This window comes from Thioclava sp. 'Guangxiensis' (assembly GCF_045348365.1).
In the GTDB taxonomy this organism is placed as follows: Bacteria; Pseudomonadota; Alphaproteobacteria; order Rhodobacterales; family Rhodobacteraceae; genus Thioclava; species Thioclava kandeliae.
In genome coordinates this window covers 217,501-274,217 of record NZ_CP155824.1, presented here as the reverse complement: position 1 = coordinate 274,217, position 56,717 = coordinate 217,501, and the positions used below count along the sequence as shown (strand labels likewise).

The following is a 56,717-nucleotide window of genomic DNA, read 5'->3' as shown; positions in this document are numbered from 1 at the left end:
GGTATCGTAACCGAGATCCTCGGCCATGCGTCCCCCTGCGAACGGCGGATGGTGCTGCCGCTCTGGGTTCTGCGCCCGAGCCTTCTGAAATCGGAGCGCGCGCCTGAGCAATTGCTCGAATTGCGCCATTTCTCGACGCGCGCAATCGGGTTCATGAGCGGCCTTTTCACCAGCGAGAGCGCCGCGTCAGGGCCGGTCGAGCGTCTGGGAAACCAGCGCCAGCTGGGCGAGCTTGCCAATGAGCTGGCCGTCCGGCTGGAGGTATTGGCGCGTGTATTCGAGGATCTGGAACTTGTCCCCGAACGCGGCACTTCAACCGTAACCGATGCCGTTTACCGCTCGCCGCCGCCCGAACTGACCCGCTTCCTGCAGGACCGCTCGGGTCTCTCATGGACGGATGCCACGCTCCTCATCGACGCCGCCCTGCGGGATCTGGACGCCAAGTCCCGCCCGCTTTCGGCGCTGGCACCCGAGGATATCGCGCGGGCTGCAAAGGCAGAGGGCTTCCCCGCTTTCGACCTTTCGACAGACGAGCTGCGGAGCCTGCTGGCGCCAGAACTTTTCATCGCCCACCGTAATACGATCGGTGGCCCGGGGGCGGATTCGATGGCAAGCGGCATCATCTCGGCACAGGCACGCATCCGGCTCGGCCTCAACCGGCTGGACGAACGGAGGCGCCAGGTCGATGCCGCAGGGGCCCGCCTGCGCGCCGCGATGAAGGCGATCTGAACGGGCGCCTCAGGCGACCTTCGGGCCGTAGCCCGCACGCCCGAAATCGCGCCCGCCAAGGCTATGATCGAGCGTCTTCAGCAGCGTCTGCGTATAGGCGTGGCGCGGATTGGCGAAAATCTCCTCGGTCGGCCCGATCTCCAGCAGCTCGCCATGATAGAGCACCGCGATGCGATCGCACATATAGCGCGCCACCTCCAGATCATGGGTGATGAAGACCATCGAGAGATCCTGCTCGCGCTGGATCTCGCGGAAGAGGTCCAGAACCCCCGCCCGCACCGAGACATCGAGCTTCGACACGGCCTCGTCGGCGACGATCAGCGAGGGCTGCAGGCAGACCGCACGCGCGATTGCCACACGCTGCAGCTGCCCGCCCGACAGTTCGTGCGGATAGCGCCCGGCATGCTCGGGCGTAAGCCGCACGCGCTCCAGAAGTGCGCGCACCTGTGCTGCAAGCTGCGCCTTGTCGCGCAGGCCGGTGAGCCGCAGCGCCTCGCCGAGCGACTGGCCCATCGTCTTGCGCGGATTGAACGAGCCACCCGGATCCTGGAATACCATCTGCAATTCGCGCCGGATCTTGCGCAGGCCCGTCTCGCCCATGCGGGTGATGTCGCGGCCCTTATAGGTGATCTTCCCGGTGGGATCATAAAGCCGCAGCAGACAGCGCCCGAGCGTGGTCTTGCCCGAACCGGATTCTCCCACAAGGCCGATCACCTCGCCCTTGCGGATTTCGAGCGAGATATCCTTCAACGCCTTGAAGGCCGCGCGGGGGCCCACCGGCGGGAAGGTGAGCGAAAGGTTCTCGACCTCGAAAAGCGGCTCCTTGACGATGCTCGGCGCAGCCGTTGCAGGGCGCGAGAGCGCTCGGGCCGTATCGATCAGGAGTTTCGTGTATTCATGTTGCGGCGCCTCGAAGAGCTGCGTGGCAGGGGCCACCTCGAGCACCTCGCCTGCGCGCATCACCGCGATCCGGTCGCAGAGCGAGGCCGCGACCGCCATATCATGGGTGACAAAGATCATCGCCGCATCAAGACGTTTCTGCAGCGCGCGGAAAAGCGTGAGGATCTGGTGCTCGACCACCTTGTCGAGATTGGTCGTAGGCTCGTCCGCCACAATCAGATCGGGCTCGAGCGCCAGCACCAGCGCGATCAACGCCCGCTGCAACATGCCGCCCGACAACTGGTGGGGATAGAGGTCGATACTTTCCTCGGCGCGGCGGATACCCACCTCCTGCATCAGCGCGATCGCCCGCGCGCGTGGCGCCGTCTCGCTGCGGGCCTTCATCCCGCGACGTTCGACACGGGCAAAGATCTGCTCGAAATGCCAGCCGATACGCTTGGCGGGGTTGAACGAGCCCACGGGATCCTGAAAGATCATCGCCATGCGCACACCGCGCAGCCCGCCAAACTCGGCCTCGCTCAGCGCGGGAAGCGCCGCGCCATCAAAGCGTAGCTCGTCCTGGGTCACATGCGCATTTCCGGGCAGAAGCCGCAGCAAAGCCATGCCGGTCATGGTCTTGCCAGAGCCGGACTCGCCAATTATCCCCAAGATCTCGCCACGGTAAAGATCGAGATCGACCCCGTGCAGCACCTCTTTGCGCGAGGCCCCCTTGCCGAATGCGACCTTCAGATTGCGGATCGTTACCAGAGGTTGCTTCATGGCTCAGGCCCTTTCGCGCAGTTTGGGGTCGGTCAGATCACGCAGCCCATCGCCCAGAAGATTGATCCCCAGAAGCGCGATCGAGATGGCCACGCCGCTCATCGTCAGCACCCAAGGCGCACGGGAAAAATATTCGCGCCCATCGGCCATGATGCCACCAAGGCTCGGCGTAGGCGGCTGCACGCCGAGACCAATGAAGCTCAGCCCCGCCTCGAGGATGATGGCAAAGGCCACCCCCACCGACGCCTGCACGAGGATCGGCGCGAGGATATTGGGCAGGATATCGGAGACCATGATCGCCAGCGGATGCCGCCCCATCAGGCGGGCGGCCTGCACGAAGGGTTCCTCGCGGATCAGGCCGGTATTGTTGCGGGTGATACGGGCAAAGATCGGCAGATAGACGAGCGCGATCGCGGCCACGAGATTGGCGGTGGAAAAGCCGAAAAGCACCATCAGGAGCATCGCCAGAATAAAGCTGGGGAAGGCAAAGAGCAGATCCATGAGACGCATCAGCACGCTATCGACCCACCCTCCCCAATAGCCCGACATGATCCCGATGGCCGAGCCCAGAGCCGCTGCCAGCAGGATCGAGCCCGCAGAGATTACCAGCGAGACCTGCGCCCCCTGCAGCACGCGTGACAGGACATCGCGCCCGAAACTGTCGGTGCCGAACGGATGCGCGAGGCTCGGCGGGGCCAGCATCGCCATGAAATCCATATCTTCGGGACCATAGCCGATAACATGCGGCCCGATCACCACCACAGCGACCATCACGACCACGATGAGAAGGCCCACAAGCCCCGTCGGATGGTGTAGAAGACGTTTGAACGATGACATAGGATACCCCTTATCCGGCCTTATTTGACCGTCTGGCGCGGATCGAGCGCCGCACACAGGCAATCGACCGCCAGATTGACCGCCAGCACGATGACTAGAAACACCACCGTGCAGGCCTGCAGCACGGCATAATCACGCGCGAAAGCGCCATCGACCATCAGCGAGCCGATGCCCGGAATGCCGAAGATCCGCTCGACCACGACGACCCCGCCAAGGATGTAGCGGATCTGCAGCCCGACCACCGTGAGATAGGGCACGAGCGAGTTGCGCAGCACATAGTGAAGGAAGATGAAGCTCCTGCGCAGGCCGAAGGACGTGGCCGCCGTCACATGTGCCCGCGAGATCGTCTCGATCAACACGGCCCGCAAGGTGCGGGCAAAGACCGCAGCCATCGGGGCTGCAATGGCCAGCGCCGGCAGGAAGGCGGCATGGAACGCGCCCGTGAGGCTCTCGGAGGGCGGGACATAGCCGAAGGCGGGAAACAACCCGAGCCCCAGCGACAGCCCGAAGATCAGCACATAGCTCATCCAGAAATCGGGCATCGAGATGCCGAAAACCGCGATCGAGGTGGCGATGGTGTCGGTGGCCCTGCCACGGCGCAGCGCCGCCGCTGTGCCCAGCACGAGCGAGATCACTACCGCCAGCACCAGCGCAAGCGTCCCCACGAAGATCGTGGCAGGCAGCTTCTGCGCGATAAGCCCCGCCACCGGCAGCCCCCGTGCGACCGCCAGAGACTGGCCGAAATCGCCGGTGACGAACCCGCCGAGCCAGCCGAGATACTGCATCCAGACCGGTTGATCGAGGCCGTATTCGGCACGGAAGGCCGCGATGGCATCCGGCGTCGCATTCTCGCCCAATGCGGCCAGAGCAGGATCGCCCGGCGCCGCCTGCATGGTCAGGAACACCACCAGAGTGCCCGCCAGCAGCACCACGAGCCCGCCCAGTATCCGCTTTGCCAGATAGGCGGCAAGCGGCCCCCATCTCTCGGCGAAGGACAGTCCGGGCGGCGCCTCGGCCCCGATCAGATCCGACATGGGATCAGGCCTCCTTCATCTTGTAGAACTGGTCGCCGTAATTCGAATAGGCTTTCTGGTCGAAGCCCTCGATGCCGGGACGCAGCAAGTTCGAGATATTGGAGAAGAAACACGGGATCAGCGCCACCTCGTCCATCGCGATATCCTCGGCCTGCTTGTAGAATTCGGGACGTTTGGCGGGGTCGGTCTCGGCTGCGCCCTTGGCCGCCAGTTCATCGACCTGCGCATTGGAATAGCCCTGGAAATTGCGCCAGCCGGTGCTGGTCAGCAAACCGCCCACATATTCATCGGGGTCGACCATTCCGAGCCAGCCCCAGACACCGGCCACGAAATCTCCCGATTTCTGGCGCGCATAGGCGGCATTGGCATCGGTGACCTCGACGGTCAGCTTGGTGCCCAGCACCTGATTGACCTGCGCCACGAAGATCTCGGCAAAACGCTTCCACCAGCCGCCACCCCATGTGATCACCGGCACCTCCATCTCGTCGGGCTTGTATTTGGACTTGGCAAGCTCGGCTTTGGCGGCCTCGGGATTATAGGTCATGTATTTGCGGGTGGTGCCGGATTGATACTCGGCCAGCTGCGGCGGGATGATCCCGTCCGCGGCCACGCCCTCGCCAAAGAGCACAGCCTGCACGATCGCCTCGCGCTGGAAGGCCATCGAGATGGCGCGGCGGAAATGGATATCGTCGAAGGGCGCCTTGGTGAGGTTGATCGAGATGAAGCGCGTGTTGAGCCCCGGCTGGCGCAGGAGCGTGACGCTGTCATCCTTCATCAGCTGCGCCACATCGGCGGCGGGAACGGTCGAGGTCATATCGATCTGCCCGCCCTTGAGTGCGGTCACACCCGAGGCTTCCTCGGCAATCAGCGGCACCTCGATCTTGGCAAAGGACGGCGCGCCCTCGAAATACTCGGGATGGGCCTCGAGCGTCAGCCCCTCGCCCGCATTCCATTCCTTGACCTTATAAGCACCGGTCCCAACGGGCGCGCGCGAGAAGGCATCGGCGCCCATCTCCTCGAAGGCTTTCTTGTTGATGATCTGCGTACCGGTCCGGCTATTGGACAGGAAGGTCAGCAGCGGCGCATAGGGCGCTTTGGTGTGGATACGCACAGTGAGGGGATCGGGCGTCTCGATCTTGCTGACCTCGGAGAGCTTGGAGGCATTGGGCGAGGCCAGATCGGGCGACATCACCCGCTCGAAGGAGAATTTCACATCTTCCGAGCTGAGCACCTCGCCATTGTGGAATTTGACGCCGGGGCGCAGCTTGAACTCGAACCCACCGGTCTCGATCGGGCTATAGCTCTCGGCCAGATCGGGCACGAGCTTCATATCGGCGTCGAATTTCATCAACCCGTTGAAGGTGCTCCACATCACATAATATTCGGGGATCAAGGTCGCCTGCGCCGGATCGAGCGTATTGATCACGCTATAGCCGGTGATCGCGGCGCGCAGGCTGGTGGATTGCGCCATCGCGGCACGGGTTGACAGGCCAAGCCCGCCCAGCAGGCTGGCCGCGCCCATGCTTTGCAAAACAAGACGTCTGGAAATCGAGGAGGTCATTGCAGTCTTTCCCTGTTGCTGCCCGCGTTGATGCGGATCGTTTGACGAAGACGGAATTAGAGAGAGGCGCTTACGCCTCGGCCAGCGTCCTGGCCGCGCCGAAAACGGGGCGCTTGCGGCCCAGCGTCTCGCGCAGCGTCGTGCCCGGATAGTCGGTGCGGAACAACCCGCGGCTGCGCAGCTCGGGCAGGATGAAGCGCGAGAGATCCTCCATACCCTGCGGCAGGAGCGGCGGACAGATATTGAACCCGTCACAGGCCCCCGTCTCGAACCACAGCTGCATGTCATCGACGATGCTCTCGGGCGTGCCGATCATGTAGCGCCCCGTAAAGCCCGCCGCGACAGTCTCGTAGAGCTGGCGGATGGTCAGATCCTCGTCTTTGGCCTTTTGCAAGAGGCCCTTGGCAATCGAGATATTGCTATGCGGCAAATCCTGCGGCACCGGACCATCCAACGGATAACCCGACAGATCGCCTACGAAATTATAGAGGATATTGAGCCCCGCCAGCGGGTCGATGAGCGCCTGCAGTTCGTCGAATTTTGCCTGCGCCTCGGCCTGCGTCGCCCCCACATAGAGCGTGATCCCCGGCATGATGAGCGGCGGCTCCTCGCGGCCCAGCTCTGCCGCGCGCGATTTCAGGTCGGCATAGAAGTCCCGCGCCTCCTCGACCGTCTGCGCGACGGTATAGACGATATCGGCATGGCGCGCGGCAATGTCCCGCCCCTGCGCCGAGGCCCCCGCCTGCACGATCACCGGATGCCCTTGCGGGGTGGGTGCCGAATTCAACGGCCCGCGCACCTTGAAAAAAGCGCCTTCGTGATCGAGGACATGCACCTTCTCGGGGTCGTAAAACTCGCCTGTTTCCTTGTTGCGGACAAACGCGTCCTCCTCCCAAGAGGCCCAGAGCCCCTTGGTCACATCGACGAATTCCGCAGCGCGCGCGTAGCGTTCCTCACGCGGGAGATTGGCGGTCTTGTTGAAATTCTGTGCCTCCTGATCGGACCATGAAGTCACCACATTCCAGCCCGCACGACCGCCCGAGATATGGTCGATCGAGGCGAATTTGCGCGCGATATGATAGGGTTCGTTATAGGTGGTGGAGGCGGTCGCCACGAGGCCGATATGGCGCGTCGCCCCGGCGATCGCGGCCAGCAGCGTGAGCGGTTCCAGCTCGGCATTGCGCATGTCATGCGACATCGCGCCTTCGGGCCGGTCGACCCCACGCACCGCCAGACCATCGGCGAAAAAGATCATATCCAGCTTCTCGGCCTCGGCGGCCTGCGCAATCGCACGGTAACTGGAGAAATCGAGATTACATCCCGGCCGGTACTCCGGATGGCGCCAGGCTGCCACATGATAACCGTGATACCGCATCGAAAGCCCGAGGCTCATCTGTTTCATCGCGAGACACCCATCCAGTTTTTGTATACTGAAATTAAGACTCGCCTTTAGCTACGGATCACGCACAAATCCGGACTTCCGAATGTTTTTAGCTCATGCTTTTATATATGCCGATTATTTATACTATTTTCCACCATCATGTCCTAATTGACACGCAGAGACTCCACACCTACCAAAACATTCCGGCCTAACAAGATCCTAAACCTTTCTTACTGGTATACTGAAAATATATGCTCTGGCGTTCATGCGTCAGACGAAACTGGCGCAGGAGAGGTCTCCTGCGCCAGTGGGGCAACCGGAATTGCCCATGGGGAACCGGTCGTGAGGACCTTATCGTGAGGAAACCTAGACTGGCCCCGTCAGGCGCTTGCCGCGACCTGCAACTCGGTCATCATCCCTGTCGCGAGATGGCCCATATGGTGGCAATGCAGCATCCAGCGCGCGGCCTCGCCCGCATCGAAGGCGATGGTGACCATATTCATCGGCGGCACCACGACCGTATCGCGTCTGGCGCCCGCAAAACGGCGGCCGTTGATCGCCACGACCTGGAACACATGGCCATGCAGATGCATCGGATGCGCCATCATCGACATGTTGTGGAAGGTCATCTCTACCCGCTCGCCATGGATCACCGGGATCGGCTCGTGATCGGCCCAGACCTGACCGTTGATCGTCCAGCGATAGGGGTCCATGCTGCCGCTCAGCATGACATCGTGATGACGACTGACCTCGCGCACGGGGAGGCTCTGCACTGCCCGCAGCCGGTATTCCAGATCAAGATCCTGCGTCGCGGCAGGTGCCTCGACCTGCGCATCGCCGGACAGCTTTGCGACCGTAGCCCCTGCACTGGCCAGAACGAGCCCCGTCTGTTTCATGCTGCCCTCACGCTTGGCAAGAACCGGATAAGCCCCGCTTTGCGCGGGCAGATCCACAAGAATATCCATCCTCTGCGCCGGCGAGATCGGCAAGCGGTTCCCTGTCACGGGCTGGACTTGCTCGCCATCCGCCGCGACCAGCGCCCCTTCGACCGTGCCTAGATCGAGCCAATAAGCGGTCATCGAAGAGCCGTTGATGACGCGCAGACGGACACGCCCGCCCTTTTCCACCGTCACGACCTCCGGATCGTCGAGTGTGCGGTCATTGGCGAGATAGGCGTCGAACTCGAAATCGTTCAGATCCATCGCCATACCGGACATATGGTTCATCTTCGCTCCGCTGGAGTGGTCCATTGTCATGCCGGACATATCCATGCCCGCCATATTCCCATGCGACATGGGCGCGGAGCCCATCTGGTGTCCCGCCATCTGATGGCCCGCCATGTGACCACCGGCCAGCGTGTCGAGCACCTCCTCCGGCACGAGGAAGCTGAAATCCTGCAGGAACATCACGACCTCCTGCCGGTCCTCGGCCAGCTCATCCGAACTATGGACGATAAGCGGGGCCGCCAGCAGGCCCAACTCGTGCTGGGGCACATGCGAATGCATCCAGAACGTGCCCGCGCGGGGCGTGAAATCATAGGCGAGGGTCTCGCCCACCTTCAGCATCGGGTTGGTATTGGGCGCGCCATCCTGCGCATTGGGCGGGATTTGCCCGTGCCAGTGGATGATCGTCTCGACATCGAGATCGTTGGTCAGATCGACGCGGAAGCGCTCGCCGGGCGCGAGGCTCAGCCCTTGGCTGCCCTTTGCATTCACAAGGCCCATGACGCTGGCCGCGCGTCCGTTCACCTCTAGGACGCGGGTGGTGACCTTGAGGCCCTGCGCTGTGCTTTGCGCCTTCACACGGGCAGGAAGAAACAGGCCAGCAGATGTGGCAACACTTGCGGCCAGAAAGCCGCGACGGGTCAGTGTGGTCATTGGAAATCTCCGTAAAACCGTTGGGGAAGAGGTTTTGGCGAAGATCAGGAACGTGGGGGACGAAGGGGCGGCGCCACGTTCCGGGAGGCCAGATCAAGCCGGAATCCCGACATGTTCATCTCGCGGGCAAGCGGGCGGAACGCGAGCGGTGCGCTCTCGTCCTGTGTGGCCTGCGACAGAAGGCAATCCATCATACAGGACGCGCTATGGGTGTGGCTGTCGTGGTGGTGGCCATGCGGCGCCGTTACGGTGCAGCAGCGATCGGCAGGCTGAATCATGGATGCAAAGCTAGCCCCCGGCCCGAAGACGGACCAGAGCACGAGCGTCATCACCAGAACGGGGCGCAGAAACCGGAGCATCGTTCCCATGCCCGCAACATATCCTCTGCCCCATCCGGCGTCAGGTCACATTCCCGAGATTAGAGTTTCTGCCCCCGCAACCGCAGCGCATTGCCGATCACCGAGACCGAGGACAGGCTCATGGCCAGTGCCGCGATGACCGGCGACAGAAGCACCCCGAAGACCGGATAAAGGATCCCCGCCGCAATCGGCACGCCAGCCGTGTTATAGGCGAAAGCAAAGAAGAGGTTCTGGCGGATGTTGCGCATCACCGCCTGCGCCAGCCTGCGCGCCTTGACGATGCCGCGTAGATCGCCCTTCACCAGCGTCAGCCCCGCGCTTTCCACGGCCACATCGGCCCCCGTGCCCATCGCGATGCCGACATCGGCAGCCGCCAGCGCGGGTGCGTCATTGACCCCGTCGCCCGCCATGGCAACGGACGCGCCCCCTTTTCGCAGCTCCTCCACCAGCTTGGCCTTGCCCTCGGGCGAGACACCGGCGCGGATCTCGTCAATCCCCAGCTTGCGGGCCACCGCCGCCGCGGTGCGCGCGCTATCGCCGGTCGCCATCACGATGCGCAGCCCCGCCTCATGTAGCGCGCGGATCGCCTCGGGGGTTGTGTCCTTGATGCGGTCGGCCACCGCAATCACGCCGATGATCCGGTCTGCTTGGGCCAGCATCATTGCCGTCTTGCCTTCGTCCTGGAGCGCCTCGATCCGGTCTGTCACCTTCTCGGGATCGGCGCCACAATCGCGCATGAGGGCAGCATTGCCAAAGGCTACCTGATGGCCGTCAATCCGCGCTTTCACGCCCTTACCGGTGATCGCCTCGAACCCTTCTGCCTCGAGCCTCGGCGCGTCTTTTGCCCCTGCCAGAATGGCTTCTGCCAACGGATGTTCCGATCCCCGCTCGAGAGCCGCCACCAGCGACAGGATGTGCTCCTCCTCGCCTTCCAGCACGACCGCATCAGTCAGGGTCGGGCGGCCTTCGGTCAGGGTGCCGGTCTTGTCGACCACCAGCACATCTACCTTGGCAAAGCGTTCGAGCGCCTCTGCATCGCGCACCAGCACCCCTTCGGACGCCCCGCGCCCCGTGCCCACCATCACCGACATCGGTGTGGCCAGCCCCAGCGCACAGGGACAGGCGATGATCAGCACAGAAACGGCGGCCACCACCGCATAGCCAAGCGTCGGAGACGGGCCGAAGACCATCCACGCAATGAAGGCCAGCAGCGCACAGGCCACCACCGCCGGCACGAAAATGAGCGCCACACGGTCGGCCAGCCCCTGAATGGGCGCGCGCGACCGCTGTGCCTGCCCCACCATCGACACGATGCGCGAAAGTGTCGTTTCGGCCCCCACCGATCGCGCCTCCATCACAAAGCTGCCGGTTTTATTGAGTGTGCCGCCGGTCACCGCATCGCCTTGCGCCTTCTCCACCGGAACGGGCTCGCCCGTCAGCATGCTCTCGTCGATGGTCGAACCGCCTTCGATGATGGCCCCATCCACTGGCACCGTCTCGCCCGGGCGCACCCGTAGCCGGTCCCCGGCCTGCACCTGATCAAGCGGCACGTCCTCCTCGCCCGCGTCATTCACCCGCCGCGCGGTTTTGGGCGCGAGATCCATCAGCGCGCGGATCGCATCGCCCGTCTTCTCGCGCGCGGTCAGCTCCATGATCTGGCCCAGAAGCACCAGCACCAGAATGACGGCCGCCGCCTCGAAATAGACCGGCGGCTGGCCGTGCATATCCCGCAGCGCCTCGGGAAAAATGTCGGGGGCCAGCAGCGAGACCAGCGAGAACCCGTAGGCCGCCGCCGTCCCCAGCGCGATCAGCGTCCACATATTGGGCGAGCGGTTGGTGACAGATTTCCAGCCCCGCACAAAGAACGGACGACACAGCCACAGAACCGGCGTCGCCAAAGCGAATTGCAGCCAGAGGAAGGGCCGTGCCCCGATCCAGTCCTCGAACGGCACCCCGATATGTGCGCCCATCTCGAGAGTGAACACCGCCGCCGCCAGTGGCCCCGCGATCCACAGCCGCTTGCGGAAATCGACAAGCTCGGGATTCGGCCCCTGATCGGCAGAAGGTGTCATGGGTTCCAGCGCCATCCCGCATTTCGGGCAATCTCCCGGCTGGTCCTCGACAATCTCGGGATGCATAGGACAGGTATATTGCGTGCCCTCGGGCATTGCCTTCGGCGCGGGCCGCTCGCCCAGATAGGCCTCGGGATCGGCCTTGAATTTGCTTTCGCAATTTTCGGAGCAGAAATAGAATTTCTCGCCCTCCAGTTTGTGGAAATGCGCCGCCGTCCCGCGATTGACCGTCATACCACAGACCGGATCCTTGGCCTCGATATAGTCTTCGGGCGCGGCCACGAATTTGTCGTGACAGCCTTGCGAGCAGAAATGGTAGCTATGGCCATCATGCGTGGCACGGGGCTTTCCGGCATGCGGATCGACCGTCATGCCGCAGACCGGATCGCGGGTAACCGTAGAGGAATGGGCGTGGTCTTTCATGATCGCGGGTCCTTTTGGCTGGTCCGCCTCTCCAGATAGGGCCTCCACTCACTGGAGGGTCAAGCATGAAGGACGAAAAGATCGGCTTCAGACCCAACGTGCCGGTCCCCGCCCTGTTCCAAACACCTTGCTGCGCTATCGTGATCCGCTGCAGATGGAGGGACAGAATGACCATCGGCGAGGTGTCCAAAGCCACCGGATTGCTTGTAAGGCCGTCAAACGGCACCGAATATTGACCCTCAATCGACGTCTTACCTTGACGCTTCCGGCTCTGCGGCAAGTAGCGCAACGCGGCGTAACCATCACACAGCGCAGCTGCGTCGGGTCAGCGTGCCTCTAGTTCTGCGCGAGTCTTGAAGAGGCAACTCTCGTTGCTGATTTCGCCCATGTCACAATGATGCCTGAGGCGATCGGGGAAAGCTGTCATCCTCTTGAGATCGCAGAAGACCGAACCACTCTTCGAAGTCGAGATCGGTCATTAAGATCCTCGAAGGTCGCTCGTAAAGGCGGTTGGTAAGGTCGGACGAGCGCTGTATAACGGCTTAGGCGAGCGGCAGATAACCCAGTTCATGCAGGATCAGAAAGACAAAGCGGCAGAGCAGATCAGCGGTGTGGCATTGGCGGTCAGCAGGGCCTCGGCAACCAATTTTTAACGAGTGCGACCACATTGAAAAACCGGCCGCGTTTAGAGCGCCTGATACAGGATCGCATGATGCCGAAGGCACCGTGTGGCTCGCCAATTCCGGTGCCGCTGATCGAGGCGTCACCGGGGGCGAGGGCCCGTACCAGAAACGCATTTACTGGCTTTCCCTCGAAGGTGAGCTCATCGACCTCTTTGGCCAAGGAGAGCTCCGCGATGGTTATCTGGTACTTGTTTGATCGCGCCAGCTTTTCGATCATCTCCGCATTCAGAAACTCATCACGATCTTCTGAAGCACGTGCTATCGCTTCGCTGCCGTGGTGATCAGTTCATCATATGCTGCCTTCATTCCGTACAGCTTCAGCCGGTTGATTGGTCCTGTGCGGGTTGATGCGCGTGTGCATGATGCCTCGGCTGTCGGGGATGAGCCGCTTTTGTTGTCGTCCTTTGCGCCTGTCTGGGTGTCGAAGGACCGTGCGGCGGGCGGTGTTGCGGCCTGTGCTGCGGGGGCGGATGTGATTGTGCTTGATGACGGTCACCAGAACCCTGCGCTTGTGAAGGATCTGAGCATTGTGGTCGTGGATGCGGGTCGTGGTTTTGGGAACGGGCTTTGCCTTCCAGCGGGTCCTTTGCGGGAGCCTGTATCTGCGGGTCTATCGCGGGCTGATCTTGTTGTTTCGATCGGAGAGGCTGCGGCGCAAGAGCGTTTTGCGTCGCGTTGGGGCGCTTATCTTCCCTGCCCTCATTTTACTGGCCATCTGGCCCCGTTGCCGACGGGTATGGACTGGCGTGGATTGCGGTGTTTGGCGTTTGCGGGGATTGGTTATCCAGAGAAGTTTTTCGATACGCTACGAGGCTTGGGTGCGTCGGTTGTTCGGACGGAGTCACTTGGTGACCACCAGCCTTTCACGGCTGCGCTGTTGTCGCGTCTTTTGCATGATGCGCAGGCGGATGGTTTACAGCTTGTGACGACGGAGAATGTAGAGGGACACAGATATCTTCAGTGATACCGGAAGAGACCAGAACAATCCGGAAGAAGCCGGAAGGGCCAGTAAAACAAGGCGTTTAAAGGCGTCGAAGCCCCAATGGGGCCACGCCACAGGGTGTCTTTCAGTAAGACCGAAAATGGCTGTTTAACGAGCGTGTGCGACACAGAGTTTTTCAGTCGCTGTGCGCCATAAATCTTAGAGGATAAGGATGCCCACGGTGACCAAGCGAAATCGGTTGGCCCATAACAGAAGAAGCTAGCCGAGCGCTTCCGATAGTCGCGTTAGACCCGTGATGTACCCTTATTTTTAAAGGATTTAGCGCCACCGGGCGCAGATCAGAGCCTGTCCTCTATTTTTCGTCGGTCAGCTGCACTGGGCGCTAGCTGACGAGCTGCGTCCAGCATACGTCCGCCTTTCAGTACTCGAATGACGGCGAGTTTTGTAGCCTCCGCGCAGTCGGGAACATGCAAATCTATCCGCGAGTTCAAAATTCTGTTGCATGTTCGAGATAAGCCCCTTGTTTTATTGATTATCGTCGCGCTTTGCGCTGAGTTCTAAGCCCTCCGAACATGCAAACGATTTTATCCGCTAGGAGGATGGAATACGGGTTTACTATCTTACGATTAACTCTGCCTAAACTGGTCATACTATCTTTAATCTAGCAGCCGTTTTATTTTAGCTTGCATCGCATCCCACCATGGTAGCAGCTCCCCGAGCTCTGCAGAAACCGGATTTTTTCTACAGGGATGCCCCTGCCCAAGGGTAATCTTGCGATGGATACTGTCCAACCGCCACCCTTTGAATCCACGAGTATTTTCTAGATGACACGCTTGAATAAAGCTGGCTTCAGAGGCTGTAGACAGTGTTCTTTCTAGTTCTTGGATTGTGACGAAAACTATCGGTTTCATATCATGTTCAGAGATCTCAGGATCTTTCTCCGCCGCCATAGATTTGGCCATCGAAAGGACTTCTCTACGGAGAGATTCTGCCATGACGAGCCAATTGTCTAACGTCAGAACGACCCCCACCGTATCGTCCTTTAGCTCGCGTTTTATATAGCCGCGGCGACAGCGCGAAAAAAAAGCCCAAAGTTGGAACACTGCTTTGGCGAGTTCTTGATACCCCCCATCGGACAGGGGGTTAATCCCGAACATTGCCGACTGTGACATCCGTTTCGCTTTGCATTCGAATGCGATTTGAATTTTCCCACCGCTTGAGCAAAGAATATCGGGTGTATGCACCATATTCTTCCGAAAAGAGTATTTGAACTCTCGATCCCAAGAAAATTGATCGAGGGTAGTTTCCAGGTATTTGAAGCAATAGTCTTCAAACCTACGCCCATAGTCGTCTCGGATTTTACCATCGGTACTTTTTACAACGTCGTAAAATACTCCCGAAGTAATCCGCTCTAATATCAGCTCAGGTAGAGGAGCTCGTAACCTCTCGCATTCTTCTCCAAAGCGAATGCAGGGAAATTGTCTTAATATGCTGGGCCTATCAGCAACATGGACAGTCTTCGGTCTAAGGCGAGAAGCCTGCTTTGCAGCTTTAGAATACGGCAGAGCAATCAGGGTAAGAACTTTTTCAAATTCTTCCTTTTCTATACCAAGCTTTTTCCAAGCATTATTATAACCTGCGACAGCACGGAGCCGAAAATTACTGTATAAAATAAATCCAATTTCCGAAAAGCGGTCGAGCGTTATACCGTAAGTTTTTTCGAAATAAGCGGCACAAGGCCCCTGGCCATAAACGAACGCATTTCTGTAAAAGCGAGCAATATCGTTGAAACCAGCTTGCCACTCGAACTGCCGTGCGGCGATGCGCCCTAAATCAACGAACACATCTTCCCGATGTTTGAGAACTCTGTGCTCGACGTCTTCAAGTTTGCGAAGCCTGTTTATACAGTTACCCATCACGCCGAAATGGTCCATTCGCATTTGGCGAGTAATCTTATTCTGTCGCACTTGCATCTTAGGAATGATCATCAACTCGTTTATCAGGGTTTCTAGTTCCCACTCATGAATTGCATACTCACTGTAACGAGGCGGCGTTACAGCTTTCGATGGAATAAATTTTGCGTCTAAATATCGGATTGCGCGCTCAGGGGCGTCCGTCTGCAACGCATGGACTGCCCAAGCGAGTTGAAAAAAACCCTCATCCGGTGACATGGCCAAAATGCGGTCAAGCTTTTTGCGATAATAGTGTCTCATGTCAGATCAATTCCAAAACCGTTAGAGCGCTTCAGACGCTTCATTAGAATCTTCGCGGCACCATTGTCGGAAAGCGTAACAGTTCTACCCTTCGGCCGTATGACCCCACCAGACGACCTTCCCGATTACATTGACGTTTGCCCAAGCCTCTTTGGAGATGAACTCTGGCGGATAATCAGGATTGTCGGATGCGAGAATTACTACGTCTCCCATAGTCGCAAGACGTTTCACCCGCGCACCATCTTCGGTCGCGAAAGCGAACACGGGGCTTTTGCGAGATTTATAATCGGACGATCGCGGCGGAATATTCTTTTGGGAAGTATCGATGAGAACCATATCACCTGGGCAGATCGAGGGTAGCATGCTTTCGCCCGTCTCACCGTCCGCGATGCGCGCGAGCACAGCATCCGATGGTGAGACCCCTATTCGGCGCATCCAAGATTTTCGAAAAGCTAGATATTCTGTAACCTTCGAATGACCGTTAAAAAATCCATCTCCGGCGGCAAGCGATGCTTCGTGCAATGGCACTGCCGTGAAATCTTCAGACATCCGCCGAATATTTCTGTCGTCATCAGCTGAAGTGAGTTTCAACTCCAGTCCCAACTCCTCACCGCTCGCCAGTCTGGCGATGAAGTCTGCACGCCCGCTCATTCCGGCAAGTTCAAAGTGCATCACGTCTTGAAGCTTTGTCGCAAGTTCCTCCGAAATAGCTGGACGCGGCGGACCTATGTAAACCTCTAGTCCGAGCGCAGAACATACTTCCTGCACTCTTTTTAGGTTCGGCTTCGCGCGTTTCGCGTCTTCGCGAAGAATGTTGCGCAGAGCATCTCTCGGCAAATCAGCCTTCTGCTCAAACGAGAACGGTGTCTCGCCGAGTTTCTGGAGCTGGGACTTAACCCGCTCAACGAAGACTTCGTCCAGTGTTTTCATAGTTCGGGAGAATGCCCGAATGCAGCGTAATTGACAATCGGGAGTTTTCCCGTTTAATCTATCGGGAGAACGCCCAACTGAGAGGCCGAGGTTATGAGCATCAGCGAACAGGAAATTTTGAAACTGGCTAACGAGTACTCGGCCCATTCTGGGTTGAAACTTTCCACTATCAGCACTTATGCGGCGAACGACGGTAAGTTTCTTGATCGGTTGCAGAGCCGTGGCTCCTGCACTGTCCGAACCGCGCGCATTGTTTGGAATTGGTTCTCCGACAACTGGCCCGACAAAGACCTTGACTGGCCGAAGGATATTTCTCGCCCCGTGCGCCCCAAGGCCATCACGTCGAAAGAGGACGCAGCCTGATGACGGACTGCATCATCCTTCTGGGCGGCCTTGTGGCCATTCTTATCTGGATCGCCTTGTTCCACGCCATTGAGGTGCTGTGATGGTGGTCCGTGTCTCCCTCCCTTCGGTCGGTGGATCGCCGAAGGATCAGGGCCGCTCCGACGGCAAGAAGGCGGCAACGCCCGGCCGTCGGAGCGTGAACTATGATCCGCTCGTGGGGCGCGCGAGCCTCCGTTTCCAATTCGATGCGCAACCTGCCGGCGCGTCGATGTCCTCCAGGCTGCGCGGGTTCCTGTCCCTGACGCGTGCGGCCTGGGGGCGCTTCGAAGGCAGCCTGATTTCCGATGCCGTTGGGGCTGTATGCCTCTTCGCCATCCTGTTCGGGGCGCTTTTCCTGCCCCTCGTTTTCAACTGATCGGTACGGAAAGGTCCACACCATGCCGAAACCCCACCTTATGCAAAAGACTATGGTCGCTGTTGCCGAGGTCGATACCTCGAACCGGCTGCGGCCCGTGACGGAGGCTGGTGTTGCCAGCCTGATCGCCTCGATCGAGGAGCTGACCGTCATGAAAGACCCGATCCATGTTCGCCAGAAGAAGGGCGGCGCGCTGGTGCTGATCGCAGGCGGTCACCGCCTAGAAGCCGCCAAGCGTTTGGGCTGGGAGGAGATCGAGGCAAAGATCTGGACGGATGTCACCGACGACTGGTCGCGCCTGATGGAGATCGACGACAATCTGGCCGGTGCAGAGATGGACCCGCTCGACACGGCGGTCTTCCTCGCCGAGCGTCAGCGCGTCTATGAGAAGCTGCATCCGGAGACCAAAGCCGCGACCGGTGCTGACCTTGTCGGGAAGCGCTGGAATACGGCGGACAAAATGTCCGTCGTATGTTTTGCGGAGGCTACCGCCCAGAAATTCGGCATCACCGACCGCCATGTGCGCCGTATGGTGGCCGCAGGCAAGGCCCTCGCACCCGAGGATGTACGCCTCCTGCGTGAGGCTCCGAAGGCAGTCGGCCTCTCCGATCTGCAATTGATCGGCAAGCTGGAGCCCACCAGCCGTGAAGCCGTCGTTAAAGCCCTTATTGCTGGTGAGGCAAAGTCCGCAGCCAAGGCCCTGAAGGCCATCAAGACGGCTGCATCGAGCCATATCCCGCAATCGACCGACCCGCATGATCAGGCCTTCCTGAAACTCGCGGATCTGTGGTCGCGCACCTCTGCGGTCGCCCGTCGTCGTTTCCTCGACGAGTTCGGCGATCAGGTCATGCGCTTCATGCCCGACCAAGGGGGCGATGACGAATGAAGGACTTTATGGACATCAAAGAGTGGTGGACCGTGGCCGAGATCGCCGATGCACGCTTGCCCGACATGCCAGAGACCCGGCAGGGCGTGGATGCCTTGGCAAAGGCCTCCGGCTGGCGTGACACCCCCAATGCTGTCCGCCGTCGTGATGGGCGCGGCGGTGGCTGGGAATATAACTGGCACGTCTTTCCGGCCCGCGCACGTCGTCATCTGATGTCGGGTGTCGATGCCGACACGGCCAAACCCACGACCTGGAAGGAACGCGCCGAGGCATGGGCCTATTTCGACAGGCTACCCGAAAGCACCAAGGCCGAGGCAAAGAACAAACTGGCGATCCTGACCGAGATCCAGCGCCTGACGCAGGTCACCACGAAGCAGCTGGCCATCGAGATGGTCGCGCCTGCGACGGGCAAAAGTACCCGCACGATCTGGAACTGGTTTGGCCTCGTTGATGGCGTGGCCGAGGCGGATTGGTTGCCTTATCTCGCCCCGCGCCATCGGGCTGCGGCCAAAAGCGGCAGCAAAGCCGAAGCCGATCCCCAGTTCTTCGACTGGCTGAAGGCGGACTTCCTGCGCGAAGGTGGCGGCAGCTTTGCCGCCTCGCATCGCCGCGCCGTGAAGCTGTGCAAGGCCAACGGGTTCAAAGCCATTTCGGTGGCGAAGACCGCCAAACGTTGGCTCGACACGACGATCCCGTTGGTCTCGCAGACCTTCATGCGTGAGGGGGAAGCCGGGCTTCTGAAGATGTACCCGCCTCAGATCCGCGACCGCTCGACCTTGGGCGCGCTGGAAGGCGTCAATGCTGACTGCCACAAGTTCGACGTGTTCGTAAAATGGCCGGGCTTCGAGACCCCGATCCGCCCGCAGATTGTGGCTTTTCAAGACCTCTATTCGGGTAAGATCCTATCATGGCGGATCGATGTGGACCCGAACAAGGTCGCCGTCATGTCGGCCCTGCGCGAGCTGCTGGAGCTTTGGGGCATCCCGAAGCACTGCCTCTTCGATAACGGTCGCGAATTCGCCAATAAATGGCTGACCGGTGGCGCCAAGACCCGCTTCCGCTTCAAGGTCCGCGAGGACGAGCCTCTGGGCGTTCTGGAGCTTTTGGGCATCAAGATCCACTGGGCCACGCCCGGTCATGGTCAGGCCAAGCCGATCGAACGGGGCTTTCGGGATTTTGCGGATGATATCGCCCGCGATCCGCGCTTCCACGGGGCCTATACCGGTAACCGTCCGGATGCGAAGCCCTCGAACTATGGCGAGACGGCCATTGATCTCGATGTATTCCTTGCCGTCGTCGCCGAAGGTGTGGCCGAGCATAATGCCCGCCAGGGCCGTTTGAGCCAGACCGCCGCCGGTCGCAGTTTCGACGAGACCTTTGCCGAGAGCTACCAGAAGCGCCCGATCCTGAAGGCAACCGACGAGCAGCTGCGCATGTGCCTGATGGCCCAACAGATCGGCAAGCTGCACTCGACCCATGGCCGTATGACGATCGCCAAGAACGGCTATTGGTCGGAATGGATGAACGAGCATGCCGGTCAGGAAGTCATCGCACGGTTCAATCCGGAGGATCTGCACGCGGGGGCCTATATCTACAGCCCCGTCGGCGAGTTTCTGGGCTTTGCGGCCTGTCAGGAGAAGTCGGAATTCTTCGATCTCGCCTCGGCCAAGGCTGCAGCCCGCGAACGCGCCCGCCGCACCCGCGAACAGCGGCGTCTGGCCAAGGACCTGCGACCCGTCTCGGTGGGTGGTCTGGCGGCGGATCTCGACAAATTGCCGAAAGCCGATGCGCCGACGCTTGATGCCAAGGTGGTCAAGCTTGCCCAGCAAAGCGAGATCGCCCGCCTCGAACAGCGCCAGCGCGGCAAGCTGATCCAGCGCCCGAAGGCCGCACCCGAGACCTCGCCCGAGCAGGAAGCCCAGCTTCTGCAGTTCGAACGCAGCTTCGCCGCGCCCAAACCGCGCCGCGACAAACAGGCTGAGGCCCCGCGTGATCGCTTCATGCGTGCCCGCGATATCGAAGAACGCTCCGAGCGTGGCGAGGCCATCGGCCAAGCTGAAGCGCAATGGTTCCAGCGCTACCGCTCGACGCCCGAATACCAGTCCCAGCGAACCATGTTCGACCGCTTCGGCGAACAAGGGCTGGCATGACAACTCCCCTGCAGCCGTGGCCGCAGAGCACCAAAAGGAGACACAGATGAAGATGGATCGACCCAACGCGTTCAACCAGTCCGTCGCGCCCCTGCGCAACGTGATGCTGCTGAATGCGCTGATCAGCCGGGTCAATGACCGTGACCCCGATCTGCCCGGCATGGCCTGCTTCTATGGCCCATCCGGCTACGGAAAGACCGTGGCCGCGACCTGGAACGCCAATGAGACCGGCGCTTACTGGGTGGAGATGCGCGAGAGCTGGACCCGCAAGACCCTGTTCACCGCGATCCTGCGAAACATGGGGATCGAAGCGCGCCGGACCATTCCGGAGATGTCCGAACAGATATCGCGCCAGCTGGCCGTCACCGGTCGCCCGCTGCTGATCGATGAAGCGGATTACCTGATGAAGAACAAGATGATCGAGCTGGTGCGCGAACTCTATGAGGATAGCAAATCGGCCATCATCCTGATCGGCGAAGAGCGCCTGCCGCAAAACCTTACGCGCCTTGAACGCGTCCATAACCGGATGCTGGAATGGGTCGCAGCCCAGCCTGCCGACCTGCGCGAGGTGGGGCTTCTGGCCCAGCGGAAATGCCCTGGCCTCGAATTCGAGGAGGGTGTCTTCGAGATGATCCTCGACGCCTCGGGCGGTCGGGCACGCCGGATCGTCACAGATCTCGATCAGGTGCGTGTCGATGCCGATACGCGCGGTGCGGACCGCGTCACCCTGAAGGATGCGGAGCGGATCCGCTTCTATACCGGCGATGCGCCGGCACCGCGAGGTGCGCAGTAATGACCAAGAATACAAGCGGACGCCCGCCGGTGCATGAGCGGAAGCCGTCGAGGCAGGACATCTGGGAAGCAATCGTCGCGAACAAGGAGGGCTTCACTTTGGGCTTCCTGCGCGAGCGGTCTCTGGCCAATAAGAAGACGATCTCGGATTATCTCAAATGCTTGGTGGCTGCGGGATATGTGACCAAGGACGAGACCGTCTATCCGCCGAGCTACCAGCTGGTGAAAGATGGCGGGCACCACGCGCCACGCCTGCGCCCGGATGGAACGCCGGTTAGCCACGGCGCAGGCATCGAGAACATGTGGCGCAGCATGTATATGCTCAAGGAGTTCACCTATGAGGATATCGCGGCCCATGCCACGACGACCTCGGTGACCGTGCTGCCGCGCACCGCCAAAACCTATGTCTACCAGCTTCTGCGCTGTGGCTATCTGAAGGTGCTGGTCAAGGCCTCGCCCGCCAAAGGCAAGCTCGCCAAATACCGTCTGATCCGCGACAACGGGCCGCTGCCGCCGAAGGTCCAGCGCGTCAAGCGCATCTTCGATCCCAATACCAACGAGGTATTCGAGGAGGTGCAGAGCTGATGACCCAGATGATGACCGCACAAGGCGCATGGGGCGCGGAGATGCCCGATTGGATTGGCACGCTGGCACGGGCCTGCGCCGAGACCAGCCAGAACCAGGTGGCCCGCCGTCTGGGCTATTCCTCGACCGTGGTGAGCCTCGTCCTGCGCAACAAATACACCGGCGATATCGGCAATGTGGAGACCGCCGTGCGCGGGGCCTTCGAGAACCTTTGCGTGGCCTGTCCCGTTCTGGGCGAGATCCCCGTCATGGACTGCCGCAGCTGGCAGCAGAAGGCCAAGACCTACTCCAACGAGAACAGCATGCGGGTCCGGATGTTTCGGGCGTGCAACCGCTGCCCCAAACGGAAGGAATCCTGAAATGTCGAATTTTGATGCTGTGATCGGTCGCGTGATCGAAGGGGCCAAGCCGAGTGATATCGCCGTCGAACAGAGCCTTTCGATCGAGACCGTTTATCTGCACTCGGCCCGTGCCCGCAAATTGGGTCTGCCGATGCCCCAAAAGGTCGCCCGCAAGCCGCGCCTTGGCCGCGAGCGGGTCACGGTCAGCCGCAAGCTCTTGGAAGGTCTCGGGTCCCATAGCGCCGCCCGTGGCCTGACGGAGAGCGAGCTGGCCAGCCGGATCCTCGAAGCCGTCATCTTCGGCCACGGCATCGACGCTCTTCTGCCCCATGGAGGCCCACATGCCTGACACCGTGTTCACGCCCGCCAAACTGATCAAGAAGCTTACCGACTTACCGCCGCCGCCCGGCAAACCCAAATGGATCGGCATTGATCCCTGTGCCGGTACCGACTGGACCGCATTCACCCTCATTGCCCCCCTGAAGGACACCGACCATGACTGAGCATTCCACCATCCCGACCGGCCGTCAGACGATCAACGGCGCTGAATATATGGCTGATACCAAGGGCGCACTCGTGCCCGTCTCGCTGATCAAGCCCGAGAACCTCCTTGAAGACGAGGTCGTGCGCAAGATCGCAGGCTATGCCTCGGACCTCTCGGCCCAGGTCGCCCGCTTCAAGGCCCATACCTTCGATGATCTGGGCGGCTTCGAAGCTCTCCTCCAGCAGGAATATCATGTCACCAAGGGCGGTGCGAAGGGTAATAAGACCTTCATGTCCTTTGACGGTCTGATGAAGGTGCAGGTCTCGGTCGCCGACCGGATCGATTTCGGGCCGCAGCTACAGATCGCCAAAGATCTGATGGACGAATGCCTCAACGAATGGGCCGCAGATGCCCGCGACGAGATCCGCACCATCGTGACCCGCGCCTTCAATACCGACAAGGAAGGCCAGATCAACCGCACCGAGATCTTCATGCTCCTACGTCTCGACATCAAGGATGACCGCTGGCAGCGGGCCATGACCGCGATCCGCGATGCCATGCGTGTCGTGGGCTCGAAAACCTATGTGCGCTGCTACCAACGCGCCACGCCCGAGGCGGCGTGGGAAGCCATCACCATCGATCTGGCAAAGGCCTGAGCCATGACCCATCAGCTGCAACGTTCCATCTTCGCGGGGTGCCGCGAGCTTGGCCTCGACGAGGATAGCCGGCGTGACCTGCAGCTGCGGGTCACGGGCAAGGCCTCGCTCTCGGATATGACCGATGCCGAGAAGACGGCCGTGCTGTCCGAGCTGCGGAGCAAGGGCTTCCGTGTCCGCGCTGGAAAGCGCCCGATAGCCAAGCGCGGTGATATCCGCTTTGCCCATGTGCTCTGGCGGCTCCTCCATGAGGCGGGCGAGACCCGTGTCGCGGGATCGGCGGGCCTCAATGCCTTCATCCGCAAGCGATTTGCCAAGACCTGGGGCGCGGCCCCGATCGACATCGACGCGATGACCGACCATGTCCAGATTTCCATGGTCATCGACGCGCTGAAAGCGTGGTGCGCCCGCGCGGGGGTCGAACTCGATGCGCGCTGATCATCTTGCCCCTTATGTGACCGACCACGCCCTCGTGCGCTATATGGAGCGCGTCATGGGGCTGGACCTTGCCGCAGTCCGCGCCGAGATCGAGGCCCGCGTGGCGATGGCCGTGTCGCTCGGCGCGACCGCCACCCGTCAGGACGGTTTCCGCTTCGTGCTCGATGGCCCGCGCGTGATCACCATCATGACGGTCGCGGGCGATCAGCTCTTCGTGCCGCATTTCCTGCAGGAGCCGGAGGATGGATAGCTGGATCGACGAGCTGGAGCGCGATCTCGGTTTGCCCGCCCGCTTGGCGATCCTTGCCAATTGTGGCGGGCAGAGCCGTGATATCCCTTCGGTCTCCGGTGCCGGTCGGTCCAGAATAGCCAGCGAGATCGGCGTGGAGATCACGGTCTGGCTCGCCCGTCGTTTTGCGGGAACCACGCTCGAAATCCCCTCGCGGCTTGGCGCCACCTCCCGCGACCGCGCCAGCTGCCTCCGTGCCGCCGTCATAGAGGCCGGCCTTGGCTCCAATCCCAGCCGCTCGGCCAACGAGATCGCCGTCGAGTTCAACGTGACTGCGACATGGGTTCACAGGCTGCGTACCCAATTACGGGCCGAGCTCGACGAGGATGACGGGCAGCTGCAGCTGCCGTTTTAGTCACTTCGTGCTTGAATCACTTTTTAGTAAATATACCTTTTTACATTGTGGTTTGCCTGAAGGGTTGAAGTGCTCAGCGTATGCACGTTTCCAAGCGCGCATGCTCTAAGACGTATCTACTCAAAAATAAATATTAGCGCCGCAGCATTCAGAGGGGTTAAGTTATCGTAATTACTGACCGGCATTTGCAGGAACCACATGATAAAAGTTCTGTAAAACAGCCTTGCAAATATGATCCTCCGCAGGAAACTTGAAAATAGACAAAAAAATTGAAATTGAGGTTCAAATGCAAGATTTCGATGATGATTTTTCGGCAATAATGGTGTTGAGCCCTTTGCATAATCAGGCATTTTCTCTGGCGCAAAGAACTTTAGAGTCGGCACATATGCTTCATGCAGACTCAATATTTGACGGACCAGACGGAAGAGATAATGTTTTGTTCAGCTGCTTCAATCCCGTTAGGGCTGCAACCGACAAAATGTTAACGGGAAGCGAAATAACATCTATTGTAGATTCGAATTTTCTCTCAGGTATACGGCGTATTTTAGATCAGCCCCCGAATTCCTTGCTGAACAAGGAAAACAAAGAAATTCTCGCATTTGTAATACTGTCGGGCTTATGCGAAGGAGCCATCACACCCGGCATGGCTTATCATGAGATGCAAGGCAATTCGAGCGACAAGAAACATCTTCTTGAAGCGTTTAACGCCTATGAGTTTCTCTGGTTCGAAACGGATCTAGATCTTATTTGCGAAACTCTAATTCAAAATCGGATGCCAGATTGGGGCCTCTCCGACAGGCTAACACGAAAGATACCTCGGTCGTCCTTAACGAAGATTAGGAGTATTTCTGGTGGTCAACGGTATTATTCAGAGCTTTATGCGACAATAGTTGCAGCTACCATTGAGCTTAAAAGTGGCAGCACGATAAGCAATAACACTAAGTTTAAAGCGTTTATCGAGGCGATCTATCGTTGCGGAGCGTTTGGCATGGGATCGCTGCGATACTTTTCTCTCTACTTCTCCGATACACCTTCCAAACTCGGAGTGCAGCGAAAGTCGATGTTGAAGCAGGTTCATTCTGGTAGTTTCGAAAAAATAAAAAGAGGCATTCTGAATGCGGCTTCAGACTGTTATTTTCTCTCAGAATATGGTTCTGCGATCAATTCTTTCCATGAGCGTAGAACGCCACGAGTTTTTGTAACTTCTGATACAGCTCTGAAAAAGATCATGGAGTCTGAATTCAATGATCGCAACTTGTGGCAGAGCGGCGTAAGCGCGACTATTGATCGTTTCCGCGGTGAACAGATGGACCCGCAAACCGCAAGTATGATAGATGATGCGATTCCTATTTTTGACGCCGGACAAGTGCCAAAAAAAAGACCTGCAATGAGAGAAAGCGCGAAGCATTTTCTGGCTAACCAAGATCAGGCAATAGTAGATGCTTGGCTAAAATTGGCCGAGGTGGTTGGAGACGCATCTAGCCCTACGTCCTTTTAGATCCATTATGCAAATAAGAGCATAAATTTATGCACAGAGGTTCCTTCTTAGTGACCGGCCGTCGGCCAATTATGCAGCGGAAGGAGCTTAAGCCTAACATTTTGGTCTTATTAAAAGCTGGTTACTTAACTGAGCAATCACTTCCAACAACTTTTGCCACGCTTCCAAACGCTCAACCAGTTCAGGGGGCAAATTCGCCTTAAACGGGCTGATAACCGACCTATCAAAAGGACGGTTATCCATGCAAATCCAGAACCATATTCTTGAGGGTGTCACATTCCAGACGGCCAAATGGATCGGCGAGACCATCACCCCGACCATTGTCGTTCTGCACGACACCGCAAGCCCTCTCACCAAATCCAATTCGGCCAATTACCTCGCCAATAACGAGGCGAAGGTCTCCGTCCATTTCGTGGTCGAGCGCGACGGGACCATTACCCAGCAGGTGCCCACCAATAAACGTGCGAACCACGCGGGCAAATCGACCTTTAACGGTCGCTCGGGCTGCAATGCGTTTTCCATCGGGATCGAGATCGTCAATCCGGGCCGCATGACGGCGGTGGATGACAGCACCGCCAAGGGCTGGTGGGGTGCCAAGTTCAATCGCGCTTCCTATGGTATCGAAGAGATCACCACGCCCCAGCATGGCCACGGGCTCTGGATGGGCTACGCCCCCGATCAGATCTCAGCCGTTCTGGACCTTCTCGAAGCGCTGTTCCGCGACGTGCCGAGCCTGACCGATATCACGACGCATTGGTATATCTCACCCGGGCGCAAGGTCGATGTGAACCCGCTCTTCCCGCTCGACGAGCTCCGCGCCAAGGTCCTCGGCCGCGATGATCCTGCCGATCTGGCCGCTGAAGCTGGCTCCAATCCCGAGACCGACCCGACCGCCTATGTCGAGATCGATGCCGGGGGAGACAGCCTCAATATGCGGCGCTGGCCCTCGTTCAATCCGAATGTGCTGGCATCCATTCCGGACGGCACGGCCGTGCCGGTACTGCGCCGTGGCGTTTTCGATAACCGTGCCTGGCTGCAGGTGCGCTATGCGGGTCAGGAAGGCTGGGTCGTCGCCCGCTACACCGCCCCCGTTTGCATCGAGTGAGGGAGGCGAGCCCATGGCCAAGAATATGAACCTCCCCGTTCTGCCCGCATGGCATGCCCGCAGTTTCTACGCATCGCTCCTGATGGCCGCGACGGTGATCTGCAATGTGCTCCATATCGATCTCTTCGCCCATCTCGATCATCTGGGGCTTGGGTCCACCCCCGATCTGGTCCTCGATCGGATCATGATGCTTGCGCCGCTGGCCTTCGGGTTCTGGGCATGGTGGGAGCGCAAAGCCCCCAATTACCGCCTCTCGCTCGATCCGGGCGAGCGCCGCTCCCAGCTTCGCGCCTTCCTCGCGCGGCTCTGGGCACGGGTGCGCAATCGCAACCGCCGCGACAGCCCCAAAGATGGAGGATGACCATGCTGATCGAAATTGTCAGCGGCCTTCTGGCCCTGATCGGCCTGCTGTTCGTGGGCAAGAAATGGGTCACCCAGAAGACGAAAGCCGAAACGGAAGCCCAGCACGAGATGCAGGCCCAGATCGACACCCTCGAAACCCGACAAAGGATTGAAGATGCGACCCGCGATGTTCCTGAGCCTGATGCTGCTCGTGACCGCCTGCGCGCGTTCGGCGGAGGTGCCGACAAGCCCCCGTCCGAGCGCTGAAGGCCTCTGCGCTGGCCTCGAAGGGCTGGCGCGCAGCCATGCGCGCGCCTTGGCCGAGAGCACCGATGACGACGCGGTCGTGACCGGTGACATGCTGATTTCCGGGCTGATTGCGGCCTGTGGCTATGAGGCTGCCCCATGATCGTGAACTTTGACCTGACGATAACGCTGGGGGTGCTGGTCACGATCTTCGGTATGATCGTTGCATGGATCGGGGCCCGCTGGCGCGGCCTCGACAAGCGGATCGACGATCAGCATGCGCGGCTCGACCGCCATGAAGGCCGGATCTCCAATCTGGAAACCACGGTCAAGGCGCTTCCCAGCACCGAAGACCTTCACAAGCTCCATCTCGAACTGGCGGGATTTGGCGGCGATGTCCGCGAATTGCGTCAGGCGATGGAGGGCTATCGGGAAGTGATGGAGCGCACCGAACGCGTGGTGACCCGTCATGAAGAGCATCTGCTACAAGGAACACGTCGATGAGCTATCAGGACACTTTGCGCAAACACCGCCGGCTGACCATTCTGCGGTATCTGGCCAATTGCGCGGGCTACACCTCCAACGCCTCGATCCTCGCCGATGTGGTGAATGATTTCGGGATCACCTCAACGCGGGACCAGATCACGACCGAGCTGACCTGGCTTGCCGAGAACGGCTTCGTCAGCAATCGTGGCGAGGGCATGATCGTGACCACCGCCACGCATCAGGGCGTCGAAATCGCCGAGGGCCGTGCGCTCCACCCCGAGATCCAGCGCCCGCGCCCGGGCCAGTCGGCGGGCTTCTGACATGCCGCCGCCCCGCAAGATCGACCTTCTGCCCGAGGAGCTGCGTCGCTGGCTGAAGGAAGAACTGCGCAAGCGCAATTTCTCGGACTATGAGGCGCTGGCCGAAGATCTGGCCTTCCGCTGCGAAGAGGAAGGGGTGGAGCTGCGGATCGGCAAGTCCGCGATCCATGCCTATGGGCAGGATTTCCGCGACTATGCCCGTGCGCAGGAAGAGGCGCAGGACCAGATCCGCACCTTCCTCGAAGAGGCCAGCCTCACCGATGAAGCCAACGTCACCAAGGCGCTTTTCCAACAGCTGACCACGCTGCAATGGCGTTTGCAGATGAGCATGGCCACCAGCGCCGATGCCATCGATCCGCGCGGCATGAAGGATCTGACCACGGCGCTCAACAACCTGATCCGCTCCACCGCCCTTCGCGACGCGATCCTCTCGGCCGAGCGCAAGGCCCAGTCTGAGAAGCTCGATGCGGCAGTCGAGGCCGGTGATATCGACAGGGCCGCAGCCGAGAAGGCCCGCTCGATCATGGGGTTCTCATGAGAAAGCCGGTCGTCAACTTCCTGCCGTATCAGCAGCGCTGGATACAGGACGAGAGCCGTTTCAAGATCGGCATGTTCTCGCGCCAGACCGGCAAGACCTTCTCCACGGGCGGCGAATGCGCCGATGATTGCTTCCGGGGCTGGGCCGAGGACCGGCGCACGCGCTGGGTAATCCTGAGCCGCGGCGAACGGCAGGCGGCGGAGATGATGACCGAGGTGATCAAGCCTTTTACCAAGGCGTTTTACGAGGTCTATAACACCCTCGTTAAAGGGGGCGAACCGACGTTCGAGGAAAACGAATTCCGCGCCCCGCAGGAGAAAGGCCCCGATGCGGTCTATAAGGCGCTTGAAGTGGGCTTCCCGAATGGCTCGCGCATCACGGCCTTGCCCGCAAATCCCGACACGGCGCGGGGCTTCTCGGCCAATGTGATCCTCGACGAATTCGCCTTCCATGCCAAAAGCCGCGAGATCTGGGCCGCGCTGTTTCCGGTGATCTCGAAAGGCCAGCAGAAGCTGCGGGTGATCTCGACCCCGAACGGCAAGGGCAACAAGTTCTTCGAGCTGATGACCGCCGAGGATAGCGTCTGGTCGCGCCATGTGGTCGATATCTATCAGGCCGTCCAGATGGGGCTCGATCGTGATGTCGATATGCTGCGCAAAGGTATGGCGGATGAAGATGCCTGGGCGCAGGAATACGAGCTGAAATGGCTCGATGAGGCCTCGTCCTGGCTCGATTACGATCTGATCTCTTCCTGCGAGCATGAGAGCGCGGGCAAGCCCGAATATTATCAGGGTGGGTTCTGCTATGTCGGCGTCGATATTGCCGCCCGCAACGACCTCTTCGTGATCTGGGTTGTCGAACTGGTGGGCGAGGTGCTGGTCACCCGCGAGATCATCGCGAAACGGCGCATCAGCTTTGCGGAGCAGGACCAGCTTCTGGCCGAGGTATTCAAGCGTTACCGCGTTCTGCGCTGCCGGATGGACCAGACCGGCATGGGCGAGAAGCCCGTCGAGGATGCCAAGCGCAATCATGGCGAGGAACGTGTCGAGGGCGTGCTCTTCAGCTCGGCTGCCAAGCTCGACATGGCCACCTCGCTCAAGGAAAGCATGCAGGATCGCAAGACGCGCATCCCTGCCGGTGATGTGGTGCTGCGCGCCGATCTCCATTCGATCAAGAGCCAGGTCGGGGTGACTGGCACCCGTCGCCTGATTGCCGATGGCGATAGCGACGGCCACGCCGACCGCTTCTGGGCGGGGGCGCTGGCCGTATCGGCGGCAGAGACCGAACCCACCGCCTATGAATACCAGGGCGTGGCCGACACACGGTCGCGCTATGCCCCGCAAGATGATGACGATGACGACGAGACCGACGGCGCTGGCCGCTGGGGTTCAACCCGAGGAGCATGGTGATGCCACTTTATGACCAATACGGTCGCCAGATGGCGATGCCCAAAAAGGCCGACATGCTGGAGCCGATCGCGCAGCCGACAGTCGGCTCGGTCCGTCATATTCAGGCGGGCCATCCGGCGGACGGGATCGAGCCTGTGCGCCTCTCGGCTATCCTGCGCGAGGCCGAGACGGGCGATGCCACCTCTTATCTGGAGATGGCCGAACAGATGGAGGAAAAGGATCTCCATTATGCGGCCGTGCTGGGCGTGCGCAAACGGGCGATCCGCTCGCTGGAGCTGCGCGTTGATCCGGGCGACGATAGCGAGGCGGCAAAGGATGCGGCCGAGATCGTGCGCGAGGCTTTGTCTTCGGCGGCGATCAAGGAAGATCTGATCGATATGCTCGATGCGATCGGCAAGGGATATTCGGTCACCGAGATCATGTGGCAATATGCCGGTGGCCGCTGGGAGGTCGCGGGGCTCGAGCAATGCGATCCGCGCTGGTTCGAATATGACCGCGTCACCGGTCGCCAGCTGCTGATGAAGGATTTCGCAGGCGCGGTGCCACTGCAGCCCTTCAAGTTCATTGTCCATCAGGCCCGCGCCAAGTCCGGCCTGCCGATCCGTGCCGGTCTCGCGCGGCTCGCGGCTTGGGCCTATATGTTCAAGAACTTCTCGCTGAGGGATTGGGCGATCTTTGCCGAGGCCTATGGCCACCCGCTGCGCCTTGGCAAATACGATACTACCTCCAGCCCAGAAGATCGCCGCACGCTCCTGCGCGCCGTGCGCCAGATCGGCGTCGATATGGCCGCGATCATCCCCAAAAGCATGGAGGTCGATATCGTCTCTGCCTCCTCGACCGGCGCTGACAAGCTCTATGAAGGGGCTGCGCGTTATTGGGACGAGCAGATTTCCAAGGGCGTTCTGGGTCAGGTCGCGACGACGGATGCGATTGCGGGCGGTCATGCCGTGGGCAAGATCCACGAGGAGGTGCGCTCCGATATTCGTGATGCCGATGCCGAGCAGCTGGCCGCGACCCTGATGCGCGATCTGGCGCAGCCTCTGACGGTGCTGCATTTCGGGGATGCGCGGCGGGTCAAATGCCCGAGGATCCGCTTCGTGCAGCCCGAGCTGATCGTGCCGGCCGATATGCTGCAACTGATGGAGAAAGGCCCCGCGATGGGCCTGCGGATCGCCATTCGCGATGTGCGCAAGACCTTCAATCTCTCGGAGCCCGAGGAGGATGAAGAGGTGCTGCAGGCACCGGCCGCGCCAGCAGCTCCCGTAACAGATACTGTTGCCCCGGCTACTCCCGCCCGCAACCAGCGCCAACTGGCCGCGCGGCAGGTATTCGAGCCGCGTCCCCTCGACGCGCTTGATCTGCTGATCGACCAGCTGGTCGAGGATGGCGCGATGGATGCGGCAATGGATGAGGATATGGCGTCAATTCTCTATGCGCTGGAGCGGGCGAAAAGCATGGATGAGGTGATTAAGCTTCTTGAGGGCTTCCCCGGCGAATCGCTTCCTGCCAATGTGCAGGAGCTTTTGACCCGTGCCAGCTTTGCTGCCCGTGTGGCAGGCGAAGTGAACGCCCCGATCGAGGACTGAGACCATGGAACAGCTCCGCCCGCTCAAATTCCGCGAGGCCATCGCCTATTTCCGGTCGAAAGGCTATGCCGACGAGCTGCAGCGCTTCAGCCATCTCGATCATTGGCGCGAGGAACATGCGCGTAATTTCGTGGTGGCCAAGGCCATGCAGATGGATGTGCTCAAGACGATCCGCGAGGAACTCGACAAGACGCTCGATAGCGGCCAGACGCTGGAGTTCTTCCAGAAGAACCTGCGCCCGAAGCTTCAGGAGCTCGGCTGGTGGGGCCGCGCGGAGATGACCGATCCGCTGACTGGCGAGCGTAAGGAGGTGCAGCTCGGATCGCAGCGCCGTCTGCGCACCATATTCGACACCAATATGCGGACGGCCCATGCCGCCGGCCATTGGGCGCAGATGCAGCGGAACAAGGCTTTCTTTCCCTACCTGCAATATCTTCAGGTCGAACGCCCGACGAAGCGCCACAGTCACGAAGCCTATGCCAACAAGATCTTCCATATCGATGATCCGATCTGGCTCAAGATTTTCCCGCCGAACGGGTTTTATTGCGGATGTCGCGCCCAACCCATGATGGAGGCAGAGCTTGAACAAAGCGGCCTTCCTCTGTCTCGCGGCGAAGATGTCGAAACCCGGCCTTATACCAATCCGCGCACCGGCGAGGTGACCGATGTGCCCGTGGGCATCACCCCGGGCTTCAGCTCCAATCCGGGGGCGACCTGGCTTGATCTGGAGCGTCAGGTTGACCGTCTGATGCCCGAGGCCGATGCCGAGGCGAAAGCCAGCCTGCGCGGCGTGGCCCAGCATCTGCGCGTGCGCCATGCCTATGACGCCCGCCGCGTGGCGGTCAGCACCAATGCCAAGGGCGATCCGGTCGAGACGCATTTCGCACCTAAGGAAACGCCCGATCAGCCCTTCCCGCAAAACCTGCCCGTGCCGGAGGGCGGCGAGATCATCACCCTGCAGCTGACCGAAGCGCCGCTGGTCTATGACGAGCTGCATCTGATGCTGACCACCGGCGCACGCGCGATCACCACCGTGGCCCCGGGCGGCGGATCTCTGGCCCGCGCCACGCCCGGTCCCGCCTTCCGCGCGATCATGGGCCCGCCCATGGAAGAGGTCGAGCTGTTGCAGGCGCTTGTGGAACGGATGAACCGCAACATGACACGGCTCGCGGCTTTGCCCCAGGACGATGCCAATGCCATCTTCCGGCAGGCACTCCTGCTTTTGCTTAAGCGCGCGGGCGCAATCCGCTATGTCTTTGTTCCATCGGAACGCCTGCGCCAGCTCTATGAAGAGCATGCAGAATTGATCAACGACCTGATCGGCGAAACGCTTCCCTGACCCTCCCGAACCGACCCCCTCGAAAAACGCCCGTAGAGCGCCCGTCCTGCCTCTGACGCGCATCGGGTCACCAAATCCGGAGGAGGCCATTTTTAAACGCGCTCTGGCGGATTTAAACACCCCCTGTCCCTTAACCATGGCTGACCCTTCGCGCGGATGACGTGCGGAGGGTCTAAAGTTGTTCAGGGGGGGATTTTATCGGCCCGCATGGCATCTGGTCTGCATGAGCAAACTTGACCGCCATATGTGCGCCCTAGCGCCCCTGCCGTCTGAAGCGGTCGATTGGATCGAGCTGATCCCTGTCGGCGCATTCAAGACGGCCGACAGCCGAGATACTATGACACTCGATGATCCCGAAGGGGTCATTGCCCGCAGCCTGGCGATTGCGCCGGGCAATGTGCTGCCGATCGATTTCGATCACCGCAGCTACCGTGCGCCCTTCGATACGCGGGCGGCCGGCTGGATCAACGGCCTGAAGCGGGAAGGCAAGCGCGTCATGGCCTCGGTCGAATGGACCGACGCCGGTCGGGCGGCTCTGGCCGATCGCAGCTATCGCTTCCTCTCTCCGGTCTTCAAGACCGACCGGCTTACCCGTCAGGTCACGCTCATCGAAGGCGCGGGCCTCGTGAACACGCCAGCGCTCCCCCAACTCCGTCAACTTGCTTCCAAGGAAAACGATATGGACCCGTTCGAGAAGATCTCGGGCATGCTCGGCCTCAAGGCCGATGATCCCGATGCCGTGGAGGCGCGTATCACCGCGCTTCTTTCCGGCGAAACCCAGCTGGCTTCGGTCATTCAGGCCTCGGGCATCGAGGGCGATGACAGCGTGCGCCAGATCTGCGCCCGTCTGGGTCAGGCCTCTGCCACGCCCGATCCCTCGCAATATGTGCCGATGGCGATGTTCAAGGACACCCAGCGCCAGCTCGCCTCGATCCGCACCGAGCTCGACGGCAATAAGGTCGATGATGCGATCGAGGTCGCACGCGCCGCAGGCAAGATCACCCCGGGCATGGAAGACTGGGCCCGCCAGCTCGCCTCCAAGGACCTCGCGGCCTTCCAGTCCTATGTCGAGAGCGCGCCCGTCGTGCTTTCGGGTGGTCGCGTGATCGAGGGCAAGCCCGATCCCAAGCCGCAGGCCCTCTCGGCCGAGGAACGGCAGATCTGCAGCCAGATGGGGCTGAGCGAGGAAACCTTCCTCGCCACACGTAACGCCGAGCGCAAGGAGAACTGACATGACCGCTCTTGCCAAAAACACGCCCCGCACCCGCGTCGGTCTGGGCGAACGCTTCGTCGATCCGGTGGCCGCTGCCACCGTGATCTATGCGGGGTCGATGGTCGCGCTCGATGCCTCGGGCGATGCCATTCCCGCCATCCCGACCGGCACCGTCATGCGCGGTGTTGCGCTGTCGGAAGCCGATAACGAGACCGGTGCAGCCGGTGACGTGTCGGCCCAGATCGAACGCGGGCCGTTCCTGGTCGCCAATGATGGCAGCCTCGATCGCACCCATATCGGCACGGAGGTCTTCGTGGTCGATGACAATACCGTTGGCGCGGCGGGCACGCTCGTCGCGGGCAAATTGCTCGACGTGCTGCCTGCGGGCGTCGTCGTCGAAATCCGCTGAGGAGACAGCACATGGACGTGACCAAGGCCGCATTGGCCGCACTCAATACCGGCATTACCACTGCCTTCAACGCCCGTTTGACCGGCGTTGAAACCACCTATGGCCGGATCGCCATGACGGTGAATTCGACGACGCGCGATCAGGTCTATCCCAAGCTCTCCGAGCTGGGCCCGATGCGCGAATGGGTTGGTGAGCGCTTTATCGAGCGTCTGGAAACCGACGGCTTCGTCATCCGCAACCGCAAATTCGAGAAGACCATCGCCGTCGGCGTGGACGATATCTCCGACGATCAGGTCGGGATCTACACCCCGATTGCCTCCGATATGGGGCAAACTGCGGCAGAACTGCCGGACGAGCTCTGCTGGGAGCAGCTCGAAAAGGGGTTCGATACCAAGCATTACGACGGCCAGTTCTTCTTCGATACCGATCACCCCGTCCTCGATAAGGATGGCAACGAGATCTCGGTCTCGAACTTCGGCGGCGGCACCGGCGCGGCGTGGTATCTGATCGACGATACCCGTGTCATCAGGCCGGTGATCTTCCAGGATCGCGAGGCGGCCAAGATCACGCCCAAGACCTCGCTCACCGATGACAATGTCTTCCATCGTGATGAGTTTCTCTGGGGGGCCAAGCGCCGCTGTGCGGCAGGTTTTGGCGCATGGCAGCTCGCCTATGGCTCCCGCCAGCCGCTGACGCCGGAAAACTATGGGCTGGCCCGTCAGGCGATGATCGCCATGACCGGCCATCGCGGGCGCAAGCTGAACCTCAAGCCCAAGCTGCTGGTCGTCTCGGCGGCCAATGAGGGCGCGGCGCGCGAGATCCTGACGGCCGAGCGCAATGCAGCCGGTGCCACCAATATCTGGCGCAACACCGCAGATCTGATGGTCGAGGGGCGTCTCACGCTCTGATCCCGTCCGGGTCCGCCAATCTGTTCAACGAAGGGCCGGCAGGTCCGGCCCTTTTTATGAGCTGACAGGAGAACCATTATGGCACGCGCCAGCAAGAAGACCGAAACCACCAAGACCGACGAGACCATCACGCCCGAGATGATCGCGGCGACCGAGGCCGAGACCGCATCGACCGCCGAGGCCAAGGAAGAGGTGAAGGACGAAAGCGCTCCGGACACCGAAGCCGCCCGTGAGGCTGAACAGGCAGCGGCTACGACGGTCGAAGATACCGAGGCTTCCATGCCCGAGCCCGAAGAAGAGGCGAAGGAAGAAGCCGCCGTGACGGCCCCGGTACCGGAAGCGGTTCAGGAGCTCGTCGAGGAGGTGCCTGCCGATATTCCGGCCGCGATCGTCATCTGTCATGCGCGTGGCGGTCGGCGTCGTGGCGGGCGGCGTTTTGACCATGGCGAGACCCGGCTGACCGAGGCCGAGCTGAACGAGACGCTGATCGCGGCCCTGATCGCAGATCCCGAGTTCATGCTCGTGCTGCGGCCTGACCTCGAACCGGAGGTCTGAGCGCGGTGGCCTATGCAAGCCTTGCGGATCTGAAGGCGGGTGTCCCGCCGCGCGATCTGATCCAGCTGACCGATTTTGAAGGGGCGTCCGACGAGGTCGATGATACGCGGCTTCAGGCGGCGCTCGATGACGCCTCGGCCGAGATCGATAGCCGGATCGCAAAGGCGGTCACGCTGCCGCTTACCACGCCGCCGCACATTCTGGCCGTGCTTTGTCGCGATCTGGCCGTCCACCGGCTTTATTCGAATATCGGCATGGCGACCGAAGCCCAGACCAAGCTGCGCGATGCCGCGATCTCTTTCCTCGAAAAGGTCGGGCGCGGCGAGCTGGCCCTGGGCGGTACCGGTGATACGCCGCCCGAGGTCACCTCGCCGGGCGTGGCCATGACCGACGGGCCGGAGCGCATGCTTACCCGCGACCGGCTGCGGGGGTTCTGACATGGCAGGGATTACGCTCCAACTGTCAGGTGATGAACTGGGCTTTGACAGTGCCCTCGAACGCGTCATGGCCGCGATGGATGACCACACGCCGCTTATGTCGGCAATTGGTGGCCAGCTTACGAAATCCGCCATGACCCGCATCGATCATACAAACATTGGCCCAGACGGGGTCCAGTGGACCATGAGCCGCCGTGTTCAAAACAAAGGCGGAAAGACTCTTCTGAAGTCTCATGTGTTGCGCGACTCTATCCATTTCGAGGCGGGCAAAGACTTCGTCGAAGTCGGTAGCGATGTCATCTATTCCGCAGTCCATCAGCTGGGCGCGGCAGTCGGGGCCTTCGGGCGGTGGGAGCATTTTGGCCCCGATGGGGAAAAGCAGTCCAAGCCCTTGCCCTTCGGCGACATCCCGGCACGCCCTTACCTTGGCGTCTCCCGAGACGATCAGAGCAAGATCGCAAGTCTTGTCCAAATCTACCTCACCCAAATTACAGGAAATAGCTGATGCTGAGCGCCGTCATTGACCGTCTGAAACAAGAAGTACCGGCTTTGCGTCAGCGCGTGCGCGGCTCGGCCGATCTGGCTGCGCTCCTCAAATCGGGGGCCAAGCCCGCGATGGGCGCGTCGGCCTATGTCCTTCCTCTGGGCACCCGTGGCCAGATGCCGGATGTGATGACGGGGGCCTATCGACAGGGCGTTCTGAAGCGCGTCTCTGTCGCGCTCTTTGTCACCTCCCTCGACCGGCTCGGCGAGCGTGGCCTCGATGAGGCCGAGGACCTGATCGACGAGGTCGCCGCCGCTCTGATCGGCTGGGAGCCCAATGAGGACACGGTGGGCGTTTTCTACCTGACGGCCGCCGAGCTCATCCATTTCGTGGACGGCATTCAGGTCTACGAAATCCAGTTTGCAATCGAAGACCAGCTGAGAGGCACCGCATGACGAAGTCGAAGACCATTTCGCGCCCGACGACCGGCGGTCGGTTCGTTCGGAATAAGGCCACGGGGGCATTGACGCCCGTGGCGACGCAACAGGCGGATGCAGCCGAGGCGGCATCCCCCACCGATGCGGTGGCCGAGACCACTGCCGGTAAGAAGGAAGGACCCTGATCATGGCTATCCGCCGCTGGCGCAAGCTCGCCATTCTACACAAGATCGAAACCGACTATGGCGTCGATGCAGCCCCTGTGGCTGCCGACGCGCTGATCGGCTCGAATGTGACCTTCACGCCTCTGGAAGGCGAAGAGGTCAGCCGCGACCTGATCCTGCCTTATATGGGCAATCAGGGTGTCATTCTGGCGGGGCTCTATGGCCGTCTGGAATTCGACATCGAGATTGCGGGCTCCGGTGCGGCTGGCACCGCGCCGGCCTATGGCTCGCTTTTGCGGGTCTGCGGCCTCTCGGAAACCATCACGCCCGATACTTCGGTCGAATACAGCATCATCGAAGACGGGCAGGAAAGCGGCTCGCTCTATTTCATCTCGGACAAGGTCCAGCACGTTCTGGTGGGCGGTCGCGCCACGATGACGATGACCTTTACCCCGAAGGGCATCCCGCGCTTCCGCTTCACCTATCAGGGTCTGATCGGCACCATCACCGATATCGGCACCATGCCTGCGGTGTCGATGACGCAATGGATGACGCCGCTGGTCGTGTCGAAAGCCAATTCGGTGATGTCGCTCCATGGCTGGGCTGCGGTGGCCGAGAGCCTGAGCGTGGATCTTGGCAATACGCTGACCCCGCGCTTCCTGATCGGCGACGAGGTGATGGCGATTACCGATCGCAGCCTGACCGGCACGGCTGTGGTCGAGGCCCGCGATCTGGCCACCGTCAACTGGTTCGATATCGCGCTCACGCGCGCCCGTGGGGTCCTGTCGTTTGTCCATGGCAAGACGGCGGGCAATATCGTCGAGATCGCCGCGCCGAAGGTCGAGCTGGGCCGCCCGACACAGGGCCAGACCGATGGCGTGGTCAACTATTCGTTGCCGCTGATGCTTTGTCCGGAAAACGGTCTGGACGAGCTTGTCCTGACCATCCGCTAAGCTACCTCCCCGTCGTGCTGTGAGTGGACCCTTGGTAGCTCGGGATCCAGTCACAGCCCCCGACAGCCTTGGCGGCGGGTTTGTCGGTCAGGGACGCTCCCCGAGCCATACCCTGCAGCGGCGCATTCCGCGCCGAAGTCGCCACGAAATCCCCATAGGAGACATAGCCGTGAAATCACCGGATATGATGTCGATCGAGATGGCGCAGGTCGCGGAACGCGCCCCGCAGGGCTCGCGCTGGCAGCATCTTAAAAGCGGCGCTGAATATAGCGTGTTCGGGCATTGCTTTCTGGAAGCCAATGCGGGCCCCGCCATCCTTTACGCCCTGAGCGCCGAGGGCGAGCATCCGCTCTGGGCCCGACCGGCCTCCGAGTTCCTCGACGGGCGGTTTGTGCGCTGCCCCGAACTGCCACACCCCCTCTGAAGGAGACCCCCGTGAAATTCACCCTCGCAAAGACCGTGCGCTACTGGTGGCCTGTGACCGTGCGCATGCCCGACCCGCAAAACCCCGGCAAGATCGCCGAGCAGCAGCTAAAGGTTCTCTTCGAGCCGAAGGGCCGCGACGCGGCCATCGCGTCTCAGGAAGCCCTGTCCAAATTGGACACCCCCAAGGAACGCGCCGATCATGAGCATTCCGAGCTGAAGGCGGTGGTCAAAGGCTGGGACGATGTGCTCGATGAAGAGGGAACGTCCGTGCCCTTCTCCGAGGAGATGCTGGGCGCGGCCTTGCAGATGAGCTGGTTCCGCACGGGCGTCTATTCCGCCTATGCCGACAGCCTCTCCGGTCAGGAGGCCCGCCTGGGAAACTGACCGAGGCTGCGCGCGGATGGGCGCTGCACCGGATGGGCCGCGCAGATGACCGCGTGGCCGCCACACCCGACGACGAGGTTCTAGCCGATTTCCGGAACATGGGCCTCGATCTTCCCGACCATGTGCCCCGGGAAGAGGACGCTTTCCAGATCTGGCCCGAGAACTGGAGCGCGTTGAATGCCTGGCTTTCTTGCGAGACCCAATGGCGGCTCTCAAGTAGTTCAGGGGGCATTTCCTACCTTGGCCTCGATTATATCGCTGTAGATGTAGTGATGCGTAGGCTGAAGTTTGAAGACGAGGTCTTCGCTGATCTGCAGGAGATGGAGCGCGCGGCGCTTGCGACCTTTGCAGAGAGAAGTTGATGGCCAATCCCTTCGTGATGTCTATGCGGTTCGAGGGCGACGGAGCGCAGCTGAAAGCTGCCTCCGCCGAGGCCCGCAAGGACATCACGTCGGTTGGTGCCGCAGCCGGTGCCAGTGCCAAGGATCTCGACACCCATACCAAAGCCCTTGAACGCGAGACGGCTGCCACGCGGGCAGCGGCGGAAGCGGCCCGCCAGCTGGCCGCCGCCGAACAGGAAGCCCGCGACCGCGCGACCCGCGCAGCCGGTGCCACGCCGCAAACGGTCGCCCGCGCACTGCCTGCAAATCTCTCCGGTATCACGGCCAATTCCACGGCAGAGGCGGCAAGCCAGCGGGCCTATGTCGCCGCAACCACTTCCCAGAAGGAAGCGCTGCGCGGTCTTGGCGCGGAAGTCGTGGCCACCCGTCAGGAAAGTGCGCTTTACCGCGCCGAGATGGATGCGATCCGCGCGGGCTACAATCCGCTGTTTGCGGCCAGTAAAGAGTATGAGAAACGTCTCGAAGAGATCGCCGCCGACGAGAAGATCGGCGCGATCAACGCCCGCGAGGCCGCGCAGGCCCGTGAGGAGGCTGCCTCCCGCATGGCCCCTGTCACGGCCGCAGCCCGGGGCCATGCCGGTGCGATGAAGCTGCAGGCGCATGAAGCCCGCAACCTGACCTATCAGCTCAACGATGTCTTCCAGACCCTTCTGCTGGGCATGCCGCCCCAGCAGGTGCTGTTGCAGCAAGGCCCGCAGATCACCCAGATCTATGGCGGGGTCGGCAATACCTTCCGCGCCCTGACACGCGCCATGACGCCCATGCGCATCGGTATGGGGCTCGCGGCTGGGTCGGTCCTCACTTTGGGGCTGGCCTATAACAGCTATCTTAAATCGACGAAGGAGGTGGAGACCGCGAGCCGTGGTGTCGGCCTTGCCATGACGGGCAGCGCCTCCGAACTCGATGCGGCGGCACGCGCGGGCGCGGCCTCGGCGGGGATCTCGGTCTCCTCGGCCCGGGCGATGCAGGCGCAGTTTCTGCGCACGGGCCGCATCGGCGCGGATAATTTCGACGAGCTGATCGGGCTCTCGAAGGATTTCGCGGCGACGATGGGGATCGATGCCAGCAAGGCCGGTGATGCGCTGGCGGAGATGTTCGCCGATCCGGCGAGGGCGGCAGACGAACTCTATTCCAAATACGGGCTGATCGACGGGGCCACCGCCGAACGTGCCCGCAATCTCACGGCGCAGAACAAACTGGCCGAGGCGCAGGCCGTCTTGCTTGACGCCTTGCCCGACCGTCTGGTCGAGGCAACGGATGCGACCACCGCGCTCGGCCGCGCATGGCAGGCCGTTTCTTCGGGGGCCAGCAACGCCTTCGAGTGGATCGGCGCGTCCGTTGACCGCATCGTGGATGGTCCCTCGCTCGATGAGCGGATCGCCGATGCCCAGACCACTTTGGAGCGCACGCGGAACGCATCCGCCCGCCAGCGGTCCCGTCAGGGTCTGCCCTCGATCGAGGACGCCCAAAAGCAGCTTGCCGAGCTGCAGGCGGAAGCCGATGAGCTGGCCCGCCAGCAGGAAGAACGGGCCGCCGAACAGCGCGGCGCGGCGGCGCTGGCCATTGCCGATGAGGCGGGCGTGAACTCGGGGGCGCTGCGTCGGCAAAAGCTCGAGAACGAGCTCGCGGCCTTGCAGGCTGGCGCAGAGGCCCCGGGTCTCTCGGATGAACAAAGCGCCCGGATCGCGGCTGCGATTGCCAGCACCACGTCCCAGATCGAGGCCCTCAACACCCGCCGCGAGCGCGAGAACGAACTGGCGCGGATCGATATCCAGCTGGCGCAGGAACGCAACCCGCTGACCCGCGCCGATCTGCAGGCCCGCCGCACGCTTCTGGAGCTGACCGGCGAGGAGATCTCGGAGACCGAGCGTCAGGCCCGCGTCGCAGCCGCCCGTGCGCGCGAGATCGACGCGGCCATCGCGCAAGCCCAAACGCAGGCCAAAGACCTTCAGGCGGAAACCGAGTTGCGCGCGCAGCTTCAGGCACAGGTGGCCAGCGGCGCGATCACCTCGGAGGATGCCAATCGCCTACTCGAAAACGAACTGACCCTGCGCCCGCTGGTGGCGGCTGCCGCAGCGGCGGAAGGTGAGGAAAAGACCCGTCTTCTGGCGGTGATCGAGGGGCTGCGCACGGCACAGGCCCAGGCCATCGAGATCGATCGCCGTGCCAATCAGACCCAATCGGTGCGCGATTACCTGCGCGGGCAGGAAGAAAAACTGCAGATGCTGCGGTTGGAGGCGGCACTGATCGGGCAATCGGAGCCGGTTCGTCAACGCGCTCTGGCCATGGCAGAGGCCGAGCAGAAGATCACAGCGCTGCGTCTCGATCGAAACAGCGCCGAGGCCCAGCAGATCCGCGATCGCGCCAGCGCCTATGCGACCGAAACCCGCGAGCTGCAAAAGCAGATTGATGCCTGGAACGATATCAGATCTGCGGGCGAGAACGCAGTGGACGGGATCGTCGATAAGCTCATGGATGGCGATGCCGGCGGCGCGTTCGAGAGCCTCGCGGAGGATATCCTCGGCACGGTCTCGGAACTGGGCATCAAGAACCCGTTGAAGAACGCCTTCTTCGGCAGCGATTACGCGACCTTCGACGATGTGGGCGGCCTGAAAGGCGTCTTTGCCCGTCTGACCGGCGCGACAGATCCGTCGGTTACGGCCATGGAAGCCTCTGCTGTCCAGACGCCTTCCATGCAGGTCCATGCCAGCACGGTCAGCATCAATGGCAATGCGATGTCCTTCGCCGCAAGCAGTATGGAGACCGGCCTTGCGGCCAATGCCAACGGCTTGCCGGGCGGCAAGGAAGGCACGGCGCAACAGATCTGGGACTATTTCTCGGCTAAGGGGCTCGCGCCGCATCAGGTCGCAGCGATCGTGGGCAATGCCTCGGCCGAGAGCGCTTTGAACCCGCTCGCGATCGGCGATGGCGGTACGTCCTTCGGTCTTTTCCAGCACCATGCGGATCGTGGCGCGGGCCTTCTGTCGTCAGTGGGCGGTCTCGGGGGGTTGGGCAACATCAATGGCCAGCTCGATTATGTCTGGAAGGAGCTCCTGACCTCGGAAAGCGGCGTTCTGGAGCGTCTGAAGGCTTCGACAAATGTGACCGATGCCACCGCCGCCTTCACCGGTTTCGAGCGCCCGCAAGGGTGGAGTGCCGCCAATCCGGCAGGCGCGCTTGGTTGGGGGGACCGGCTGGGGGCCGCCGAAGATGCGCTCTCAAAGTTCACGCAATCCACGGGCACGGCGGGCCTTTCGCTGGGCGAGCTGGGCCAAGGCTTCGGCTCTTTCGGTCAGGCGCTCTCTGGCGCGTTTCAAGGGGGCAGCATCACCGGCGGCAGTGGCGATCTACTTTCATCGCTCGTGGGCATTGTCGGCGGGGCCTTCGGCCTTCCGGGCTTCAAGGTGGGTGGCGAGACCGGTGGTTCCGATCCGAACCGCGTGGCGGGCGTGGTCCATGAACAGGAGTTCGTATTTGATGCCGCCGCGACCCGTCGCATCGGGCCGAAGACGCTCGAAGCCATGCGGCGCGGCACCCTGCGCGGCTTCCAGACGGGTGGCTATGTCTCGGCGATAAACGCCCCCTTTATGCCCTCGGAAACGGCGGGGGCTGCAGGCGGTTCTGCTGGCTATGCCGGCCCCCTCCAGATGACCGTGAACAACTATGGCAGCGAGCCGGTCGAGGCCCAACAGAGCACCGATAGCCGTGGCCAGCCGCAGGTGACGATGACCATCGGCCGCCAGATGGCCGCCGCTGCCTCCCAGCCGGGCAATCCCTTCGGGCGCAGCATGCAGGCGCGATATAATATGAAGCCCGCCACGAGGAGCCGCGGATGATCGCTACATGGCCCACGGAGTTGCCACGCCCGGAGCGCAACAGCTGGCAACGCAGCTATCAGGATGGCCGGCGCAAATCGCAGGGCGATGCGGGACCCGTCCGCTATCGCCGCAAGCTGTCGCGCAGCACGCAGCTGGTGACCCTGTCGGTGATGCTGAGCCGGAGCGAAAAAGCCGTGTTCGATCGGTTCTTCGAGGAGGAGTGCCTCTTCGGTGCGGACCGCTTCTGGATGCCGGATCCGACATCTGACGGCTGGCCGCTTCTGTCTTCTGATGGAACGCCCCTTCAGACCGGCGATGGGGTGCCGCTCCTGGTCGCGCGGCAATGGCTTTGCGCCTGGGGTGACCAGCTCCCGACCGAAACCATCATCGGTCGCGAATTCCGTATGACTTTTTCCCTTCAGGTGATCCGATGAGAAAGCTCTCGCTCAATGCCCGCATGGCGCTCGATGCCGAAGATCTCGGCGGCGAGGTCTTTGTCGTCCTCTTCGAGGTGACCCATCCCGATCTCGAAGAGGGGCCAATCCGCCTCTCGACCGACAATGCCGATCTGATCTCCGAGGATCCGGATGTCTATGGCACCCGATCGACATGGCGCGGCGCGGATCCTGCAAGTGATCCCTATCTCTGGATCGTGGCCTCGGCGCTTCTGCCCTCGGATCAGGAAGACGCGCCAGCAGCGGCTCAGGTCGTATTGGAAAACCTCGATATCGAGATGACGCGGCTCCTGCGCAGCTTCCGCACGCCCGCCACGGTCAATATCGCTGTGGTGCTGGCGCAGACGCCCGATGTGATCGAGGCCGAATATCTGGGCCTTGAACTCCTCAGCGCCGATATCACTGAGACCGAGATCCAGCTCTCGCTCAGCCGCGACGAGATCGAGCTGGAGCCGTTTCCGGCGGGGCGCATGACCCGCGACCGGTTTCCGGGGCTGCATCTGTGAGCTGGTCGAACGCCTATATCGGCATCCCCTATGCTGCCTTTGGCCGTGATCTGGAGGGTGCGGATTGTTGGGGCCTGGCCTGTATCGTCTATGCCTGCGAGCTGGGGGTCGACCTGCCGGATTATCTGGGCCGCTATGCCTCTGTCGATGAGCAGAGCGAGATCTCGGCGCTGATCGACGGGGCCGCATCCTCGCCGCTCTGGGCCCAGAGGATCGGCCCGCCGCGCCCCTTCGATATCGCCGTCTTCCGGCAGGGCCAGTTCGCTTCGCATCTGGGCCTCGTGATCCGCCCGGGCGTGATGCTGCATATGGTCGGAGATGACCGCTCCAAAGTCGAACGCTATAGCACAGGCCCGTGGTCGCGCCGCCTCATCGGCGAATTCCATTGGCTGGGAAAAGAGACCTCCGATGACCAAGCCTAATACCATTCCGGTTCTTGCCGCCTCTCATCTCGACCCCGGCACCCGCCGCATCGAGATGGAGGTGCTGGAAGGGCTGAGCGTTGCCGAGATCGTCAAGGTGGCCTTGCCGACGCTGCCAGAGGCGGATCTCGCGCAGGTGCGCGTTACATTGGTCACGGCCAAGGGCGCGATGGTGCTGTACCGGTCAATGTGGGCGCAGCTGCGCCCGAAGCCCGGCGTGCGCGTGGTGATCCGCCTGATTGCGGGCAAAGGGGCACTTAAAGCGGTCCTCAGCATCGTCGTGGCCGTCGCGGCCATTGCCATCGGGGCGTATTTTGCACCCGCCCTGGCGGGCACATTCGGGCTTGGCGCCAGCGCCTGGAGTGGTCTTGTCGCGGCGGGCGTCAGCCTCGTCGGCAATATGCTGATCAACGCCTTGATCCCGCCGGTCAAGCCTGAGGACCGCGAGGCCCAGAACCGCTATACGATCTCGGGCTTCCGCAACCGTGCCGAACCCAATGGCGCTGTGCCGATCCTCATGGGGACCGTGCGCTATGCGCCGCCCTTCGGCGCGCTGAGCTATACCGAGATCGTCGGGGACTGGCAGTATATCCGCGCGATGTTCGCGCTCGGCGAAGGCCGGATCCAGATCGATGACATCAAGATCGGCGAGACGTCGATCAGCGATTATACCAGCGTCGAGGTGGAGACGCGCGAAGGTGTCGAGGGCGACACCGTCCTGAGCCTCTTTCCCCAGCAGATCGCCGAAGAAGCAATCAGTGTCGAGCTGACGCGTCCTCTGCGGCGCGACGAACGCGGCGAGTTGGTCGAAGTCAGCTATGAGACGGATTGGGACCCGGCATGGGGATCATGGGAGGAGTTTATTGCGGACTATCCCGATGGGTATTTCGATCCACCAGAGGAGACCGAGGGCGGGATAACGACCGTGAAAAAGCACACGGTCAATCCCAGTATTGAGACGCCTGTCGTGCGCACCACCGGAGCCGATGCCAGCGGCGCGTCGGTCATTCTGGCGTTCCCGTCCGGCATGATCCGAATCAACGATGAGGGAGAGTCGCGCAGCGAGTCGGTGTCTGTCCTGATCGAGCAGCGACCCGTCGATGGCGAGGAATGGCAGGAGGTCACGACGCTGAAGATCTCGGGCAAGAAGCTGGAGGCGTTCTTTCGTCAGCACACATGGGAGTTTCCGAGCCGTGGGCGCTGGCAGGTACGCCTGACCATGCTGACGGCTGAGAGCACCAAGAACTCTGTCCAAAGGCGCACTAGCTGGGCCGCCCTGCAGACCCTGCGGCCCGAATACCCGCTGGCCTATCCGCGCCCCCTGGCGCTGGTCGCGGTCAGGATCAAGGCCACGCATCAGCTCTCGGGTGCTCTCGACAATCTCAGCGTCATCGGCAAGCGGATCTGCCCCGATTGGGATGCGGCGACCGGCACATGGATTGAGCGGGCCACCAGCAATCCGGCCTCGCTCTACCGTTACGCCCTGCAATCGCCCGCCAATCCGAAGGCGGTCAGCGATGTCGGGATCGATCTCGACCAGCTGCAGGACTGGCATGCCTTCTGCAGCGAAAACGGGTTGAGCTTCAACAAGGTCTTTGACGAGGCAGGCACCTCCTTGCGCGACGTTCTGACCGAGATCACCGCCGCCGGCCGCGCCACCCCCCGCCATGATGGCGTGAAATGGGGCGTCACCGTCGATTGGCCGCAGGATCTGATTGTCGATCACCTCGATCCCCAGAACAGCTCGGGCTTCCGTGCCACCCGCAGCTATATCGCGCATCCCCACGCCTTCAGGGTGCGGTTTCAGGATGAGACGAACAATTACGAGGATGCCGAGCGCGTGGTGCGCTGGCCGGGCTATGAGGGCGAGATCACGCTGACTGAGGCGCTGGATCTGCCCGGCATCACCGATCCGGCGATCATCTGGCGCGAGGCCCGCCGCCGCCAGTACGAGGCAATCTATCGCTGCGATGCCTATCAGGCGACACAGGACGGCCCGATCCGTGTGGCGACGCGCGGCGACAAGGTAGTGCTGAGCCACTATGTTCTCGACAGCGTGCAGGCCTCCGCTCGCGTCCTCGATGTCATCGGCCAGATGATCGAACTGGATCAGAGCGTCCTCATGGAAGACGGTCAGGACTATGTGATCCGCTTTCGCACCTTCGAGGACCGGCCCGACGGTCAGGAACCCGATACGATCGGCACCTCGATCATCCGGCAGCTGCGCACGGTCGCAGGCGAGACGACGGCCTTGATCTTGAAGGGCGACGGAGTGGTGCCGCAGGGCGGTGACGTGATCCTCTTCGGTCGGGCCTCATCCGAAAGCCTGCCGATGATCGTGCGCGGTATCGAGCGCGGCGAGGAGAATGCCGAGATCCTGCATATGGTCGATGAGGCTCCCGAGATCGACCAGCTTCTAGCGGCAGACGAGATCCCCGCATGGAGTGGCCGCGCAGGCGACGAGATCGGGGCCAGCGCGCTCGCCCCCGGAACCCCGCGCTTCACGGCCATCACCAGCGGGATCGACGGCACCGGCACGGCAGGCCAGATCGATTACCTCCTGCAGGCCGATCCCGACAATATGCCTGCCAGTGAATTCATCGTCGAGCATCGCCTCTCCGGTGCGACCGAATGGGCTGCCGAGCAGATCCCCGTAGCCAATGGCGGGGGCAGCCTCACCGTTTATGCGACCGGCGATCTGGTCGAGATCCGCGCGACATCCGTCTCGGCTGCGGGCGTGGAAAGTGCGCCGACGGCGATCATCACGATCGAGGTCGGCGGCGATGACGCGGCCATTCCGACCGAGCTGGATGCCGAAGCGATCAGCATCACCACCCTTCTGGGCGGGGTCCTCATTCAGCTGGCGACCGGCCCCGACACGGCTACAACCGCCATCCAGATCTATCGCTCGCTGTCCTCGACACTCGATCGCGAGGCCGATGCGGTGGGCGAGCCCTATGCCGTCAGCCCGATGCAGAGCGTGAGTTTCACCATCGGCGACACCAATCGATCAAACCTCGTGACCGATACCGGTTTCGACGACGAGACCGCCTGGACAGCAGATGAGGGCTGGACGGTTCAAGGCGGGGCGGCCGTGCATGCGGCGGGTCTGACGGGGGATATCGGTCAGGCATTTTCTGCCCAGAGCGGTAAGTTCTACCGTATCAGCCTGACCGTCAGCGACCTTGTTGCGGGCAGTTTAACAGCGGGTTTAACGGGTGGGTCTGATCGCCTTACCGATGCGATCACCGCCGATGGAGCTTATGCGTTCCGGCTGCAAGCGGTGACGGGCAATGACCAGCTGATCCTGCGCGCCGATACTGGGTTCGATGGTCAGGTGCTGGACCTGACTGCCTATCTGGAGACCGATGCCTGTCTCGATATCGGCACCCATTACATCTGGCTGGAGCCGTTGAACGACGATCTCGTGCCGGGGGCGGTTTCTGGGCCGTTTGTGGTCGAGATCGTTTAGGTAAACTCAGGCATTGCCTCTGAATATTCGACTTTCGCAAGTACGCGAATTCTGAGGTAATTACCCAGAGCGAAACGGTACGCTAGAGTGGGTGATTTCTACATCATTATACCCATTCGCATCCAAAAGCATACGAACGCCGCGTTCAATTAAATCTGGCTCAGGTGTCGGACCAATTTTCACTGATCGGATGGGCAACTTACGTGGTTCGTCTTCCCTCCTAGGCGGATGCAGGGGAAGCATTTTTATCTTTAGAAAGGGAACAATACGACCTGCGCGAGACCGGAAAAGCGGCTTCACTTCTTGGCGATAAGTATCTGGAAGCAGTTCGTCAGCGACGGGCTTATGATCTGTATAGACGTAGCGGATCTCGCGCTCTGCGGCAAAAGCCTGATGTTTACAAAGAACCACTTGTTGCCAGATGTCGTGGTAAAGATTTGCCGCCATCAGTGGAAGCTCTCTATCGACGTCTACTGGTAACTGTCCCGGTTTTGCCTGAAGAGCTGCTTCAATATCCCTGTGACAGGTTGAAATATATTTTGCTACAGTTTCATCAAAGCAGGCTTTCTGGTCGTGATCGGTATATCGAACGCGATCAATTATACCATCAACCACATTTCCCAACATCAATGGGCTACGATTGAACTCAATTGCTACTGGAGCTTCGGTGCCACCATAAGCGCGCCATTGACTGAGGTCGTCAGCTTCGAAAGAAAAACAGGCAATGTAGACCTGAGGAGGCAACCTTTCTTCGAAGATCGAAATTGTGCGCTTTAGCATCTCCGCGACCTTGGGTATTTTCTCTTCAGCTAAAGCGATCTGAAGGCGATCGCGAGCTAGCTCTCGCCCTAAAATGATTTCCTCTTTATCATTTAAGAAGGTGGCATCACTTAACCACAGCTCATGACGTGAAATTATCGAAATGAGGCTCGCAGACGAAGTATAATGATAAATGCGGTCCGGCGTAAGCGAGCCCATCTCGCGATACATCCATTCGGCTCCTGTCTCATGGGATTGATTGGCTGGTTGAGAGTTAGTCGATTGCCTTGAATCGAAAGATGCCGAGACGCGTTTTTCTCGGAACACCCGGTTGATAAATTTACGCATGCCTTCCCCCAATCTCCAAGCCTATTGAATTAGATATACAAGATCGCCTCGGCGTTGATTGTTCAATACTGTTTGTCACTTAATCAGTTCAGGGGGCATTTTCGTATCCCTGCATGCAACATCAGCTTGTCCGGCTAGATGGAGATGTGCAGTGGCAAGTGGGGTTGAAACGACGGGTGTGCCGGTTGGCGCGATGCTGGACGATATTTTAGGCAACCGCTTTGGATCTACCACCCGCGTGCCGTTCGATTTGATCGCCGCTGCGATCTGGCAGAAGCTCGGAGGCGTAGCATATGCCACCTATGCCGAGCTTCAGGCTGACTTAAGCCCAGCGGATGGGACGTTAGCGTCGGTTTGGGGCGATACTGATGCCATCAACGGGATCTACCGTAAGGATGGGGTGGCCGATGAAGGTAATTGGGCCCGTATTGGTGATCTGCCAACAAATGCAGTTCAGGCCGCAGAAATTCTAGCGGCCAAGAACCGCGCCAACCATACTGGGACCCAATCGGCCGATACGATCACCGATAGCGTCGAGAAGGTCATGATGACGGTCGTTGAGCGCACCGTTCTATCCTGGCTCGAGGAAAATAATCCCTTCGCTCTGGGTCTGCATAGCCCCAAGAATACGGCGGGCGATACGTCCGAGTCCGGGCAGTTTACCGATGGCCTTGGCCGCGTGATCGGCGAGATCTGGCCCGACCTGTCTTGGCGCTTCGGGGATGTCCACGCGATCGTGGATGCGCTCTTGAAGGACCGTATCGTCCATGACCGTCTCGGGCGCCAGCTCTTCGGGTTGACCGAACAGGGCGGTATTCTTCTTGGGGGTCTGGAGATCGCCTCTGAAATGGAGGCCAAGTCTCTGGCGTTCATGGATGCTGAGCGCAACATGCTCGATCTGGTAGAGCTGCATAAGCGGGTGCGCAGCCTTGAGGCATCGGTTGTCAGGAAGGTTGGTAAATTCGTACAGCCTCCCGCTGACCTTGTCGCGACGACCCTTCGCATGATTATCAGCTACGGCCAGTCGCTCTCAATCGGCGCGCGCGGTCAGCCCGCGCTGACGACTGCGCAGGCTTATCGCAACCTTATGTTCACGCAAGGATTGCGGGGTGAGGTCGCAGATCTGAGCGGATTGGTGCCCCTGATCGAGGCGGATTATGGCGATAATGGCGAGACGCTCATGTCCGGCTTGACCGATCACCTCTCGGCGCTTGATCCGGGCTATGCTGCGGGTTCCTATGCTTATGTCGGGACCGTTCCTGGCAAAGCGGGGCGCGAGATTTTCAACCTGTCGAAGGGCAGCACCAACTACGCAGCGCTTCCTACACAAATGGCAGCATTGAAAGGTCTGGCAGAGGCGGCAGGGGAAACGGCCTCCCTGTGGTTCTGGGGTTTTACCCAAGGCGAGCAGGATACTGCGGTCGAGACCAATCCCGCCCTCTATGAAAGCCGGTTGCGCCAGATGGTGGCAAGCATGGCGTTCGATGCAAAGGCCAGCTTCGGGCAATCATTCGCCCCGAAATGCTTGATCTATCAGACGGCGGCCAACCGCGTTTACGGGGTTGATCCACATATCGCGCTCGCGCAGCTGAAGGTGGCGCAGGAAGATGGCCTCCTGATGGCTTGCCCGATCTATATGTTCGATTTTTACACGGACAGCCTGCACCTGACGAATGACAGCTACCGGATGCTTGGGCTTTACTATGGTCGGGCCGCTGACTCATTTGCTCGACAGGGCTTCTGGGCGCCCCTGCACCCTGTCACGACGATCGCGCAGGGGCGGACGATCACCCAGCAATATCATGTGCCGACCGGCTCGCTGCAATTCGACACGACCCGTGTCACCGAGGCGGTCAATTACGGGTTCGATATCCGCGATGCGGACGGCGCCCTGCGCGACATCATCGACACGGTGGACATCACGGGCGTGGACACAATCCGCGTCACCCTGACCGGCGATCTGCAGGAAGGCGACCGCCTGACATATGCATGGGGCCGCGATGGTGATCCTGCGACCTCTGGGCGCATCGATGGGCCACGCGGCAATCTCTGCGACGAGGCGGGAACCGGCGACACCTACACAACGAGCGGGGCCGTGGTGGTGCCGCTCCACAACTATTCAGTCATCAGCGACGAGGAGATCCAGCAATGGGCGTAGTCATGAGCTTGGGCGGGTTTGCCGCCCCGAATATCGGCCTTCCGGTCGCACCGATCTATAACCGCGAGGGGTTGCTTCTGGCCATTCGTCCGCGTGACAGCGCCGACAGCATGGAGAACCTTGCCAATAGCGGCGTTACGCTGACCGCTATCGGCGCGCCGTCGTTCGATAGCCAAGGCGTTATCGTCAACAACGCCAACGGGTATCGCCTTAATATCCCCGACCCCAAAGAGCTGACGGCAATCGTGGTGTTCTCGCTGTCAGGCGGTGCGGCTGCAACGCCTCTGATCGGGAACTATGACAGCGCGGCGCCGGGCGGCATTATGCTGAAGGCCGGATCTCCGACCTCTGGTCGGGTCGGGAGCAATGCGCACCGCTGGAATGGCTCGGCGAACGCCAATACGCAAAACGTCAGTGATAACGATTATGACGGGAGCGGGCTCATCTGGGCCGCTATGCGTCTGACGGGCTCCACTATGTCGCTCTTCGATAGCGCAGGCGGGGTTTTGAGCAAGAAAGACAGTGCCGCCTACGATTACGCCAACCGAGTGATCGGCGCGAATAATCTCGGGATTGGGGCTGGCGTTTACTCTACTTGGTCATCGGCGGCTTATGTGAACGTCAGCGAAGTGCTGCTGTATGAACGCGGCATGGCTGATGATGAAATCTGGCTTCAACGTGAACGCAGCAAGGCATTGTTCACCGAACAGCGTAAGCTCGTTTGGCCGAACTGAAGGGGCTCAAGTCATGGCAGATTGCAGTGAAAAACCGGCGCTTTCGGATGTTGCGAAAAGTGCTTCTGTGAGAACGCTAAAAGTGCGCCGGATAAAGGTGTTCGATCATGCGCTGACGGACGACGAGATTATGCACGAATATGAGCGGAGCAAGGCGCGTCTCTCCGATCAGGGCAGGCTTGTTTGGGCGAACTGATCGCTGGGTTGCCCTAACAGCAACATCTAGGGCGGCGAGGCACAATTCGTCGCCTCATTAGACTCGCGCTTAATGGCCTCCTTATCAAAAATCGTTTGCTGCAATTATCCGTGTCCCAGACTGAAAAAGTCAGTGTCGCGCTACAGAGAAGGACGCTGCGCGTTTGCCTTCATCCTTGCGTGGTGAGGTGCTGACATTGCCTGTGCGTCTGGAGATTTTGCAGGCGGAGGCTCTTGATGCCCGTCTTCATTCGCTCTTCTGAGCGGATTTTCCGTTCTATTTTTGCTGTGTCAAGAATGCGCGAAGCCGCCTCTGATGAGACGGCTTTTTATTTGGTTGCGGGAGTAGGATTTGAACCTACGACCTTCAGGTTATGAGCCTGACGAGCTACCGGGCTGCTCCATCCCGCGTAAGGATGTGTCTGATTGGGGGGGTATCGTTATAGAGATGATTGACGCTCTTTATTAGGTTTGGCGGTGACCTACTCTCCCACGTCTTGAGACGCAGTACCATTGGCGTGTTGGCCCTTAACGGCCGGGTTCGGAATGGGACCGGGTGTATAGCCAGCGCTATGACCACCAAACCGAATAAAGAGCGTCCAAGTCAAGTTGTGTTCGTATGCATGATTTTGATCTGTAGGAGTGTCTGTCTACTACTGGATCAAATCAAGCCAATCGGGCAATTAGTACTGGTCAACTGAATGCATTACTGCACTTACATCTCCAGCCTATCGACGTGGTGGTCTTCCACGGCCCTCAAGGGATACCTAGTTTTGAAGGGGGCTTCCCGCTTAGATGCTTTCAGCGGTTATCCTGTCCGGACATAGCTACCCAGCACTACCGTTGGCACGATAACTGGTCCACCAGTGGTCCGTTCACCCCGGTCCTCTCGTACTAGGGGCAACTCTTCTCAAGTATCCTACACCCACGGCAGATAGGGACCGAACTGTCTCACGACGTTCTAAACCCAGCTCACGTACCTCTTTAAACGGCGAACAGCCGTACCCTTGGGACCTGCTCCAGCCCCAGGATGAGATGAGCCGACATCGAGGTGCCAAACGGTGCCGTCGATATGGACTCTTGGGCACCATCAGCCTGTTATCCCCAGAGTACCTTTTATCCGTTGAGCGATGGCCCTCCCACTTGGGACCACCGGATCACTATGGCCGACTTTCGTCTCTGCTCGACTTGTCAGTCTCGCAGTCAGGCAGGCTTTTGCCATTGCACTCAACGACCGATTTCCGACCGGTCTGAGCCCACCTTCGCGCGCCTCCGTTACTCTTTGGGAGGCGACCGCCCCAGTCAAACTACCCGCCACACAGGGTCCCGGATCCGGATAACGGACCGCGGTTAGACATCAAGAGTGCGAAGGGTGGTATCTCAAGGATGCCTCCACCGGAACTAGCGTTCCGGCTTCAAAGGCTACCACCTATCCTGCACATCACAATCCTGATGCCAGTGTGAAGCTGTAGTAAAGGTTCATGGGGTCTTTCCGTCTAACCGCGGGTAGTGTGCATCTTGACACACAGTTCAATTTCGCTGAGTCCACGTTTGAGACAGCGGGGAGATCGTTACGCCATTCGTGCAGGTCGGAACTTACCCGACAAGGAATTTCGCTACCTTAGGACCGTTATAGTTACGGCCGCCGTTTACCGGGGCTTCAATTCAGAGCTTGCACCCCTCCTTTTAACCTTCCGGCACCGGGCAGGCGTCAGACTGTATACGTCGCCTTACGGCTTCGCACAGCCCTGTGTTTTAAGTAAACAGTCGCCACCCCCTAGTTTGTGCCCCCCACCTATAGTTGCCTACAGATGGGGCCTCCTTCTCGCGAACTTACGGAGGCATTTTGCCGAGTTCCTTAAACGTGGTTCTCTCAAGCGCCTTGGTATTCTCTACCAGTCCACCTGTGTCGGTTTCGGGTACGGTCTTATAGAGAGGCTATTTCCAGGGACCTGTAGGCTGCCCGACCAATCCGATAAGGTCGAACAACGGTTCAGATCCGTCACCATCTCACGGCCCAGGAATATTAACCTGGTTCCCATCGACTACGCCTTTCGGCCTCGCCTTAGGGGCCGGCTTACCCTGCTCAGATTAGCTTTAAGCAGGAACCCTTGGACTTTCGGCGACAGGGTCTCTCACCCTGTTTGTCGCTACTCATGTCAACATTCTCACTTCTGATCACTCCACCGGATGCCTTACAGCCCGGCTTCACAGTCAGAACATTGCCTCCAATACTCCCGAAGGAGATAAGGAGGCAGCGTTCTATATCACAGAACGCTCCGCTACCACGCACTTCACAGTGCATCCAAAGCTTCGGCTCGTGGCTTGAGCCCCGTTACATCTTCGCCGCAGGACCTCTTAACTAGACCAGTGAGCTGTTACGCTATCTTTAAAGGATGGCTGCTTCTAAGCCAACCTCCTGGTTGTTTTGGAAGTCCCACATGCTTTCCCACTTAGCCACGAATTGGGGGCCTTAGCTGTTGGTCAGGGTTGTTTCCCTCTCCACGACGGACGTTAGCACCCGCCGTGTGTCTGCCGATCAGTTCTTCCCGGTATTCGGAGTTTGCTTAGACTCAGTAAGGCTGTGGGCCCCCATCATCCATGCAGTGCTCTACCCCCGGGAGAATACAATCGACGCGCTACCTAAATAGCTTTCGCGGAGAACCAGCTATCTCCGAGTTTGATTGGCCTTTCACCCCTAGCCACACGTCATCCGGACCCTTTTCAACGGGTGTCGGTTCGGACCTCCAGTTGGTGTTACCCAACCTTCATCCTGCACATGGCTAGATCACTCGGTTTCGGGTCTGATCCCACGAACTCGACGCCCTGTTAAGACTCGCTTTCGCTGCGCCTACACCTATCGGCTTAAGCTTGCTCGTAAGACCAAGTCGTTGACCCATTATACAAAAGGTACGCCGTCAGAGCTCGAGGCTCCTCCGACTGCTTGTAGGCGTCCGGTTTCAGAAACTGTTTCACTCCCCTCGTCGGGGTGCTTTTCACCTTTCCCTCACGGTACTGGTTCGCTATCGGTCAGTAAGGAGTACTTAGCCTTCGAAGGTGGTCCTCCGATCTTCAGACAGGATTTCACGTGTCCCGCCCTACTTAATTCGTCCCGTTGAGCTTCGTATACGGGGCTATCACCCATATTGCTGGACATTCCAGACCATTCTACTCACTCTCAAGGCTCGGCTGATCCGCGTTCGCTCGCCACTACTAGCGGAGTATCATATTGATTTCCTTTCCTCCGGGTACTTAGATGTTTCAGTTCCCCGGGTTCGCTCTTAAAACCCTATGTATTCAGGTAATAAGTCCCTGGTTATGCAAGTTGTAAGCTACCGAAGTAATTACAACGAACATTCAGGTGGGTTTCCCCATTCGGAGATCCATGGATCAAAGCTTATTCTCAGCTCCCCATGGCTTATCGCAGAGTATCACGTCCTTCATCGCCTCTTACTGCCAAGGCATCCACCAAACGCCCTTCTCGCGCTTGATTTGATCCAGAAGAAGATAGACTTCTTCCTGTATCAAAAGCATGCATACTATATCCCGCTGACGATCCCGAAAGATCATCAACATTGGTTAGTGTACTTGACTTGAACAACATCGTTGCTTGCAGATCAAACTGCTGTCACCCGTACTTGGGCGACCCACGATGCTGATGTTTAATTTCATCTCTATATACGATATCAAACCGTCCAATCGGACGAGCAAACCGTTCAAACTGAACGTCTTGCTGATCTGATTGGATCTAGGCCATTTTCTGGTTTCTTGCG

General features: G+C 60.3%; 57 protein-coding genes, 1 tRNA gene, 2 rRNA genes and 1 pseudogene (1 of these 61 running past the window's edge). 46 read left to right on the top strand and 15 right to left on the bottom strand.

Annotation, left to right across the window (positions count from 1 at the left end; genetic code table 11):
* On the top strand, positions 1-729 hold the 3' portion of the coding sequence (locus ABEB22_RS18585) for a lyase family protein (protein WP_406871215.1). The gene continues 633 nt to the left of window position 1, outside the view; only the last 729 of its 1,362 coding nucleotides appear in the window; its start codon lies off the left edge, out of view; the stop codon is at positions 727-729.
* A 9-nt stretch (positions 730-738) separates the two neighbouring features.
* Here ABEB22_RS18585 and ABEB22_RS18580 read toward each other — a convergent pair whose 3' ends face one another.
* The 9 genes from ABEB22_RS18580 to ABEB22_RS18540 form a co-directional block, all read right to left on the bottom strand.
* The gene (locus ABEB22_RS18580) at positions 739-2,388 is read right to left on the bottom strand and encodes an ABC transporter ATP-binding protein (RefSeq protein WP_349295277.1); all 1,650 of its coding nucleotides are present in this window, start codon (positions 2,386-2,388) and stop codon (positions 739-741) included.
* Positions 2,389-2,391: 3 nt separating this feature from the next.
* Positions 2,392-3,225 (bottom strand): ABC transporter permease, encoded by an 834-nt coding sequence (locus ABEB22_RS18575; protein WP_349295276.1) that lies wholly within the window; start codon positions 3,223-3,225, stop codon positions 2,392-2,394.
* Positions 3,226-3,245: 20 nt separating this feature from the next.
* Positions 3,246-4,259, bottom strand: a complete 1,014-nt coding sequence (locus ABEB22_RS18570) for an ABC transporter permease (protein WP_349295275.1) — start codon at positions 4,257-4,259, stop codon at positions 3,246-3,248.
* A gap of 4 nt (positions 4,260-4,263) precedes the next feature.
* Positions 4,264-5,820 carry an ABC transporter substrate-binding protein gene (locus ABEB22_RS18565; protein ID WP_339115360.1) on the bottom strand — a complete coding sequence of 519 codons (1,557 nt, stop codon included), beginning with the start codon at positions 5,818-5,820 and terminating at the stop codon, positions 4,264-4,266.
* A 70-nt stretch (positions 5,821-5,890) separates the two neighbouring features.
* Positions 5,891-7,222, bottom strand: a complete 1,332-nt coding sequence (locus ABEB22_RS18560; RefSeq protein ID WP_339115359.1) for an LLM class flavin-dependent oxidoreductase — start codon at positions 7,220-7,222, stop codon at positions 5,891-5,893.
* A 359-nt stretch (positions 7,223-7,581) separates the two neighbouring features.
* Entirely contained in the window at positions 7,582-9,078 is a 1,497-nt protein-coding gene (locus tag ABEB22_RS18555; RefSeq protein WP_349295274.1) for a multicopper oxidase domain-containing protein, read from the bottom strand.
* Between the two features lie 44 nt (positions 9,079-9,122).
* Entirely contained in the window at positions 9,123-9,446 is a 324-nt protein-coding gene (locus ABEB22_RS18550) for a hypothetical protein (RefSeq protein ID WP_349295273.1), read from the bottom strand.
* A gap of 50 nt (positions 9,447-9,496) precedes the next feature.
* Positions 9,497-11,932, bottom strand: coding sequence for a heavy metal translocating P-type ATPase (locus tag ABEB22_RS18545; protein WP_349295272.1), 2,436 nt, complete (start codon positions 11,930-11,932; stop codon positions 9,497-9,499).
* Positions 11,933-12,556: 624 nt separating this feature from the next.
* The gene (locus tag ABEB22_RS18540; protein ID WP_406871214.1) at positions 12,557-12,832 is read right to left on the bottom strand and encodes a hypothetical protein; all 276 of its coding nucleotides are present in this window, start codon (positions 12,830-12,832) and stop codon (positions 12,557-12,559) included.
* 108 nt (positions 12,833-12,940) lie between these two features.
* Between ABEB22_RS18540 and lpxK the strand changes: the two are divergent.
* Positions 12,941-13,549: pseudogene (gene lpxK, locus ABEB22_RS18535) on the top strand (tetraacyldisaccharide 4'-kinase); the annotation flags it as partial.
* 665 nt (positions 13,550-14,214) lie between these two features.
* On the opposite strand, the gene ABEB22_RS18530 reads toward lpxK, so the two are convergent.
* Together ABEB22_RS18530 and ABEB22_RS18525 are read right to left on the bottom strand one after the other, a co-directional pair.
* Entirely contained in the window at positions 14,215-15,771 is a 1,557-nt protein-coding gene (locus tag ABEB22_RS18530) for a hypothetical protein (RefSeq protein WP_349295271.1), read from the bottom strand.
* 84 nt (positions 15,772-15,855) lie between these two features.
* Positions 15,856-16,701 carry a S24 family peptidase gene (locus tag ABEB22_RS18525; protein WP_349295270.1) on the bottom strand — a complete coding sequence of 282 codons (846 nt, stop codon included), beginning with the start codon at positions 16,699-16,701 and terminating at the stop codon, positions 15,856-15,858.
* 93 nt (positions 16,702-16,794) lie between these two features.
* On the opposite strand from ABEB22_RS18525, the gene ABEB22_RS18520 reads away from it, so the two are divergent.
* The 41 genes from ABEB22_RS18520 (at position 16,795) to ABEB22_RS18320 (ending at position 48,750) form a co-directional block, all read left to right on the top strand.
* Positions 16,795-17,064, top strand: coding sequence for a hypothetical protein (locus ABEB22_RS18520; protein WP_349295269.1), 270 nt, complete (start codon positions 16,795-16,797; stop codon positions 17,062-17,064).
* An 82-nt stretch (positions 17,065-17,146) separates the two neighbouring features.
* A complete protein-coding gene (locus ABEB22_RS18515; protein ID WP_349295268.1) occupies positions 17,147-17,461 on the top strand; it encodes a hypothetical protein in 315 nt (104 codons plus the stop codon).
* A 52-nt stretch (positions 17,462-17,513) separates the two neighbouring features.
* Positions 17,514-18,347: a ParB/RepB/Spo0J family partition protein gene (locus ABEB22_RS18510; RefSeq protein WP_406871213.1), complete on the top strand. Its 834-nt coding sequence runs from the start codon at positions 17,514-17,516 to the stop codon at positions 18,345-18,347.
* Positions 18,348-18,355: 8 nt separating this feature from the next.
* Positions 18,356-20,497 carry a transposase domain-containing protein gene (locus tag ABEB22_RS18505; RefSeq protein ID WP_349295266.1) on the top strand — a complete coding sequence of 714 codons (2,142 nt, stop codon included), beginning with the start codon at positions 18,356-18,358 and terminating at the stop codon, positions 20,495-20,497.
* A 46-nt stretch (positions 20,498-20,543) separates the two neighbouring features.
* Positions 20,544-21,290, top strand: coding sequence for an ATP-binding protein (locus ABEB22_RS18500; RefSeq protein ID WP_349295265.1), 747 nt, complete (start codon positions 20,544-20,546; stop codon positions 21,288-21,290).
* Entirely contained in the window at positions 21,290-21,874 is a 585-nt protein-coding gene (locus tag ABEB22_RS18495) for a hypothetical protein (RefSeq protein WP_349295264.1), read from the top strand. Before ABEB22_RS18500 ends, ABEB22_RS18495 begins: the two co-directional genes overlap by 1 nt.
* On the top strand, positions 21,874-22,233 hold the full coding sequence (locus ABEB22_RS18490) for a hypothetical protein (protein WP_349295263.1): 360 nt from the start codon (positions 21,874-21,876) through the stop codon (positions 22,231-22,233). Before ABEB22_RS18495 ends, ABEB22_RS18490 begins: the two co-directional genes overlap by 1 nt.
* A gap of 1 nt (position 22,234) precedes the next feature.
* Positions 22,235-22,564: a hypothetical protein gene (locus ABEB22_RS18485; RefSeq protein ID WP_349295262.1), complete on the top strand. Its 330-nt coding sequence runs from the start codon at positions 22,235-22,237 to the stop codon at positions 22,562-22,564.
* On the top strand, positions 22,557-22,718 hold the full coding sequence (locus ABEB22_RS18480) for a hypothetical protein (RefSeq protein WP_349295261.1): 162 nt from the start codon (positions 22,557-22,559) through the stop codon (positions 22,716-22,718). The genes ABEB22_RS18485 and ABEB22_RS18480 overlap by 8 nt, the downstream gene beginning before the upstream one ends.
* Positions 22,711-23,355: a DUF3164 family protein gene (locus ABEB22_RS18475; protein ID WP_349295260.1), complete on the top strand. Its 645-nt coding sequence runs from the start codon at positions 22,711-22,713 to the stop codon at positions 23,353-23,355. The genes ABEB22_RS18480 and ABEB22_RS18475 overlap by 8 nt, the downstream gene beginning before the upstream one ends.
* 3 nt (positions 23,356-23,358) lie before the next feature.
* Positions 23,359-23,793: a regulatory protein GemA gene (locus tag ABEB22_RS18470; RefSeq protein ID WP_349295259.1), complete on the top strand. Its 435-nt coding sequence runs from the start codon at positions 23,359-23,361 to the stop codon at positions 23,791-23,793.
* Entirely contained in the window at positions 23,783-24,043 is a 261-nt protein-coding gene (locus ABEB22_RS18465; RefSeq protein ID WP_349295258.1) for a hypothetical protein, read from the top strand. The genes ABEB22_RS18470 and ABEB22_RS18465 overlap by 11 nt, the downstream gene beginning before the upstream one ends.
* Positions 24,036-24,437 carry a hypothetical protein gene (locus tag ABEB22_RS18460; protein WP_349295257.1) on the top strand — a complete coding sequence of 134 codons (402 nt, stop codon included), beginning with the start codon at positions 24,036-24,038 and terminating at the stop codon, positions 24,435-24,437. The genes ABEB22_RS18465 and ABEB22_RS18460 overlap by 8 nt, the downstream gene beginning before the upstream one ends.
* Positions 24,438-24,687: 250 nt before the next feature.
* Positions 24,688-25,935: a hypothetical protein gene (locus tag ABEB22_RS18455; RefSeq protein WP_349295256.1), complete on the top strand. Its 1,248-nt coding sequence runs from the start codon at positions 24,688-24,690 to the stop codon at positions 25,933-25,935.
* A gap of 241 nt (positions 25,936-26,176) precedes the next feature.
* Positions 26,177-27,040, top strand: a complete 864-nt coding sequence (locus ABEB22_RS18450; RefSeq protein ID WP_349295255.1) for an N-acetylmuramoyl-L-alanine amidase — start codon at positions 26,177-26,179, stop codon at positions 27,038-27,040.
* Positions 27,041-27,053: 13 nt separating this feature from the next.
* The gene (locus ABEB22_RS18445) at positions 27,054-27,401 is read left to right on the top strand and encodes a hypothetical protein (RefSeq protein WP_349295254.1); all 348 of its coding nucleotides are present in this window, start codon (positions 27,054-27,056) and stop codon (positions 27,399-27,401) included.
* Positions 27,402-27,403: 2 nt separating this feature from the next.
* Positions 27,404-27,649 (top strand): hypothetical protein, encoded by a 246-nt coding sequence (locus ABEB22_RS18440; protein WP_406871212.1) that lies wholly within the window; start codon positions 27,404-27,406, stop codon positions 27,647-27,649.
* Positions 27,558-27,791: a hypothetical protein gene (locus ABEB22_RS18435; protein ID WP_406871211.1), complete on the top strand. Its 234-nt coding sequence runs from the start codon at positions 27,558-27,560 to the stop codon at positions 27,789-27,791. The genes ABEB22_RS18440 and ABEB22_RS18435 overlap by 92 nt, the downstream gene beginning before the upstream one ends.
* Entirely contained in the window at positions 27,788-28,132 is a 345-nt protein-coding gene (locus tag ABEB22_RS18430; protein WP_349295251.1) for a DUF2730 family protein, read from the top strand. Before ABEB22_RS18435 ends, ABEB22_RS18430 begins: the two co-directional genes overlap by 4 nt.
* The gene (locus ABEB22_RS18425) at positions 28,129-28,434 is read left to right on the top strand and encodes a hypothetical protein (RefSeq protein WP_349295250.1); all 306 of its coding nucleotides are present in this window, start codon (positions 28,129-28,131) and stop codon (positions 28,432-28,434) included. Before ABEB22_RS18430 ends, ABEB22_RS18425 begins: the two co-directional genes overlap by 4 nt.
* A gap of 1 nt (position 28,435) precedes the next feature.
* Positions 28,436-28,972, top strand: a complete 537-nt coding sequence (locus ABEB22_RS18420; protein WP_349295249.1) for a phage protein Gp27 family protein — start codon at positions 28,436-28,438, stop codon at positions 28,970-28,972.
* The gene (locus ABEB22_RS18415; protein ID WP_349295248.1) at positions 28,969-30,381 is read left to right on the top strand and encodes a terminase large subunit domain-containing protein; all 1,413 of its coding nucleotides are present in this window, start codon (positions 28,969-28,971) and stop codon (positions 30,379-30,381) included. The genes ABEB22_RS18420 and ABEB22_RS18415 overlap by 4 nt, the downstream gene beginning before the upstream one ends.
* On the top strand, positions 30,381-31,967 hold the full coding sequence (locus tag ABEB22_RS18410) for a DUF935 domain-containing protein (RefSeq protein ID WP_349295247.1): 1,587 nt from the start codon (positions 30,381-30,383) through the stop codon (positions 31,965-31,967). Before ABEB22_RS18415 ends, ABEB22_RS18410 begins: the two co-directional genes overlap by 1 nt.
* 4 nt (positions 31,968-31,971) lie before the next feature.
* Complete coding sequence (locus ABEB22_RS18405; RefSeq protein WP_349295246.1) at positions 31,972-33,306, top strand: phage minor head protein; 1,335 nt, start codon at positions 31,972-31,974, stop codon at positions 33,304-33,306.
* A gap of 223 nt (positions 33,307-33,529) precedes the next feature.
* A complete protein-coding gene (locus tag ABEB22_RS18400; protein WP_349295245.1) occupies positions 33,530-34,537 on the top strand; it encodes a phage protease in 1,008 nt (335 codons plus the stop codon).
* Between the two features lies 1 nt (position 34,538).
* Positions 34,539-34,928 (top strand): hypothetical protein, encoded by a 390-nt coding sequence (locus ABEB22_RS18395; protein ID WP_349295244.1) that lies wholly within the window; start codon positions 34,539-34,541, stop codon positions 34,926-34,928.
* Between the two features lie 11 nt (positions 34,929-34,939).
* Entirely contained in the window at positions 34,940-35,836 is an 897-nt protein-coding gene (locus tag ABEB22_RS18390; RefSeq protein ID WP_349295243.1) for a Mu-like prophage major head subunit gpT family protein, read from the top strand.
* Between the two features lie 78 nt (positions 35,837-35,914).
* Positions 35,915-36,391 carry a hypothetical protein gene (locus ABEB22_RS18385; protein WP_349295242.1) on the top strand — a complete coding sequence of 159 codons (477 nt, stop codon included), beginning with the start codon at positions 35,915-35,917 and terminating at the stop codon, positions 36,389-36,391.
* Positions 36,392-36,396: 5 nt separating this feature from the next.
* Positions 36,397-36,828 carry a DUF1320 domain-containing protein gene (locus tag ABEB22_RS18380; RefSeq protein ID WP_349295241.1) on the top strand — a complete coding sequence of 144 codons (432 nt, stop codon included), beginning with the start codon at positions 36,397-36,399 and terminating at the stop codon, positions 36,826-36,828.
* A 1-nt stretch (position 36,829) separates the two neighbouring features.
* Positions 36,830-37,333: a phage virion morphogenesis protein gene (locus ABEB22_RS18375; protein ID WP_349295240.1), complete on the top strand. Its 504-nt coding sequence runs from the start codon at positions 36,830-36,832 to the stop codon at positions 37,331-37,333.
* A complete protein-coding gene (locus tag ABEB22_RS18370; protein WP_349295239.1) occupies positions 37,333-37,767 on the top strand; it encodes a hypothetical protein in 435 nt (144 codons plus the stop codon). The genes ABEB22_RS18375 and ABEB22_RS18370 overlap by 1 nt, the downstream gene beginning before the upstream one ends.
* Positions 37,764-37,934, top strand: a complete 171-nt coding sequence (locus ABEB22_RS18365) for a hypothetical protein (protein WP_349295238.1) — start codon at positions 37,764-37,766, stop codon at positions 37,932-37,934. Before ABEB22_RS18370 ends, ABEB22_RS18365 begins: the two co-directional genes overlap by 4 nt.
* A 2-nt stretch (positions 37,935-37,936) precedes the next feature.
* Positions 37,937-38,866 carry a phage tail tube protein gene (locus ABEB22_RS18360; protein ID WP_349295237.1) on the top strand — a complete coding sequence of 310 codons (930 nt, stop codon included), beginning with the start codon at positions 37,937-37,939 and terminating at the stop codon, positions 38,864-38,866.
* Positions 38,867-39,035: 169 nt separating this feature from the next.
* Complete coding sequence (locus tag ABEB22_RS18355) at positions 39,036-39,290, top strand: hypothetical protein (protein WP_349295236.1); 255 nt, start codon at positions 39,036-39,038, stop codon at positions 39,288-39,290.
* 11 nt (positions 39,291-39,301) lie between these two features.
* Positions 39,302-39,676 carry a hypothetical protein gene (locus tag ABEB22_RS18350; protein WP_349295235.1) on the top strand — a complete coding sequence of 125 codons (375 nt, stop codon included), beginning with the start codon at positions 39,302-39,304 and terminating at the stop codon, positions 39,674-39,676.
* A 32-nt stretch (positions 39,677-39,708) separates the two neighbouring features.
* On the top strand, positions 39,709-40,038 hold the full coding sequence (locus ABEB22_RS18345; RefSeq protein WP_349295234.1) for a DUF1799 domain-containing protein: 330 nt from the start codon (positions 39,709-39,711) through the stop codon (positions 40,036-40,038).
* The gene (locus ABEB22_RS18340) at positions 40,038-43,913 is read left to right on the top strand and encodes a phage tail tip lysozyme (protein ID WP_349295233.1); all 3,876 of its coding nucleotides are present in this window, start codon (positions 40,038-40,040) and stop codon (positions 43,911-43,913) included. The genes ABEB22_RS18345 and ABEB22_RS18340 overlap by 1 nt, the downstream gene beginning before the upstream one ends.
* Positions 43,910-44,329, top strand: coding sequence for a hypothetical protein (locus ABEB22_RS18335; protein WP_349295232.1), 420 nt, complete (start codon positions 43,910-43,912; stop codon positions 44,327-44,329). The genes ABEB22_RS18340 and ABEB22_RS18335 overlap by 4 nt, the downstream gene beginning before the upstream one ends.
* Complete coding sequence (locus ABEB22_RS18330; protein ID WP_349295231.1) at positions 44,326-44,856, top strand: hypothetical protein; 531 nt, start codon at positions 44,326-44,328, stop codon at positions 44,854-44,856. The genes ABEB22_RS18335 and ABEB22_RS18330 overlap by 4 nt, the downstream gene beginning before the upstream one ends.
* Complete coding sequence (locus ABEB22_RS18325; protein WP_349295230.1) at positions 44,853-45,278, top strand: NlpC/P60 family protein; 426 nt, start codon at positions 44,853-44,855, stop codon at positions 45,276-45,278. The genes ABEB22_RS18330 and ABEB22_RS18325 overlap by 4 nt, the downstream gene beginning before the upstream one ends.
* Positions 45,265-48,750, top strand: a complete 3,486-nt coding sequence (locus ABEB22_RS18320) for a host specificity factor TipJ family phage tail protein (RefSeq protein WP_349295229.1) — start codon at positions 45,265-45,267, stop codon at positions 48,748-48,750. Before ABEB22_RS18325 ends, ABEB22_RS18320 begins: the two co-directional genes overlap by 14 nt.
* 60 nt (positions 48,751-48,810) lie before the next feature.
* Here ABEB22_RS18320 and ABEB22_RS18315 read toward each other — a convergent pair whose 3' ends face one another.
* Complete coding sequence (locus tag ABEB22_RS18315; RefSeq protein WP_349295228.1) at positions 48,811-49,857, bottom strand: DUF2971 domain-containing protein; 1,047 nt, start codon at positions 49,855-49,857, stop codon at positions 48,811-48,813.
* Positions 49,858-50,008: 151 nt separating this feature from the next.
* Here ABEB22_RS18315 and ABEB22_RS18310 point away from each other — a divergent pair, with 151 nt between their 5' ends.
* Genes ABEB22_RS18310 through ABEB22_RS18300 form a run of 3 tightly spaced genes read left to right on the top strand, consistent with a single transcriptional unit; the run spans position 50,009 to position 52,945 of the window.
* Positions 50,009-52,015 (top strand): hypothetical protein, encoded by a 2,007-nt coding sequence (locus ABEB22_RS18310; RefSeq protein WP_406871210.1) that lies wholly within the window; start codon positions 50,009-50,011, stop codon positions 52,013-52,015.
* Positions 52,006-52,749 (top strand): hypothetical protein, encoded by a 744-nt coding sequence (locus tag ABEB22_RS18305; RefSeq protein WP_349295226.1) that lies wholly within the window; start codon positions 52,006-52,008, stop codon positions 52,747-52,749. Before ABEB22_RS18310 ends, ABEB22_RS18305 begins: the two co-directional genes overlap by 10 nt.
* A 13-nt stretch (positions 52,750-52,762) precedes the next feature.
* Positions 52,763-52,945, top strand: coding sequence for a hypothetical protein (locus ABEB22_RS18300; protein ID WP_349295225.1), 183 nt, complete (start codon positions 52,763-52,765; stop codon positions 52,943-52,945).
* 333 nt (positions 52,946-53,278) lie between these two features.
* Here ABEB22_RS18300 and ABEB22_RS18295 read toward each other — a convergent pair.
* The 3 genes from ABEB22_RS18295 to ABEB22_RS18285 form a co-directional block, all read right to left on the bottom strand.
* A tRNA-Met gene (locus tag ABEB22_RS18295) sits at positions 53,279-53,355 on the bottom strand.
* A 58-nt stretch (positions 53,356-53,413) separates the two neighbouring features.
* A 5S ribosomal RNA gene (gene rrf, locus ABEB22_RS18290) occupies positions 53,414-53,528 on the bottom strand.
* Positions 53,529-53,606: 78 nt separating this feature from the next.
* Positions 53,607-56,437: ribosomal RNA gene (locus ABEB22_RS18285) — 23S ribosomal RNA — on the bottom strand.
* Positions 56,438-56,717: the final 280 nt, after the last annotated feature.

Coding starts and splice junctions, on each gene's coding strand:
- ABEB22_RS18555 (WP_349295274.1), bottom strand. CDS start 9,078: ATGACCACACTGACCCGTCGCGGCTTTCTGGCCGCAAGTGTTGCCACA.
- ABEB22_RS18405 (WP_349295246.1), top strand. CDS start 31,972: ATGGAACAGCTCCGCCCGCTCAAATTCCGCGAGGCCATCGCCTATTTC.
- ABEB22_RS18340 (WP_349295233.1), top strand. CDS start 40,038: ATGGCCAATCCCTTCGTGATGTCTATGCGGTTCGAGGGCGACGGAGCG.
- ABEB22_RS18335 (WP_349295232.1), top strand. CDS start 43,910: ATGATCGCTACATGGCCCACGGAGTTGCCACGCCCGGAGCGCAACAGC.
- ABEB22_RS18370 (WP_349295239.1), top strand. CDS start 37,333: ATGCTGAGCGCCGTCATTGACCGTCTGAAACAAGAAGTACCGGCTTTG.
- ABEB22_RS18510 (WP_406871213.1), top strand. CDS start 17,514: ATGGTCGCTGTTGCCGAGGTCGATACCTCGAACCGGCTGCGGCCCGTG.
- ABEB22_RS18365 (WP_349295238.1), top strand. CDS start 37,764: ATGACGAAGTCGAAGACCATTTCGCGCCCGACGACCGGCGGTCGGTTC.
- ABEB22_RS18485 (WP_349295262.1), top strand. CDS start 22,235: ATGTCGAATTTTGATGCTGTGATCGGTCGCGTGATCGAAGGGGCCAAG.
- ABEB22_RS18445 (WP_349295254.1), top strand. CDS start 27,054: ATGGCCAAGAATATGAACCTCCCCGTTCTGCCCGCATGGCATGCCCGC.
- ABEB22_RS18345 (WP_349295234.1), top strand. CDS start 39,709: ATGGGCCGCGCAGATGACCGCGTGGCCGCCACACCCGACGACGAGGTT.
- ABEB22_RS18490 (WP_349295263.1), top strand. CDS start 21,874: ATGACCCAGATGATGACCGCACAAGGCGCATGGGGCGCGGAGATGCCC.
- ABEB22_RS18575 (WP_349295276.1), bottom strand. CDS start 3,225: ATGTCATCGTTCAAACGTCTTCTACACCATCCGACGGGGCTTGTGGGC.
- ABEB22_RS18565 (WP_339115360.1), bottom strand. CDS start 5,820: ATGACCTCCTCGATTTCCAGACGTCTTGTTTTGCAAAGCATGGGCGCG.
- ABEB22_RS18470 (WP_349295259.1), top strand. CDS start 23,359: ATGACCCATCAGCTGCAACGTTCCATCTTCGCGGGGTGCCGCGAGCTT.
- ABEB22_RS18360 (WP_349295237.1), top strand. CDS start 37,937: ATGGCTATCCGCCGCTGGCGCAAGCTCGCCATTCTACACAAGATCGAA.
- ABEB22_RS18300 (WP_349295225.1), top strand. CDS start 52,763: ATGGCAGATTGCAGTGAAAAACCGGCGCTTTCGGATGTTGCGAAAAGT.
- ABEB22_RS18525 (WP_349295270.1), bottom strand. CDS start 16,701: ATGAAAACACTGGACGAAGTCTTCGTTGAGCGGGTTAAGTCCCAGCTC.
- ABEB22_RS18500 (WP_349295265.1), top strand. CDS start 20,544: ATGAAGATGGATCGACCCAACGCGTTCAACCAGTCCGTCGCGCCCCTG.
- ABEB22_RS18450 (WP_349295255.1), top strand. CDS start 26,177: ATGCAAATCCAGAACCATATTCTTGAGGGTGTCACATTCCAGACGGCC.
- ABEB22_RS18400 (WP_349295245.1), top strand. CDS start 33,530: ATGAGCAAACTTGACCGCCATATGTGCGCCCTAGCGCCCCTGCCGTCT.
- ABEB22_RS18415 (WP_349295248.1), top strand. CDS start 28,969: ATGAGAAAGCCGGTCGTCAACTTCCTGCCGTATCAGCAGCGCTGGATA.
- ABEB22_RS18550 (WP_349295273.1), bottom strand. CDS start 9,446: ATGGGAACGATGCTCCGGTTTCTGCGCCCCGTTCTGGTGATGACGCTC.
- ABEB22_RS18530 (WP_349295271.1), bottom strand. CDS start 15,771: ATGAGACACTATTATCGCAAAAAGCTTGACCGCATTTTGGCCATGTCA.
- ABEB22_RS18410 (WP_349295247.1), top strand. CDS start 30,381: ATGCCACTTTATGACCAATACGGTCGCCAGATGGCGATGCCCAAAAAG.
- ABEB22_RS18580 (WP_349295277.1), bottom strand. CDS start 2,388: ATGAAGCAACCTCTGGTAACGATCCGCAATCTGAAGGTCGCATTCGGC.
- ABEB22_RS18305 (WP_349295226.1), top strand. CDS start 52,006: ATGGGCGTAGTCATGAGCTTGGGCGGGTTTGCCGCCCCGAATATCGGC.
- ABEB22_RS18570 (WP_349295275.1), bottom strand. CDS start 4,259: ATGTCGGATCTGATCGGGGCCGAGGCGCCGCCCGGACTGTCCTTCGCC.
- ABEB22_RS18315 (WP_349295228.1), bottom strand. CDS start 49,857: ATGCGTAAATTTATCAACCGGGTGTTCCGAGAAAAACGCGTCTCGGCA.
- ABEB22_RS18495 (WP_349295264.1), top strand. CDS start 21,290: ATGACCAAGAATACAAGCGGACGCCCGCCGGTGCATGAGCGGAAGCCG.
- ABEB22_RS18385 (WP_349295242.1), top strand. CDS start 35,915: ATGGCACGCGCCAGCAAGAAGACCGAAACCACCAAGACCGACGAGACC.
- ABEB22_RS18520 (WP_349295269.1), top strand. CDS start 16,795: ATGAGCATCAGCGAACAGGAAATTTTGAAACTGGCTAACGAGTACTCG.
- ABEB22_RS18395 (WP_349295244.1), top strand. CDS start 34,539: ATGACCGCTCTTGCCAAAAACACGCCCCGCACCCGCGTCGGTCTGGGC.
- ABEB22_RS18420 (WP_349295249.1), top strand. CDS start 28,436: ATGCCGCCGCCCCGCAAGATCGACCTTCTGCCCGAGGAGCTGCGTCGC.
- ABEB22_RS18480 (WP_349295261.1), top strand. CDS start 22,557: ATGCCTGACACCGTGTTCACGCCCGCCAAACTGATCAAGAAGCTTACC.
- ABEB22_RS18460 (WP_349295257.1), top strand. CDS start 24,036: ATGGATAGCTGGATCGACGAGCTGGAGCGCGATCTCGGTTTGCCCGCC.
- ABEB22_RS18435 (WP_406871211.1), top strand. CDS start 27,558: ATGCGACCCGCGATGTTCCTGAGCCTGATGCTGCTCGTGACCGCCTGC.
- ABEB22_RS18425 (WP_349295250.1), top strand. CDS start 28,129: ATGAGCTATCAGGACACTTTGCGCAAACACCGCCGGCTGACCATTCTG.
- ABEB22_RS18560 (WP_339115359.1), bottom strand. CDS start 7,222: ATGAAACAGATGAGCCTCGGGCTTTCGATGCGGTATCACGGTTATCAT.
- ABEB22_RS18545 (WP_349295272.1), bottom strand. CDS start 11,932: ATGAAAGACCACGCCCATTCCTCTACGGTTACCCGCGATCCGGTCTGC.
- ABEB22_RS18540 (WP_406871214.1), bottom strand. CDS start 12,832: ATGATCGAAAAGCTGGCGCGATCAAACAAGTACCAGATAACCATCGCG.
- ABEB22_RS18505 (WP_349295266.1), top strand. CDS start 18,356: ATGGACATCAAAGAGTGGTGGACCGTGGCCGAGATCGCCGATGCACGC.
- ABEB22_RS18475 (WP_349295260.1), top strand. CDS start 22,711: ATGACTGAGCATTCCACCATCCCGACCGGCCGTCAGACGATCAACGGC.
- ABEB22_RS18515 (WP_349295268.1), top strand. CDS start 17,147: ATGGTGGTCCGTGTCTCCCTCCCTTCGGTCGGTGGATCGCCGAAGGAT.
- ABEB22_RS18465 (WP_349295258.1), top strand. CDS start 23,783: ATGCGCGCTGATCATCTTGCCCCTTATGTGACCGACCACGCCCTCGTG.
- ABEB22_RS18330 (WP_349295231.1), top strand. CDS start 44,326: ATGAGAAAGCTCTCGCTCAATGCCCGCATGGCGCTCGATGCCGAAGAT.
- ABEB22_RS18430 (WP_349295251.1), top strand. CDS start 27,788: ATGATCGTGAACTTTGACCTGACGATAACGCTGGGGGTGCTGGTCACG.
- ABEB22_RS18375 (WP_349295240.1), top strand. CDS start 36,830: ATGGCAGGGATTACGCTCCAACTGTCAGGTGATGAACTGGGCTTTGAC.
- ABEB22_RS18390 (WP_349295243.1), top strand. CDS start 34,940: ATGGACGTGACCAAGGCCGCATTGGCCGCACTCAATACCGGCATTACC.
- ABEB22_RS18440 (WP_406871212.1), top strand. CDS start 27,404: ATGCTGATCGAAATTGTCAGCGGCCTTCTGGCCCTGATCGGCCTGCTG.
- ABEB22_RS18320 (WP_349295229.1), top strand. CDS start 45,265: ATGACCAAGCCTAATACCATTCCGGTTCTTGCCGCCTCTCATCTCGAC.